Raw genomic sequence first — 42002 nt, forward strand, 5'->3', positions numbered from 1 at the left:
GCGGCCCTCGCCGCCGCCCTGGCCGCCGCGTCCGCCACGGCCCTGGCCGCCGCCCTGGCCGCGTCCGCGCCCACGACCGCCACCCGGGATGCCCGCCTCGCGGCGCGCCTGCTCCTCGGGGCTGTCCTCGGTGACCGGTCCGCGCGGCTCATGGGTCTCGACCCGCTGGCCCGGGGCGAGCGCGGTGAGCACGGGGCTCGCCGCGGTCACACCCTGGTGGCGGGTCGGGGTGATCCCGGCCTTGCGCATCAGGTCGTGGACGTCCTTCCGCTGCTCCGGGGTCTGCACGGTGATGACGGTGCCGGACTCGCCGGCCCGCGCGGTGCGGCCCGAGCGGTGCAGGTAGGCCTTGTACTCGATGGGCGGATCGGCGTGGACCACGAGCGCGACCTCGTCGACGTGGATGCCGCGCGCGGCGATGTCGGTGCAGACCATCGTGGTCGCGGTGCCCGAGCCGAAGGCCTCGAGGTTCCGGGTTCGGGCGTTCTGCGAGAGATTGCCGTGCAGGTCCACCGCGTCGACACCGCGCGCGGCGAGCTTGCGGGCGAGGTTCTTCGCCCCGTACTTGGTGCGGGTGAACATGATCGTGCGGCCCGGCGCGGCGGCGAGGTCGCGCAGCACGTCGAAGCGCGCGGTCGGGTCGACCTCGAGGACGTGGTGCTCCATGGTGCCGACGGGGCTCGTGGCCGGGTCGGCGGAGTGGGTGACCGGGTCGTGCAGGAACTGCTGGACGATCTTGTCCACGCCGGCATCGAGGGTCGCGGAGAACAGCATGCGCTGCCCCTTCGCGGGGGTCGCTGCGAGGATCCGGCGCACCATCGGCAGGAAGCCCATGTCGGCCATGTGGTCGGCCTCGTCGATCACGGTGATCTCGATGGCGGAGAGGTCGGCGTGGCCCTGGCCCATCAGGTCCAGCAGGCGGCCGGGGCAGGCGATGAGCACGTCGACCCCGCCGGCGAGGGCGTTGACCTGCGGGTTCTGCCCCACGCCGCCGAAGACGACGGTGCTGCGGAGCTTCCCGGCGCGCTCGAGCGGGGCGAGCGAGTCGGCGATCTGCGAGGCCAGCTCACGGGTCGGTGCGAGCACGAGCGAGCGCGGCCGACGGGCCTGGCGGCGGCGCGGCTCGGCGAGCAGGCGGGCGACCAGCGGGAGGAGGAAGGCGTAGGTCTTGCCCGAGCCGGTGCGGCCGCGTCCGAGCACGTCGCGACCCGCGAGGGAGTCGGGCAGCGTCGCCGCCTGGATCGGAGTGGGGGAGGTGATGCCCTGCGGAGCGAGTGCGTCGACGAGGGCGGTGGGCACGCCGAGGCGTGCGAAGTCAGAGGTGGTCACGAGGATCCGTTCTGCATGGTGCGTCCCGCCCGGTGCGCCCGGGCCCGGCGCCGCTGACGGCGTGGGGAGGGTCTGCGCAGTCGCCCGTGACGGGGACCTGTGCCGCGGCGGGGTGACGGCACTCGAGCTCCACGGTAGGGGCCGCCCCGCCCGGTGGCGAGACCGGGGCCCGCCGATGTGAGATACCCCGGCTCCCGCAGCGGAGCGTCGCGGGGACGTAGGGTGCGAGCACCGGGAGAGCTGGAGGACCGATGGCGCGCAGGGTGAGCATCAAGGACGTCGCCGAGAGGGCGGGCGTGTCCTGGAAGACCGTGTCGAACGTCGTCAACGAGCGGCCCGTGGTCCGCCCGGAGACCCGGGAGCGGGTCCTGGCGGCGATCGAGGAGCTCGGCTACGTCCCCAACCAGGTCGGCCGCGAGCTGCGCGGCGGGCCGACGGGATCCCTCGCGCTCGTGGTCCCCGAGCTGCAGAACCCGTACTTCGCCCGTCTCGCCGAACGGATGCAGGCCGCCGCCCGGGCTCGCGGGCGCACCGTGAGCGTCGAGGTGTCGCTGCACAGCGCCGCGACCGAGCGCGCCCACATCAGCGGCCGCAGCTCGCGCCCGGTGGACGCCGTGGTCATCTCCCCGTCGGCCCTGACCGCCGAGGACCTGCGTGACCGCACCTCCGGCCCGCCCGTGGTGCTGCTCGGCGAGATGCTGCTCGCCGCGCCGGACATCGTGCACGTGGCGATCGACAACGTCGCCTCCGCCGCCGAGGTGGTGCGCCACCTGGTGGCCGCCGGTCACCGTCGGCTGCTGTTCCTGGGTGCCGACGAAGGGCGCCGCTCCACGGGCGCCGACCGCCTCGTCGGCTTCCGGCTCGCGAGCGCCGAGGCCGGGCTCGACGAGGACCCCGCGCTGATCCGCCACGTGAGCGACTGGACGCGGGAAGGCGGCCGCGACGAGATCGCCGCGGCGCTCGCCGAGGGCCTCGACTTCGATGCGGTCGTGGCCGGCAACGACCTGCTCGCCATCGGTGCGCTGATCGCCCTGCTCGATGCGGGGCTCCGCGTCCCCGAGGACGTCGCCGTGGTCGGCTGGGACGACCTGGTCGAAGCGGCGTGGACGCGCCCGGCGCTGACGACCGTCGCCCCCGACCTCGACGCCCTCGTCGCCGCCGCACTCGACGCTGCCCTCGCCGCCCCCGCCGAGCGCGAGGGCGTCGAGCGGGTGATCGCGCACCGGCTCGTCGAGCGCGACACCACCCGCTGACCCGCGCCCCGCAAGCTCGTGCCCGTCGGCCGTGTCCACCTCGTGATTCCCACGTTGCACTTCGCGCTGGGGTGCGGTTGACTGACGCCTGACAGCCCGTCCGGCGCACCGTGCGCCGAGGCCTCAGCGCCGAGTCCCCTCGACCCCAGGAGCAGTCCGTGCCCGACCAGAACCCCACCCTGCCGGAGTCGCTCTCCGCGCTCTTCGCCCGAGCCGACGAGCTGGCCGCCCAGCTCGATGCGCCGCTCTCCGCGGCGGCGGACGTGCCCCGCCCCGAGCATCCGCGCCCTCAGCTGCAGCGCTCCGCCTGGCTGAGCCTCAACGGCACCTGGCAGTTCGAGATCGACCGCAGCGACACGGGTCGCGAGCGCGGGCTGCTCGACGCCGAGCTCGCCACCACCATCACCGTGCCCTTCGCGCCGGAGACCGCGGCCTCCGGCATCGGCGACCGCGACTTCCTCGAGGCCGTCTGGTACCGCCGCACGGTCGCTATCCCCGCCGACTGGGACGGCCTGCGCCCGATCCTCCGCTTCGAGGCCGTCGATCAGGACGCGACCGTGTGGGCGAACGGCGTGGAGGTCGCCCGCCACCGCGGCGGCTTCACCCCCTTCGCGGCCGATCTCTCGCAGGTCCCGGGCGTCGGCGCCGGCAGCGAGGTGACCGTGGTGGTCCGCGCCCGCGACCCGCACGATCAGCCCCAGGCACGCGGCAAGCAGTCCACCTGGTTCCGGCCCACGCACGCCAACTACCACCGCACCACCGGCATCTGGCAGAGCGTCTGGCTCGAGGGCGTCCCCGTCGACGAGATCCGCTCGCTGCGCATCCTCCCCTCGCTCGCCGCGGCCTCCTTCGCGATCGACGTGCCGCTCTCGCGCAGCACCCCCGGCACCACCCTCGAGGTCATCGCCTCCGTCCCCGGCGGCGGGGAGGTCGCGCGCACCTCCGTCCGCGCGGACCTCGACCTCGCCCCGCACCTCTCGCTGACGATCCCGTCGGAGCACGTGCGCGTGTGGGGCCCCGGCGCCCCCGAGCTGTACGCGCTGCAGGTGCGGCTGCTGGACGACGCCGGCGGCGTGCTCGACGAGGTCCGCTCCTACGCGGGTCTGCGCTCGACCTCGCTGAACGCCCACGAGTACCGCCTCAACGGCGAGAAGGTCTTCCAGCGCCTGGTCCTGGACCAGGGGTACTGGGAGGAGACCTTCATGACCACGCCGACGGACTCCGCCTTCACCACCGACATCCGCCTGGCGATGGAGGCCGGCTTCAACGGCGCCCGACTCCACCAGAAGGTCTTCGAGCAGCGCATGCTGTTCTGGGCCGACCTGCACGGCTACCTCACCTGGGGTGAGTTCGGCGACTGGGGCGTCTCGGGCCTCGGCCCGCTCGGCGACAACCAGCAGCCCACCGCCTCCTTCATCGGGCAATGGATCGAGGCGGTCGCCCGCGACATCAACCACCCCTCGATCATCGGCTGGTGCCCCCTTAACGAGACCCACCAGATCCTCCATGACCGCTACACCCAGCTCGACACCGTCACCCAGGCGATGTACGACGCGACCAAGCTCGCCGACCCCTCGCGGCCAGTGCTCGACGCCTCCGGCTACTCGCACCGGGTGCGCGGCGCCGACGTGTACGACTCGCACTCCTACGAGCAGGACCCGGAGCGTTTCCGCGCCGAGCAGTCCGGACTCGCCGAGGGGCGGCCCTTCGCAAACCGGCGCGACCTCGCGCCCGACGAGTACCCCTTCGCCGACGGCGAGTTCTCCCTGCCCTTCGCCGGCCAGCCGTACTTCGTCTCCGAGTACGGCGGCATCTGGTGGAACGAGCAGGAGGCCCGCGAGGCCGCCGAGGCCGAGCGCGCCGGCAACAACGCCGCCGAGTCGTGGGGCTACGGCCAGCGGATCGCGAGCGAGGCGGAGCTGTACGAGCGTTTCGAGGGGCTCACCCGCGTGCTGCTCGAGGACCCCCTCATGTTCGGCTACTGCTACACGCAGATGACCGATGTCTTCCAGGAGAAGAACGGCATCGTGGACTTCGCCCGCGGGCGCAAGCTCGACCTGGCCCGCCTCCGCGCCGTCCAGGAGAAGACCGCGGCGTACGAGGCGGACTGACCCGGAGATCCGCTGGCCCGGGTCCCCGCCGCCCACCACCCGGGGCTTATGGTCGATCAGAGCCGACTCTGGGACGCCGACGCGGCCTCCGCCGACGACACCACCGGAGAGGGGATGTTCGCCCCCGCGCGGTTACCGTCGACTCCCGCCGCCACGTCTCCGTGTACCGCCTGACCGAAGGGACCGCATGACTCAGGATCTCACCGCCCTCACCCAGGAGGACCGCCCCGGCCACCTGCACGTGGGCCTCGTCGGCACCCGCCCCGAGGCGCGCGGCCGGGGACTCGCCCGGGCCGCCCTCGCGCGCAGCCTCGCCTCCGGCCGTGCCGCCGGCTACGAGGAGGCGCAGCTCGAGGTGGACACCGAGTCGCTCACCGGGCCCACCCGGCTCTACGAGGCCGTCGGCTTCACCCGGGCCTCCGTGTACGCGACCTACGAGAAGCCGGTCGCCACGGCATGAGGAGGTCGCGATGAGAGCCGTCCGCTACGACGCCTTCGGCGTTGCGCCGCAGCTGGTCGAGCTGCCCGATCCGATCTGCCCTCCGGGCGGGGCGTTGATCGAGGTGCACGCCACCGGGGTGTGCCGCAGCGACTGGCACGCCTGGCAGGGGCATGACGACAGCGTCCGTCTCCCGCACGTGCCGGGGCACGAGTTCGCCGGGGTGGTCCGCGAGGTCGGCGAGGGCGTGCGGTCGTTCGCGCCGGGGGACCGGGTCACGGCCCCGTTCATCCTGGCCTGCGGGGAGTGCGCCGAGTGTCGGGCCGGAGCACCTCAGGTGTGCCCCGCCCAGCGCCAGCCCGGCTTCGACCAGCAGGGGTCCTGGGCCGAGCAGGTCGTGGTCACGGGAGCGGAGCACAACCTGGTCCGCCTCCCCGACGAGATCGAGATGACGCTCGCCGCCGGGCTCGGCTGCCGGGTCGGCACCGCCCATCACGCGGTCCGGACCCAGGGCGCCGTCCGCCCCGGGGAGCAGGTCGCGGTGATCGGCTGCGGCGGCCTCGGCCTCGCCTGCGTGATGATCGCCCGCGCCGCGGGGGCGGAGGTCGTCGCGGTCGACGTGTCCGCGGCGGCGCTCGAGGCCGCCCGCGCCCTCGGGGCCACCCCCCTTGCCGCCGGCGAGGACGTGGTCGACCGGGTGCGGGAGTCGACCGGCGGCGGTGCCCATCTCGCGCTGGACGCCCTCGGCTCCGCGGCGACGGCCCGCACCTCGATCCTGTCGCTGCGCCCCCGCGGTCGCCACGTGCAGGTGGGGCTGCTGCTCGGGGACGATGCCGACCCGGCGCTGCCGATGGGGCGCGTGATCGGGCAGGAGCTGCAGATCCTCGGCAGCCACGGTCTCGCCGTCGCGGAGTACGTGGATCTGCTCGCGGACGTGGCCGCGGGCCGCCTCGATCTCGGTCGCACCGTCGGCCGGATCCTCGCCCTCGAGGAGCTTCCCGCCGCGCTGCCCGCCCTCTCCGCCCCGCCCACCAGCGCCGGCATGACGGTGGCGCGGATCCGCTGACGCCTCTCCTCTGACGTCTCTGCGGGGCCCTGTGGAACCATAGCGGCCATGAGTATCACCGCTGCGGCCGACGGCTCCGCCCTCGGCAATCCCGGGCCCGCCGGCTGGGCCTGGTACATCGACGAGGACACCTGGCGCGCCGGGGGCTGGCCCCACGGCACCAACAACATGGGCGAGCTGAAGGCGGTCCTGGACCTCCTCGAGGCCACCGCGGTGGACGCCGACCAGCACCTGCACGTCCTCTGCGACAGCCAGTACGTCATCAACTCGGTCACCAAGTGGATGCCGGGCTGGAAGCGGAAGGGCTGGCGCAAGGCCGACGGCAAGCCGGTGATGAACGTCGAGCTGCTGCAGGCCATCGACCGGGCGCTCGCCGGTCGCAGCGTCGAGTTCGAGTGGGTCAAGGGCCACGCCGGGCACGCGATGAACGAGGCCGCGGACCGTCGGGCGAACGCCGCCGCGACCGCCTTCTCCAAGAAGCAGGATCCGCAGGTCGGGCCCGGCTACCGCGGCAGCGCCCGAGCGGCGTCGGACCCCGCCCCGTCCGACGAGCCCGACGATCTGTTCAGCCTCTTCGAGACCGACGAGCCCGGCCCCGGCGACGCCCCCGCGATCCCCGACCGCTGCGGTGCCCCCGAGGGCATGGAGCCCGCCCTCGCCGATACCGCCCTCGAACAGGTCGCCGCCCATGAACTGGCCCTGCTGGATCCGCGCCTGCGCGCCGATCCGCCGAGCGCCGCCGCGCTGCTGCATCCGCGCTTCACGGAGATCGGGGCGAGCGGACGCGCGTGGACCCGGGAGGAGCTGCTCGAGGAGATCGCGCCGGTCTCCGGCGTCGAGGCGGAGGACCTGGTCGCCGAGGAGGTCGCCCCGGGCGTCGTCCTGCTGACCTTCGCGACCCGGCGCGACGACGGCTCGCGCGTGCTGCGCAGCTCCCTGTGGCTGCGGGAGGGCGACCGGTGGCTGCTGCGCCACCATCAGGGGACCCCAGCCGACGAGCGGTGAGCGTCCTCGCGCCCACCGCCCCGGTCCCGCTCGCGGAGCGCGCCGCCGGCCCCGATCTCGCCCGCGGCCTGGCCCTGCTCGGGATCGGGCTCGCGAACCTCGTCGCCTGGCTGCACGGCGAGCCCTGGACGGTGCTGCTCAAGCGGGCCGATGCCGCCCCGCTCGACCGCGCGGTCGACGTGCTCCTCGCCCTGTCCGTCGACAACCGCCTCTTCCCCCTCTTCGCCCTGCTCTTCGGATACGGCCTCGGCATCCTCCACCGCCGCTCCCTCGCGGCGGGCGAGCGGCCGGGACGCTTCGTGCTGCGCATGCTGCGCCGCCACCTGGTGCTCCTCGCGATCGGCCTGCTGCACGCGACGCTGCTGTTCAGCGGGGACATCCTGGTGGCCTACGCGATGATCGGCATGCTCTGCGTGCTGCTCCTGTCCCGCCATCCGGTGCTCCTGGCGCTCGGCGGTGCGCTCGCCCTCCTCCCGCTCGGCACCTGGGGCTGGGCCGACGGGGTGGTCGGCCTCGGCGGCGGCGACGGGTACGTCCTCGCGAGCGCCGCCACCTATGCCGAGACGCTCCTGCCGCGCGCTCGCGAGGCGCTGTTCGACCTGGCCACGGCCCCCGCCTACGACCTCGGGCTGCTCGCCCCGATGGCGATCGGAGCCCTCGCCGCTCGCCACCGTCTCCTCGAGGACGTCCCGCGGCACCGCGCGCTGCTGCGCCCCACCGCCGCGGTGGGCCTCGGGATCGGGCTGCTCGGCGCCCTGCCGCTCACCGTCGTGCTGGTGCTGGACCCGCACCACGAGCGGCTCGACGCGGTGATCGTGCTGGGGATCCTCGGCACGATCCACCAGCTCACCGGGCTGGTGGCCGCGGTCGGCCTCGCCGCGGCCTGCGCCCTCCTCGCCGAGCGGCTGCTGCCGCCCCGGCCCGGGGACGGCGGGGCCGAGCCCGCCCGCCCGGGCGCGCTCGTCGCCCCCGCCCGCGCCGTGACCGCCCTCGGCACGAACTCCCTCACCGCCTATGTGGCGCTGTCCCTCGAGGCGCTGCTGCTCTTCCCGCCCTACACCCTCGACCTCGGCGCCCGTCTCGGCACCGCCCCGGCGGCGCTCCTGGTCGTCGCGGGCTGGCTCCTGCTCGTCGGCCTCGCCGAGCTGCTGCGGCGCCGCGGCCGACGGGGCCCGCTCGAGGCGTTCCTGCGCCGCCTCGCCCGGCCCCGCGGAGCGGGTGCGGCCGTAGGCTGAGCGCGATGACCGTCTACGCCGACACCCCGCGCTGGCCCCGCCACGGCACCGTCTGGGGCCACCTCGTCTCCGACAGCTCCCTCGAGGAGCTGCACGAGACCGCGGCCCGTGCGGGTCTGCCCCCGCGCAGCTTCGACCTCGACCACTACGACTGGCCCGAGCAGGCCCGGGACAGGCTGGTCGGCGCGGGGGTGCGGATGATCGGCGACGGGGAGCTGACCCGGATCCTGATCGCCTCCGGGCTGCGCGTCCCGCTGCGGGACCGGCCCGCGGCCCGCGCGCGGCGCACGGCCGAGCATGCCGCGGCGCTCGGTCTGGAGCCGGTCCCCGCGGATCTGGTCGTCGGCCTCCTGGGTCATGCCGATCCGCTGCCGCCTGCGTCAGGCGCCCCGCCCGGAGCGTTCCGGCTCGGCCGCGAGGAGCCCGTCGGGCCCGCCCGGATCGAGGCGCATGACGACGCGGGGCGCCGCGCCGCCGACCAGCTGCTCGCGCATCTCGACCAGCTCGCCCGTGCCCGCGGCGAGGCGGGCTTCGTCGGCCAGCTGCTGCAGCTCTGACGGCTCCGCCCCTGACAGAGCGACGACTGCGCCGCGCGACCACTGCGCCGCGCGAGCACCGCGCCGGGCTCAGCCGGCGGGGGAGTCCCCGTCGGTCCCGCGCACGTCGATCGCCCGGACCTGGTCGGGCTGGGCGCGGTCCTCCGGCTCGATCTCGGTGCTCGGCAGCTCGACCCAGAAGGTCGCGCCGCCGCCCGGGGTCTCCTTCACGCCGATGGCTCCGCGGTGCTGCTGCACGATGGTCGCCGCGATGGAGAGCCCGAGGCCCGCGCCGCCGCCCTGGGTCGCCGAGCGCACCCGCGAGGAGTCGGTGCGGTAGAAGCGCTCGAAGACCCTCTCGCGCTGCTCCTCGTCGATGCCCTCGCCGTGGTCGCGGACCTCGAGCAGCACCGTGCCCTGCTCGGTGTAGCCCACCGCGATCTCCACCGGCGACCCCTTGGGCGTGTGCCGGTTCGCGTTGCCGACCAGGTTGAGGATCACCTGGCGCAGCGAGGCCTCGTCGCCCAGCACGCCGATCGCGACGTGCGGCTGCACGGTCAGCGCCGTCCCCGCGAGCGACACCACCATCACCCGGCGCCCCGGGTCCAGGGCGCGCAGGTCCTGGGCCGCGTCGAAGAGCGCATCGGAGAGGTCCACGGGGGTGAGCGCGAGGTCCGGGTTCTCGTCGAGCCGGGCGAGCCGCAGGAGGTTCTCGACGAGCGAGCCCATCCGCCGCGCCTCGTCCTCGATGCGGCGCATCGCCGAGGCGACGTCCTCGTCGGTGCGCAGCGCCCCCATCCGGTACAGCTCGCCGAAGCCCCGGATGGCGGCGAGCGGGGTGCGCAGCTCATGGGAGGCGTCGCCCACGAAACGCCGCATCCGCGCCTCGGAGCGGGTCGCGTGCTCCTCCGACTCGGACTGCGCCGCGAAGGCCTGCTCGATGCGCACCAGCATCTCGTTGAGGGACATGGCCAGGGCGTGCACCTCGAGGCTGGTCTGCGTGACCGGCACACGTCGGGAGAGGTCGCCGCCGGCGATCTGCGAGGCGGTCGCCTCGACGTCGCGCAGCGGCTCGAGGGAACGGTGGGTCATGTACCCGCCGAGGCCCATGCCCACGAGCACCACCAGGGTCCCGACGAGCACGATGATCAGGGCCATCTCGTGCATGGTGCGGTCCACGCCGGTGAGCGGCAGGGCCACGTACACGCTGCCCTTCTCGGGCCCGGTGTTGAGCATCGCCACGACCCGCCAGCGGTTCTCCGCCGAGTCCAGCACGGTGAACGGCCGGCCCCCGCGATCCCGGATCTGCTCCTCGGTGAGATCCGGGAAGGGGACGGAGACGTCCTTGCTGCCGTAGTGGACGACGACCTTCTCGATCGACTGCCCCGAGCTGTCGCGCACCTCGACCGCGTACTCGACCGGGGTGTAGGTGCTCGAGCGCACCTCGTCGTCCTGCCCGGCGAGCTCGTGCTGGGCCAGCTCGAGCATCTCGCCCATGCCGGAGTGGAGGTTGTTGTCGACGGCCTGGATCAGCGTGCGGTTGAGCAGGAACAGCGAGAGGCTGCCGGTGATCACGGTGCCGAGCACCAGCAGCAGCGAGATGAGGGCGACGATCCGGGTCCACAGGGACACGGGCCTCTCGGTGCGCAGGGTCGGCAGGGCCACGACTCGGAGTCTTCTCGGGGCGCCCGGGCTCAGGCGCCGTCGGCGGCGCGCAGCACGTAGCCGATGCCGCGCTTGGTGTGGATCATCGGGTCGCCGATCACGTCGATCTTGCGGCGCAGGTAGGAGATGTAGGACTCGACGATCCCCACCTCGCCGGACCAGTCGTAGTCCCACACGTGGTCGAGGATCTGGGTCTTGGAGACCACGCGCCCGGCGTTGAGCATCAGGTAGCGCAGCAGCTTGAACTCGGTGGGGGAGAGCTCGATGGTCACGTCCCCGCGGTAGACCTCGTGCGAGTCCTCGTCGAGACGGAGGTCGCCGACCACGAGCGAGCTGTCGACCGCGGTCTCCGAGCCGCCGTGGGTGCGGCGCAGCACGGCGCGGATCCGGGCCACGACCTCTTCGAGGCTGAACGGCTTGGTCACGTAGTCGTCGCCGCCGACGGTGAGCCCGGCGACCTTGTCCTGCGTCTCGTCCTTCGCGGTGAGGAACAGGATCGGGTACTGCTCGCCGCGGTCGCGCAGCCGACGGGTCACGGTGAAGCCGTCCATGTCGGGCAGCATCACGTCGAGCACGACCAGGTCGGGCTGGTTCTCGGTGGCCTCACGGATCGCCTCGTTGCCGGTGGAGGCGGTGAACACCTCGAAGCCCGCGAAGCGCAGGGAGGTGGCGAGGAGGTCGCGGATGTTGGGCTCGTCGTCGACGACGAGGAGCCGGGCCTCGAAGTCCTGGTCTGCAGTCGTGGTCATGGGCTCACCGTCCTCCCCGAACGTGGGAGTCGGCTGAACGTCGGCTGGACGCGCTCACCGGGTGACGCGGCGGACCTTCTCCTGCTGCTTGCGCAGCTTGCGGATGGTCCAGCTCATCTGGATCATCCGCACGGAGCCGACGAGCGCCATGACCAGCGCGCCCGCGATCGCGGCGAGCAGCATGGCGACGCCGAGGGGCAGATCGAACTCGGCGCCGAAGTACTGGAAGCGGGCGGTGACGTTGTTCTGGATCACGAAGATCAGCAGCAGGACGAGGATCACCGCGCCGAGGATCAGGCCGATCCACATGCCGGCCGTCTTCCCGCCGCGGGAGGTGTCGAGCGGCTCCTCGACGACGGGCTCCGGTGCATCCCCTCGCGGCGCGGCGCGGCGCCCGGTGGGGGAGGAGGTCGGGGAGACCGCCGACGGCGGACCGGCGGGGGCCTCGGTCGCGCCCGACGGGGCGCCTGCGGTGGTCGGGACCTCGGGCGACGCGGTCTCCGCTGCGGGGCGCGGCGGCTCGGGAGCGCGACGGACGGGCTGGTCGGGGTTCTCGGGTCCGGTGCTCATGAACGCTCCTCGGGGTCGACGACTGGGCTCACTCTAGCGATCCGGCGACCTCGTCCGAGGCCCTACCGCCCGCGAGTCGCCGCAGGTCCTCGCCGTCCACGATGCGGTAGGCATAGCCCTGCTCGGCGAGGAAGCGCTGACGGTTCGCCGCGAAGTCCTGGTCCTGGGTGTCCCGCAGCACGACCGTGTAGAAGTGCGCGGAGCGCCCGTCGGCCTTGGGCCGCAGGAGCCGCCCGAGCCGCTGCGCCTCCTCCTGCCGGGATCCGAAGGCGCCGGAGACCTGGATCGCGACCGAGGCCTCCGGGAGGTCGATCGAGAAGTTCGCGACCTTCGAGACCACGAGGCGGGTGATCTCCCCGGCGCGGAAGGCGTCGAACAGCTCCTGGCGACGCCGCACCGGGGTCTGCCCGGTGATGAGGTCGGCGCCGAGCCGCTCGGCGATCTCCTCGAGCTGGTCGAGGTACTGGCCGATCACGAGCAGCGGCTCGTCCGGGTGGCGGGCGACGAGGTGCTCGACCACGTCGATCTTCGCCGGGTGCGCGGCGCCGAGCCGGGGGCGGTCCTCGGCCTCGGCCATGGCGTAGGCCATGCGGTCCTCGGCGGGCATGCTCACCCGCACCTCGGTGCACTCCGCCGGGGCGATGTACCCCTGCGACTCGATGTCCTTCCAGGGGGCGTCGTAGCGCTTCGGGCCGATGAGCGAGAAGACCTCGCCCTCGCGGCCGTCCTCGCGCACCAGGGTCGCGGTCAGGCCCAGCCGTCGCCGCGCCTGCAGGTCCGCGGTCATGCGGAACACGGGGGCGGGCAGCAGGTGCACCTCGTCGTAGACGATCAGGCCCCAGTCGCGGGCGCTCATCAGCTCGAGATGGGGGTGGATCCCCTTCCGCTTCGTGGTGAGCACCTGGTAGGTCGCGATGGTGACCGGGCGGATCTCCTTGCTCGATCCGGAGTACTCGCCGATCTCCTCGTCGGTGAGGGTGGTGCGGCGCAGCAGCTCGTCGCGCCACTGCCGCGCGGAGACGGTGCTGGTGACGAGGATCAGCGTGGTGCGCTGCATCGCGGCCATCGCCCCGGCGCCGACGAGGGTCTTGCCCGCGCCGCAGGGGAGGACCACGACGCCGGAGCCGCCGTGCCGAAAGCCTTCGACCGCCTCCTGCTGGTAGGGGCGCAGCTGCCAGCCGTCCTCCGCGAGCGCGATCGGGTGGGCCTCGCCGTCGACGTATCCGGCGAGGTCCTCGGCGGGCCAGCCCAGCTTCAGCAGCGCCTGCTTGAGCGCGCCGCGCTGGGAGGGATGGACGGCGACGGTGTCCTCGTCGAGGCGCGCTCCGAGCATGCCCTGCACCCGCCGGGCCCGCAGCACCTCCTCGAGGACGGGCCGGTCGGTGGTGCGCAGCACGAGCCCGTGCCGGGGATCGGCCTCGAGGCGGAGCCGGCCGTAGCGGTCCATGGTGTCGGCCACGTCGAGCAGCAGCGCGTGCGGGACGGCATAGCGGGAGTGGTCCACGAGGGCGGCGACGACGGTCTCCGCGTCGTAGCCGGCGGCGCGCGCGTTCCACAGGCCCAGGTCCGTGATCCGGTAGGTGTGGACGTGCTCGGGCGCCCGCTCGAGCTCCGCGAAGGCGGCGATCGCGAGCCGGGCCGCACGAGCTCCGGGATGGTCGACCTCGAGCAGGAGGGACTTGTCGCTCTGGACGATGAGGGGGCCGTCGGTCATCCCCTCAGGCTACGCCCGGGGTCCTGGCGCTGCGGCGACTCAGGCCCGGGAGAGCGATGTCCCGGGGCGCGGACGCGGCAAGCCCTGGCACGCTCGGACGCCGTCGGCGCGGACTCCCTAGAATGGACGCGATCGATCGGGCCCGCGCTGCCCGCCGGCCTGCCCGGCGCCGCGGATCCGCCCGGCGCGACAGTCACCTGATCTGAGGAGATCCCATGGCAAGCTTTGCTCCCTCCCCCACGAACGTCGCCGACATCGGCGTCACCGGAATGGCGGTGATGGGCTCCAACCTGGCACGCAACCTCGCCCGCAACGGCTTCAAGGTCGCGATCCACAACCGTTCCGTGGGCAAGACCGAGAAGGTCATCGCCGATCACGGCACCGACGGCGAGTTCTACCCCTCGGAGTCCATGGCCGAGTTCGTCGCCTCGCTGCAGAAGCCGCGCGTCGCGATCATCATGGTCAAGGCGGGCAAGCCCACCGACGCCGTCATCGACGAGCTCGCCTCCCTCATGGAAGAGGGCGACATCATCGTGGACGCCGGCAACGCGCTGTTCACCGACACCGTGCGCCGTGAGGCCGCGCTGCGCGAGAAGGGCCTGCACTTCGTGGGCTCGGGCGTCTCCGGCGGCGAGGAGGGTGCCCTCAACGGCCCCTCGATCATGCCCGGTGGCACGAAGGAGTCCTACGACCGCCTCGGCCCGATGTTCGAGAAGATCTCGGCGCACGTCGACGGCGTGCCCTGCTGCACCCATGTCGGCGCCGACGGTGCCGGCCACTTCGTGAAGATGGTCCACAACGGCATCGAGTACGCCGACATGCAGGTCATCTCCGAGGCCTACGACCTCATGTCCAAGGCCCTCGGCATGGACGCCCCCCAGATCGGCGACGTCTTCGCCGAGTGGAACAAGGGCGACCTGGAGTCCTTCCTCATCGAGATCACCGCCGAGGTGCTCCACCACACCGACGCCACCTCCGGCAAGCCCTTCGTGGACGTCATCCTCGACCGCGCCGCCCAGAAGGGCACCGGTGCGTGGACCGTGCAGACCGCCCTGGATCTCGGCGTCCCGGTCACCGGCATCGCCGAGGCGACCTTCGCCCGCTCCGTCTCCGGCTCCGTGCCGCAGCGCGAGGCGGCCCGCGCGGTGCTGCCCGCGGAGACCCAGTCCCTCGAGATCGCCGATCACGCCCAGTTCATCGACGACCTGCAGAAGGCGCTCTACGCCGCGAAGCTGGTCTCCTACTCGCAGGGCTTCGACGAGATCGCCGCCGGTGCGAAGGAGAACGGCTGGGAGATCGACCTCGGCGCCATGGCCCGCATCTGGCGCGGCGGCTGCATCATCCGCGCCCGCTTCCTCAACCGCATCACCGAGGCCTACGAGCGCAACGCCCAGCTGCCCCTGCTGCTGGCCGACGAGTACTTCACCGCCGAGATCGCCAAGTGCATCCCGGCCTGGCGCCGCGTGGTGGCCTTCGCCGCCGCTTCCGGCTACCCGGTCCCGGTGTTCGCCTCGACCCTGTCCTACTACGACGCGGTGCGCTCCGAGCGCCTCCCCGCCGCCCTGGTCCAGGCCCAGCGCGACTTCTTCGGCGCGCACACCTACCAGCGCGTCGACACCGAGGGCACCTTCCACGTGGAGTGGTCCGAGGACCGCCGCGAGAGCAAGCAGGACTGATCGACGTACTGCGAGGAACGAGCGGTAGGAGATCAGTCGATCTGATGCAGGACTGATCAACGTACCGCGAGGAACGAGCGGTAGGAGATCAGTCGATCTGATGCAGGACTGATCGATGTACTGCGAGGAACGAGCGGTAGGTGATCAGTCGATCTGATGCGGGACTGATCGACGTACTGCGAGGAACGAGCGGTGGGAGATCAGTCGATCTGATGCAGGACGGATCTTCTGATCGCCCCGGGGCCCCGCCCCGCTGCACGAGAAGAGCCCGGACCGAACGGTCCGGGCTCTTCGTCATTCCTGGGCGCCGCGGGCGGCGCGAGGATCGGTCGGGATCAGTAGGTCTCGATGTTCGCGTACATGTTGCCCATGGCCACGAAGTAGATGATGAGGCCGACGATGTTGATGACCAGGAAGATGCCGTAGGCGATCCAGCCCCACTTGTAGTACTTGTTGGCAGTCTCCAGGTCGGTGTCGGCCTTGGTCAGGCCGAGGATCGCGAGGATCAGGGTGACGATGTTGCCCAGGCAGAGGACGCTCACGACGAGCTGGACGATCCACTTGGTCTTGGAGACGGAGGCTCCGGTCTGCGGGGTGGTCATGGGGGGATCCCTTCGGGTCGCGCGGCGCGGCCGCGATCATTCGGTGTGAGCGTCGTCCGGGAACAGACCCGTCGACGTCGGGCATAGCATATCCATGGGAACACCCTGGAAGGACATGGGGAGGACTCCCCATGCCGCCGGCGCGATGCCCGCCGCGGGCCAGCTCGCGTCCCGTCCCGGAGCTACCCGAGGGTCACCCGGTGGACCAGGACCGTGAACTCCTCGGGGCTGCCCGGGACCCGGGCGCGCAGCCTCCCGCCCTCGAGGGAGAGCGGCAGCGCCTGCCGCACCGCGACCCCGCCGCGGCCGTCGACGATGCCGAGCGCGAGCTCCTGCCCCTGGGCGATCGCCTCGAGCAGGCGGTCGGTCACACTGAGGTCCCGCTGCCCCTCCTCGGCGGCGCGGATCCTCGCGACGGCCTCCGCGGGCGGCAGACGCAACTCTGGCCCGTCGACGGTGACGAGGTCCGCCGCGGGGGCGGGGGCGTGGAGCTCGTGGGGCAGCTCTGCCGCCGCGGGACGGCCGTCGGCCCCCACCGCCTGGGGCGACAGCCCGGCGCGGCGGACGATCTGCAGGGCGAAACCGGGGTCCGAGAGCGTCGTGGCAACGGTCGGGGCGAGCCGGTTCAGGTCCAGCGGCTTCGCCTCGGGGGCGACCTGCAACAGGTCCAGCACCTCCGCCTCGGCCGTGAGCACGGTCGTGGCGCGGGCGATCCGCACCCGGCCGTGGCGGCGCTGCTCGTCCTGCACCAGGTACTCGAGGGCCTGGGGGAGCGGGGTGCGGGAGGCGTGGCGGAGCAGCTCGAGGAGCGCCAGCGGGTCCCGGCCGGAGCCGAGGGCGCGGCGCACGGACTCCGCGGTGAAGCGCAGGGTGAGCGCCCCGCCGCGGGAGACGACGTCGGTCCAGTCCAGCAGGGGCAACAGCGTTTCGGCGGGACGACCGGGGATGACGGCCGTGAGGTCGGCGCCGAGCAGCACCTCCTCGACGGGCGGGGGAGCGGCCTCGCGGAGGGCGGTGGCGAGGCGCTCGTCGGCCGTGGTGACCGGTTCGTCCAGCGCCCGCACCAGCTCCTGGCCGAGCAGGGTGAGGCAGCCCCCGTCGAGCAGACCGAGCGCCCGGCCCTCGACGCGCAGCGCCTCGACCTCCTCGGCGAGGATGTCGGCCGGGACGAGGGGGAAGGCCCAGGCCAGCGAGCGCTGCAGCGATTCCGGGGAGGCGTCGAGCGCGGGGCAGGTCTCGAGCGCCCGCAGCAGCGAGGCGCGGCGGCTGCGCACCCCGTCGCGGCGGGTGAGGTCCGAGAGCAGGGCCCGGCCCGTTCCCGAGGAGTCCGGGGTGCCGACCACGGCGGCCAGATGATGCCCGCGCGCCCAGGCGAGGGCGAGCTCGGCCCAGCGCTGCTCGGGGGCGAGCGAGCGATGGGAGTCCCAGTCGCGCGTGGGGTGCCACTCCTGGCCGTCATGGCCGATGAGACCGTCCTGCCAGGCGGTCTGCAGCACGGTCGCGCAGTCCAGGAGCGGGGCGTCGGCCCGGTCGGCGAGCCGGCGCAGGTCCCGCTGCGGTATGCCGCCGCGGCGCAGCACCCCGGGCGGGTCGTCGTCCCAGTCCCGCACGGTGCCGAGGATCCGCAGCGCCTCGAAGGCGCGCTCGACGGCCTGTGCGGCCCGGCTCCCGGGGATCCGCTCGGTGATCTCGGGTCCCTCGGGCTGCGGCCGACGGGCCACGAAGCTCCGGCGGACGCGGCCCCCGCGCAGGGCGAGGTGCACGGTGCGGGGGATGCGCAGCGCGCCGTCGGCGTCGGCCGCGACGATTCCCGCCTGCCGCAGCTCCTCGGCGAGCCGGCCGGTGCCCTGGACCTCGGCGGGGCCCCAGGCGAGGGTCTCGAGGACCTCGCCGAGGCGCTCCCGCGCCGCGTCCACGCGATGCCGGGCGAGGACGGGTGCGGGATCGTCCTCGTGGGCGGGGGCGAGGCCGGCGGGGGTGCGCAGCCCCTCGCGCAGGGGCCGGACCAGGCGCAGCTCGTCCTCGCCCCACACCAGGGCGAGGGTCTCGAGGCGCTCGAGGGCGGTGGTGATCTCGGCGGGCTCGGCGGAGACCGCGGCGGCGAGCTCGGCCGGGGAGGCGCCGTCGGGGAGGACCGCGAGGGCCTCGACGAGGTGCAGCTCGGGCAGGGTCAGGGACTCGAGCGCACGGCGGGCGGAGGTCGCACCGGCCGCGCGGGCGGCGAGGGGGCCGATGCCGTTCGGGAGCGGGGCGGCGAGATCCGGTCGGGCGAGGAGGAGGGCCTCCAGGCGGTCGTCGCCGAAGAGTCGCAGGGAGTCCGCGAGGGACCGGATCACAGCGGTCATGATGCATTCCAGCATATTCAGCTTAGGCTTGGCCCGCCGTGCTCCCGCCCGGGCGGCGGCGCCCCCATAGCCCAATCGGCAGAGGCGGCCGCCTTAAAAGCGGCGCAGTGCGGGTTCGAGTCCCGCTGGGGGCACGGGCGCCCCGCCCCGCGCCGCCTGCCACAATGGGGGCCATGACCTCCTCCGCCGTCGACCACGGGCTGCTCGCCGAGCGCCTGGACGCCGTGCTCGCCCGGATCGATGCGGCCGCCGCGCGCGCCGGCCGGGACCCGTCGGCGATCACGCTGCTGCTCGCCACCAAGACCCGCACGCCCGCCGAGGTCGCCGCCGCCGTGGACCTGGTCCGCGCGCGGGGCCGACGGCTCGCGGTGGGGGAGAACCGTGCCCAGGAGATCGCCAAGCACGAGGATCCGCTGCTCGCGGACAACGGCGTCCCTCGGCATTTCATCGGGCGCCTGCAGACGAACAAGGCCCGCGACGTGATCGCCTTCGCCGAGCTCGTGCACAGCGTGGACCGCGACGACATCGCCGACGCCCTCGAGCGCCGCGCGGAGCTCGCGGAGCTGCGCCGTGACGTGCTGGTGCAGGTGAACACCTCGGGCGAGGAGTCCAAGGGCGGCTACGCCCCGGACCTCGAGGCCCTCTCCGCGATCGTCGAGCGGCTGCGCGGGAGCGAGCACCTGCGCCCCGTCGGGCTGATGACCATCGGCGCGAACACGAGCGAGGAGGCGACGGTGCGGGCCTCGCTGCGCGGCCTGCGGGAGCTGCGTGACCGGCTCCGCGAGCGGCTCGGCGCCACCGAGCTGGTCGAGCTGTCCATGGGGATGAGCGGCGACCTCGAGATCGCCGTCGAGGAGGGCGCGACGATCGTCCGCGTCGGCTCGGCGATCTTCGGCGCCCGCGCCTGACCTGCGCCTGACCCGGGAGCCCGCGCCCGGCCCGGGCTCACTCCGGGCCGACGAGCCCCTGCGGCACCCCGTAGGCGTGCTCGAGCACCTCGCAGGCCGCGCCCACCGCGATCAGGTCCGCGCCGCGCGTGGACAGCAGCACCTCGACATGGATCCACGGCTCCGCGAGCAGACCTGCCGAGAGGTCGCGGCGGATCGCCTCCATGGTGACGGCGTGGTGCTCGTGGACGGTGCGGCCGCCGAGGATCACCCGATCCACGTCCACGAGGCGCACCAGGTCGAGCGCCACCGAGGCGAGTACGTCGGCGGCTGCTGCCGGGTCGCCGGCGTCGAGCGCCGCGCGGTGCTCGGCCTGCGCACAGCCGCGGCGCCCGCAGGAGCAGGGCGCGCCGCCGATCCGCACCACGGTGTGGCCGATCTCCCCGGCCTGGGAGTGCGCGCCGTGGATGATCCGGCCGTTCAGGCACAGGGCCGCCCCGAGGCCGTCCTCGACCAGCAGCAGGGCGGTGTCGCGCAGCAGGTGCGGCTGGGTCCAGGTCTCGCCGACGAGGGCCGCGCGCGAGTCGTGGTCCAGCAGCACCGGGAGCTCCAGCTCCGCGGCGAGCAGCCGGCGCAGCGGCGCTCCGCGCCAGGGGTCCGGGTCGGCGGTGCCGCGGTACACGCCCTCTCCGCGGTCGACCGGGCCGGGCATGCCTACGCCGACGCCGAGCAGCTCGCCGTCGCCGATGTCCGCGAGCTCGCGGGCCATCGTCGCGAGGGTCGCGACCAGGTCGGGGATCGGCTGCAGGTGCCCGATCTCCAGCGCACGCCGCCCCAGGATCTCGCCCGTGAGGTCGACGATCACGCCGTGCAGACGGGTGCGAGTGAGGTGCAGGCCGATCGCGCGGCGCGAGGACGGCTCGATCCGGTACAGCGTCGTGGGCTTGCCGGGGCCGGCGGTGATCGTGCCCGCCTCCGCCATCAGCCCGCGGCCGATGAGACGGGCGAGGATCTTCGAGATGGCCTGCGGAGTGACCCGCAGCGCCGCGGCGAGATCGGCCCGGGAGACCGGATCGCCCCGTCGGGCGACGGCGAGGACGGCGGCGTCATGCGCGCCGGCCACGCGGTCGAGCGGGCTGGACGGTCTCACCGGCTCATCCTTGCACGGACCCCCGCGCGCACCGCGCACGATCGCGCACCCGTCAGGCCCGCCGACGTGATCCGGGCCCGGACCGCGCCCGCCCCCCTTGACGTAACGCAACAGCGTTGGCTTACTGGGGTGGAGAGGCGATGGAGCCCGTCCGCACCGTCCGCTCCCGACGACCGAGGTCTCCCCATGAACACCCTCGACAGCACCCGTCCCGTCCCCGAAGCCGCCGGCCCCGTCCCAGCCGACGGCGCCCGCCCCGAGCCGATCGCTCCGGCCCGCCGCCGCCTGGCGCTCCTCGCCCTGGCCCTCGGCGGCTTCGGCATCGGCGCCTCCGAGTTCGTCTCCATGGGCCTCCTGCCCGACATCGCCGGCACGCTGCTGGGCGAGCAGATGGTCGCCGACCGGGAGGGCGGCATTGCCACCGCCGGTCACGCGATCACCGCCTACGCCCTCGGCGTCGTCGTCGGCGCCCCGGTGCTCGCCCTGCTCTCGGTGCGCTGGTCCCGCACTACGATGATCGTGGCCCTCGCGGCCGCGCTCGCCGTCGGCACCGCCCTCTCCGGCCTCATGCCCACCTTCGAGCTGACCGTCGCCGCGCGCTTCCTCGCCGGGGTCCCGCACGGCGCCTACTTCGGCGTCGCCTCCCTGCTCGCCGCCTCCCTCATGGGCCCCGGCAACCAGGGCAAGGGCATCGCCCTCGCGCTCTCCGGCCTGACCGTCGCGAACCTGGCCGGGGTCCCCCTGCTCACCGCGCTCGGCCAGGTCGCCGGCTGGCGGGCCGTCTACCTCGTGATCACGGTGATCTTCGTGGTCACCATCGCGGCGCTGCTGCTGACCGTGCCCCGTCAGGCCGCCCCGAAGGGCCGGCGCATGATCGACGAGCTCGCCGCCCTGCGCCGGCTGCAGCTGTGGATCGTCATGGGCATCGCCGCGATCGGCTTCGCGGGAGCCTTCGCGGTCTTCAGCTACATCGCCGACATCACCACCCATGTCACCGGCGCCCCGGCCTCCGCGGTGCCGTGGGTGCTCGTCGCCGCCGGTCTCGGCATGACCCTCGGCAACCTCGCCGGCGGCGCCCTCACCGACCGCTCGCTGACCGGCACCCTGCTCGGGGCCTTCCCCGTCTACATCGCCTCGCTGGTGCTCTTCCTGCTGGTCTCCGAGGTGTCGCTGGTGGCGATGAGTCTCGCCTTCTTCCTCGTCAACGCCACCAACTCGATGCTCGGCCCCGCCATGCAGACCTGGCTGATCCGCATCGCGCACCGCTCCGAGGTGCTCGGCGCCTCGCTCAACCACGCCGCCTTCAACGTCGCCAACGCCATCGGCGCCGCCCTCGGCGGGGCGGTCATCGCCGCGGGCCTCGGCTACCGGGCGCCGATGGTGGTCTCGATCGTGCTGGCCGTCGTCGGCTTCGCGATGGTCGGGGCGACCCTGCTCGCCCTGCGGGTGCGGGCCCGTCGCACCCACGCGCTGCTCGCGGCGAACCCGCCCGCGACCACCGGCTCGATCCCCGTGGTCACCGCGGGGGTCTGAGCCCGCGGGCGCCGCGCCCCCGGGCGTGTCACACGCGGTCATCGGCCTCCTCGCGGCGTGACCTCCCCCCCCCCCCCCCCCCCCCCCCCCCCCCCGCCCCGTCCCGAGGAGACCCCCGTGCACATCCAGACCCTGGCCGTCCAGCATCTCCATGCCCAGGACCTCGGCGCCGTGGTGCCGCCCGTGCACCTGGCCTCCACCTACGCCCTCGACCCGGCGACGGAGGACGGCCCCTACGCCTACCAGCGCGGCGCGAACCCCACTCGCGGGCAGCTTGAGTCGCTGCTCGCCGCGCTCGACGGCGCCCGGCACGGCTTCGCCTTCGCGACCGGCATGGCCGCGACCGCCGCGGCGCTGTCCACCCTCGGCGTCGGCGACGAGATCATCCTCCCCACGAGCGTCTACGGCGGCACCTACCGCTTCGTCGAGGAGGTGCTGCCCGCCCGCGGGATCACCTCCCGCTACGTCGCGGACCTCAACCAGCTGACCGCCGAGGACCTCACACCCGCGACCCGCGCGCTCTTCATCGAGACCCCCTCCAACCCGACGCTGCGGATCACCGACCTGCGCCGCCTCGTCGACCTCGCCCACGCGCACGGCGCCCTCGTGATCGTCGACAACACCTTCATGACCCCGGTGCTGCAGCGCCCGCTCGAGCTCGGCGTCGACGTCGTGGTCCAGTCCGCCACCAAGTACCTCGGCGGCCACTCGGACCTCCTCGCGGGCACGATCACCACCGACGACGACGCCCTCGCGACCGCCTACGCCCACGCGCAGAAGGCGCAGGGCGGGGTGCTCTCCCCGAGCGAGTCCTTTCGCCTGATCCAGTCGATCAAGACCCTCCCGCTCCGCCTCGAGCGGCAGCAGGAGACGACCGCCGCGATCGTCGCCCACCTGCGCGGCCGCGAGGAGATCGCCGTGGTTCACCACCCCGGCTCCCACAGCGCCGAGGAGGCCGCGATCCACGCCTCCCAGGCCACGGGCACGGGCGCCGTGCTCTCCTTCGAGCTCGCCGAGGGTCTCGACCGGGTGCGCTTCCTCCAGGCGCTGCGGATCCCCGCCTACGCGGTGAGCCTCGGCGGGGTCGAGTCGCTGATCTGCCGCCCGGCGACCATGACCCACGAGGCGATGACCCCCGCGGCGCGCGAGGCGGCGGGGATCGGTGACGAGCTGCTGCGGCTCTCCGTCGGCATCGAGCACGCCGACGACCTCCTCGAGGACCTCGACCGGGCGCTGTCCGCCGCAGGCTGAGCGCGCACCCAGCGCGATCCCGGGAACGGCCGATACCATAAGGGGGTCGGCGCGCCGCGGGACCCCTCCCGGACCCGCCCCGGGGTCAGGTCCTCGGACACGGCGCCCGCCATCCGCTTACTCGTGAGGAGCCCCATGGCACGCCACAACATCGTGTTCGGCCGCGACCAGGCCGTGCAGCAGGGCGCGCACACCGCCCCGTCCTTCGGTCAGCCCGCCTCGACCGGCCCCGCACCCGGCACCCAGTGGTCCACCGGGTTCGACCAGGCCGGAGCCGCCGCGGGCACCGCCGCCGGCTACGCCCAGGGCGGCGACCAGCTGGAATCGATGTACGCCCGTCCGGCCGCGACCGGTCACGACACGGGCCGCATGACGATGCGGGACGCGCTCAACGCGATCACCGCGACTCTCGGCACGATCGTGGTCATCGGCTTCGTCGTCGCGGTCCTGCCGTACGTGCTCGGTGCCGTCGCCGGCGAGGACGGCCTCCTGCTCGGCCTCGCGCTGACCGGGGTCGCGACTATCGTCGGCCTCCTCGGCGGGCTCGTCCTCGCGCTGGTCAACTCCTTCAAGAAGACCCCCTCGCCGATCCTGGTGCTCGCCTACGCGGCCTTCGAGGGCCTCGCCCTTGGCGGCATCAGCGGCAGCCTCGAGCAGGTCTACCCGGGCATCGCCATGCAGGCCGTGGTCGGCACCCTGGTGGTGGCGGGCGTCGTGCTCGTCGCCTTCCGCTTCGGCGTGCTCCGCACCACCCCGCGCCTGACCAAGATCTTCGGCATCGCGATGATCGCCTACATGGGCCTCCTGCTGGTGAACCTGGTCCTCTCGCTGATCACGGGGGCGGGCTTCCTCACCGGGGCCCTCGGCCTGCTGATCGGCGGCATCGCCGTGGTCATGGCCTCCTACTCGCTGGTCATGGACTTCGAGGACGTGCAGCGGGCCGAGAGCGCGGGTGCCCCCCGCGTCTACGCCTGGCGCTGCGCCTTCGGCCTCGCCGTGACCATGGTGTGGCTCTACATCGAGGTGCTGCGGATCCTCGCGATCCTCCGAGGCAACGACTGAGCGCCCTCGCCTAGTCTGAGACGGCGGGTCCCCGGTTCCGGGGGCCCGCCGTCGCCCGTTCGGAGGTGAGGCCGTGGAGGCCTTCTGGCAGTGGTTCCCGGAGCACGGGGTGGTCGTCGCGACCTATCTCGTGCTGGGGCTCGACGTGGCGCTGCGCATCGCCGGGCTCGTCCTCGTGCCCCGCAACCGCCGGCCCGGATCGGCGCTCGCCTGGCTCCTGGCGATCATGGTGCTGCCCATCGTCGGTTTCCCGCTCTATCTCCTGCTCGGCAAGGCGCAGCTGCCCCGCAAACGCCGCGTGAAGCAGGAGCACATCAACGCCCTGATGCACGAGCGGGCAGAGCGGATCCCCGACAGCGAGCTCGACCCCGACGTGCCCAGCTGGCTGCAGGGGGCGGTGCGGCTGAACCGCGCGCTCGGGGCGTTCCCGCTGACCGGCGGCAACTCGGCGGATCTGGAGATCGACTACGACACCTCCCTCGCCGGCATGGCCGCGGACATCCGCGCGGCGCGCGAGCAGGTCCACGTGCTTTTCTACACCGCCGGGCTCGACGAGGTCACCGCCGATCTCTTCGCGGCGCTCGGCGAGGCGGCCGACCGCGGGGTGCGGGTGCGCGTGCTGTACGACCACTGGGGCTCCGCCTCCCACCGGGCGGTCTACCGGGCGATGCGCGAGCAGCTCGACGCGCACCGCATCGAGCACTACCCGATGATGCCCGTCAAGCCCTTCCGCGACGGGGCCTTCCAGCGTCCCGATCTGCGCAACCATCGCAAGCTCGTGATCGTCGACGGGCAGGTGGGCTGGATGGGGAGCCAGAACCTCATCGCCGCCCACTACGACAAGCCCGCGAACATCCGCCGCGGTCTGCACTGGCAGGAGACCATGGTGCGCCTGCGCGGACCGATCGTGGCCGAGATGAACCTGCTGTTCGCGACCGACTGGTACTACGAGTCCGACGAGCAGATCTCCGAGGGCGAGCTGGTCAGCGCCCCGGAGGACACCTCCGGCAGCTACGAGTGCCAGCTCGTGCCGAGCGGCCCCGGCTTCGTGTTCGAGAACAACCTGCTGCTGTTCAACCAGCTGTTCTACTCGGCGGAGCGGCGGATCAGCGCGGTCAGCCCGTACTTCGTGCCCGACGAGTCGATGCTCGCGGCGATGATCACCGCGGCCCGGCGCGGGGTCGAGGTGGAGCTGTTCGTCTCGGAGATCGGGGACCAGTTCCTGGTCTTCCACGCCCAGCGCTCCTACTACACGGCGCTGCTCGAGGCCGGAGTGCGGATCTGGCTCTACCGGGCGCCGACGATCCTGCACGCCAAGCACGTCACGATCGACGAGTCGGTGACGGTGATCGGCTCCTCCAACATGGACATCCGCTCGTTCCTGCTGGACATGGAGTCCTCGCTGATGGTGGGCGGCACGGACTTCATGGAGAAGATGCACGAGGTCGAGGACGTCTACCGCTCCCGCAGCCGGGAGTTGACCCTCGAGGAGTGGGAGCGCCGACCGCGGCGCATGCAGCTGCTCGACAACCTGTGCCGCCTGGCCTCCGCCGTGGTCTGATCAGCTGGGGACCGTCGGTCGGAGGGCTCCTCAGCCCGAGAGGCCGGTGAGGGAGCCGATCGCCTCGTCGACGGCCTCCTCATGCTCGGTCACGCCGACGGCCCACTCGGCGATGAAGGCGCTCGGTCCCTCCGGGGTGGTCACGACGATGACGCTGAAGCCGGTCGCGTCGGTCAGCTCGAGGTCGTCCTCGGCGAAGTTCACGACCGCGTCGGTGCGATAGCCGGGCATCCCCGCGACGGTGACCGCCTGGGTGAACTCGTCGTCGAGGGTCCGTCCCGTGGCGTCGCCCCACGAGTTGGTGCGGAAGAGGCAGTCGACGATCGCCTCGGCGGCGGCCTTGTCCCCGGGGTACTCGATGCCGGTCTGCCACTCCACCTTCCCGACCTGCAGCGTCGAGTACCACGTGCCCTCGACGTTGGCGGCGGCGACCTGCATGTCGTTGAAGTAGGACGTGTACTGCGGGTTGAAGCGCTCGGTGAACGGGGACGGCGGGATGAACTCGAGGCCGCCGCCGCGCAGCCGGCCCGACGGGTTCGTCGAGGTGCGCTCGGTCTCCGGCGACCAGCAGCGCTCGGGCTCGACCGTCTCGGAGGCGGAGGCGGTCACCTCGCCCTCCGGCTCCGTGCTCGCCTCCGCCCCGGCGTCGGTCTCGGTCGCGGTGGTCGTCCCGGTGGCGACCTCCCGGCCCCCGCCGCCGCCTCCGCGGAGCACCAGATATCCCACGGTGCCCGCCACGATCAGCAGGAAGACCAGGGCGAAGGCGATGCCGCCGATCAGCAGTGCCCCGCTGACCCCCCGGGACGGGGCCTGGGGCTGGGTGTGGGGTGACTGCGGTCCGGTGTGCACGGCTGCTCCTTGGGCGGTGGGCTCAGTCGACGACGACGAGGCTGGCGATGATGTCCTCGAGGTTCTGGACGTGCTCGGGCTGGTCGGCGGCGACGTCGGAGACCAGGGCGCTCGGCCCGGAGGGGGTCTCGACGACGATCGACGTGACGATCGAGGCACTCGAGGTCTCGAGGATCTCCGGATCCTCGAAATGGTAGGTGGCCTGCACGATCCAGGCGGCGCTGCCGTCGACGGTGGTCGCCTCGGAGCGGTAGTCGGTGACCACCGGGTGCTCGCCGAAGTGGCTCATCACCCCGGCGGTGGTGGCGTAGCACTGGAAGAGCGCGACGGCGCTGGTCTCGAGGCCGGGATAGCCGCCCTCGTCCTCGGGCCACACGACCCGGCCGAGGTTCACGACGCTGTACCAGCTGCCCTCGACGTTGCGCCCCTCGGCGCCGACCTGGTCGAGATACGGGATCGACCCGGCGCCCCAGCCCACGCCCCAGCCGTCGGGGATCGTGTACTCGAGGTTCCCTCCGCGGATCGCGTCACCGCCCGAGGGCGACGCTGCGGACTCGGGGGAGTCGGGGACGGTGCAGTCGGTGGTGGGGGCCTGGGTGAAGATCGGCGGCGGCGGAGCGAGCTCGGGATCGTCGGGATCTGGGACGTACTCGCTCTGCCCCTCCGCGGTGCGGTCGCCCGTGGGATGCGCCGAGGGATCCGGGTCGGCGAGCACCGAGCGGAAGACGGTCTGGGAGAGCACGAGGGCGATCACGGCCAGGAGCACGACGCCCGCGCCGACGACCGTGAGGGTCACGGCGAGGGTGCGTCGCTGGGCGCCCTCGCTCGGCGGGCCCAGGGTGGCCGGTCCGGTGGTCTGGTCGTACGCGGGCAGGCCGCGCTCGCCGTCGGGGGAGGAGTGAGCGGCGAAGTCGGGCAGCGCGCCGCTTTCCCGCGGGTCGCCGTGCTGATCGTGCTGCGACATCGTCACCTCCCCGGCGCGGGCCCTGTGCCCTGCCTGCCCCTCGGAGCCCCTCGCCCCGGACGATTCTCGCACGAGCCCCCTCCCCAGGGTGCGAGCGGCTCGCCTTGGTACGCTCCCCGGGACCGGTCGCCGGTGCCGCCGCCGCGACCCACCCGCCGCCGAGCAGACGGAGTCCGCATGCGCCCGCCCCTGGTCCTGACCATCTCCGCCTCCGACTCCGACGGTGCCTCGGGCATCCAGGCGGATCTCAAGACCCTCACGGCGCTGGGGTCCTACGGCGCGAGCGCCGTGACCCTCGTGCAGGCGGTGAACCCGCAGGGCTCGCGCGCCGTCCACTACCTCCCCGCGGATCTGGTCCGGGCGCAGATCGACGCGGTCGCCGAGGACCTCCTGCTCGACGTCACCAAGATCGGGGTGCTCGGCAGCGCGGCCGTGGTCGGCACCGTCGCCGAGGCGATCCGCGCCCACGGGACGCGGCTCGGACGGCTCCTGCTGGATCCGGTGATGACCTCGAGCGACGGCACCGCCCTGATCTCCGCCGAGGGCGCCACGGCGATGCGCGAGCAGCTGCTGCCGCTCGTGCACGTGCTCACCCCGAACCTCGCGGAGGCGGCGCAGCTGCTGGGCCGCACGCGGGCCACCTCGATCGACGAGATGCGCGAGCAGGCCCTGGCCCTGCGCGCCCTGGGACCGTCGACGGTGCTGATCACCGGCGGCGGGCTCGAGGGGGAGGACGCCGTGGACGTCCTGGTCCACGACGGCGGCACGGACCTGCTCCGGGCGCGCCGCCGGGCGGACCGCTCGGTGCGCGGCGCGGGGGCGACCCTCTCCGCCGCGATCGCCGCGCAGCTCGCCCGGATCGCCGAGTTCGAGCGTGCCGGGGAGCTCACGGAGATCGGCGCCCCCGGGCGCGACGACGACATGGTCACCATCGTCGCCTCCGCGAAGGAGTTCCTCGCGAGCGCCCTCGAGAACGCGGAGGGCTGGCGGCTGACCCGCGGGGGCGGGGCCCAGGTCGTCAACCAGCTGATCACCCTCGACAAGGACTGAGCCGGACCCGGTCCCGTCGGAGCCCCGACGGACTCCTGACTGCGCTCCGGCGGTTCCCGTGCGGCCGGATCAGCCCTCCAGCAGCCCCTGGCGCGCCTTGAGGGCGAGCATCCGCCCGGCCGATTCCCGCACCCGGCGCGCCTCGTCCTCGCCGCGCGAGGACCACTCGAGGATCGCGTCAACCAGCTGGCCGGTCAGGGTCGGGTCGGCCGTGAGCACCACGTCGCCGCCCGCCTCGAGCAGCCGCGTGGCGCGCTCGGCGACGGGGACGTCGGAGACGGCCTTCGCGGCACCGATGTCGTCGGTGACCACGAGCCCGGTGAAGCCGAGCCGATCACGCAGCAGGCCCTGGACCGCGGCGCGGGAGAACATCGCCGGGACGTCGGGCTCGATCCGCGGGTAGACCGCGGAGGACATCATCACGAGAGGCGCGCCCGCCCCGATCCCGGCCGTGAAGGAGCCCAGGAACGGGTCCTCCGGGGAGGTCTCCGCATCCTCGATGCCCTCGGCGGAGAAGTCGGTGTTCTGCTCGACCCGGCCGAGGCCCGGGAAGTGCTTAAGGGTCGCGGCGACCCCCTGCCCGTCGAGCGCCTGCACCGCGGCGGCCACGCACGCGCCGACCGCTCCGGGGTCCGTGCCGAAGCCGCGATCGAGGGCCGCGACCGGTTCGTTCCCGTCTCCCAGGGCGGGATCGACGACGTCCGCGACGGGGGCGAGGGCGACCGCGATCCCGCGGGCGGCGAGATCCTCGCCGATGCTGGTGTACGCCTCGGTCACGGCCTCCGGCCCCTGCTCGCCGAGCTCCTCGGCCGACGGGGTCCTCCGGGCGGCGTCGCCGCGCAGCATGCGCACCTGCCCGCCCTCCTGGTCCACCGCGAGCAGCGGCGGCAGGTCGGGACGGGAGAGCTCCCGGGCACGGGCGACGGCGCGGTCGACCTGCTCGGCGCTCTCCCAGCGCTGCAGCAGGAAGACACCGCCGGCGTGATGCTCGGTGAACACCTCCGCGGGCAGCTCGGTGCCGACGGCGTGGCCGACGAGCACCAGCTGACCGGCGATCTCCCGATCGTCGAGCTTCTCGAGGAGGCGCTCGGCGGCGCTGGGCGGCTCGGTCGTGGGGTCGGCCGTCGTGGGGGAGGCGTTCGGCTCCTGAGCCGGCCCGTCGGAGCCCCCGTCGGACGCGGAACCGCCCTGCGAGGCGGAGCCCCCGTCGGACGCGGAGCCCTCGCCGTCGCCCGGATCCGGAGCGGCGGTGCAGGCCGTGAGCGCGGCGAAGGGTGCGAGGGCCAGGAGCTGTCGGCGGCGCATGCGGCCAGTCTTCCACGGCCCCGGGACGTGACCTGCCCCACCCGGCCACGCCGTAGGCTGGCCCGCATGACCTTCACGAACCCGCCCGCGGAGCATCCCCGTGCCGCGTCGATCGAGTCCGCGACCGGAACCGCCCTCGCGGTCTGGGCCGAGCGGCTCGACGACGCGGGCGCCCGGGATCTCGACCACACGGCGACCGCGCGGATGCTCGTCGAGCGCTGGGGCGTGGACGGCTGGTGGGCGCAGGGGGTCACCGTCGCCTACGAGCAGCTGATCGGCCGACGCGTGGAGGGACAGAGCTGCGAGGGCGACTTCTCCGCCTCCGCCTCCCGCACCGTCCCCGGGGACCCGGACGCCGTGCGCGACGCCTGGGACGCGTTCTGCACCGCCGAGCGCCGCGAGGAGCTCGGGCTCGCCGCGCCGACCCTCACAGACACCGCCTCCTGGCGCTACTGGCGCGCCGCCGTCTCGGACGGCAGCCGCCTCTCCGTCAACATCACCGCCAAGGACGGCGCGGGCGAGACCGCCCGCTCAACCCTCGGTATCCAGCACAAGGGTCTGGATTCGGCCGAGAGCCGCGAGGTCTGGAAATCCGTCTGGACGTCCGTGCTCACCGACTTCACCACCTCCCTGAAGGAGACCCGATGACCGCCGAGCCGACGACCGGCGCCCAGCTCCCCGCCGCCGACGGCTCCGCGGACCCGCACCTCTGGCTCGAGGAGGTCACCGGGAAGGAGGCGCTCGCGGCGGTCCGCGCGCGCAACGCCGCGGCCGAGTCCGAGCTCGACGCCGTCCGCGACCCGCTCGACCCGGACGGCGCCCCGCTCGCCGCGACCCTGCAGCGCGAGATCCTCGAGATCTTCGATGCCACCGACCGCATCCCCGGCGTCGTCAAGCGCGGCGAGCACCTCTACAACGTGTGGACCGACGCGGAGCACGAGCGCGGCCTGTGGCGGCGCACCACCCTCGCCTCGTACCGCACCGAGGAGCCCGAGTGGGAGGTGCTGCTGGACGTCGACGCCCTCAACGAGGCCGAGGGCGAGGACTGGGTGTGGCACGGCGCGCGCCTGCTGCGTCCCGCGGGCGCCGCCGAGGGCGAGCCGTACCGTCGGGCGCTCGTGGACCTCTCCCACGGCGGCTCCGACGCCGACGTCACCCGCGAGTTCGACCTCGAGACGCTGTCCTTCGTGGACCCGGCCGATGGCGGGTTCCTGCGCCCCGCCGCGAAGGGCTCCGTGAGCTGGATCGACGAGGACACCGTGTGGGTCTCCACCGACTTCGGCGAGGGAACGCTGACCACCTCGGGCTATGCCCGACAGGCGCGGTTGTGGCGCCGCGGCACCCCGCTCGAGGAGGCCGAGCTGGTCCACGAGGCGGCCGAGGACGACATGGCCGTCTTCGTCGCCCACGACTCGACGCCGGGCTGGGAGCGGGACTGGGTGGTCCAGGCGCATGCGTTCTACGACCAGACGGTGCATCTCGTGGACCGCTCCGAGCAGCCGCCCGTGCTCACCGCCCTCGACGTCCCCCGCGACCTCGAGGCGAACGCGCACCGCGACCTGGGGATCTTCAGCCCGCGCAGCGACTGGCAGGTCGGCGAGGCGGTGTTCCCGGCCGGATCGCTCGTGGTCGGCGACTTCGACGCCTTCCTCGCGGGGGAGCCGTCGTTGCACGTCCTCTTCGAGCCGACAGAGAGCTCCTCCCTCGCGGACATGACCATCACGCGCAGCACCGTGGTGCTCGCGATTCTGGAGGACGTGGTCCACCGTCTCGAGGTCCACCACCGCGACGAGGACGGGCAGTGGATCCGTCAGGACCTCTACCCCGAGCTGCAGGGCTCGCTCTCGGTCTCCGCGGTCGACGCGGACGAGTCCGATGAGGTCTGGGTGACGGTCTCGGGCTTCCTGGAGCCGACGACCCTCCTGCTCGGCGATCTCGCCGAGATCCCCGCCGGCGGGCCCGCCGGGCCGCTCGAGACGATCAAGGCCACCCCCGCCCGCTTCGACGCCGAGGGGCTCGAGGTGGTCCAGTACTTCGCGACCAGCGACGACGGCACCCGCGTCCCGTACTTCGAGATCTCGCAGGCGGGAGAGCCGGCTGGGCAGTCGGCGCCCCGCCCCACCCTGCTGTACGGCTATGGCGGCTTCGAGATCTCGTTGACCCCGTCCTATCTCGGCGCGATCGGCAAGGCGTGGCTCGAGCGCGGCGGCACCTACGTGCTCGCCAACATCCGCGGCGGCGGCGAGTACGGTCCGCGCTGGCACCAGGCCGCCCTGCGGGAGAACCGCCACCGCGCCTACGAGGACTTCGCCTCGGTCGCCCGCGACCTCGTCGAGCGGGGCGTCACCGACCGGGAGCACCTGGCCGTGCGCGGCGGATCGAACGGCGGTCTCCTCACCGGCAACATGCTCACGCAGTACCCCGAGCTGTTCGGCGCCGTGATCATCCAGGTGCCGCTGCTGGACATGAAGCGCTACAGCCACCTCCTCGCGGGGGCCTCCTGGATGGCGGAGTACGGGGACCCGGACACCGAGGACTGGGAGTTCGTGCGCAGCTTCAGCCCGTACCACCTGCTCGCCGAGGGCGTCGACTACCCGCCGACCTTCCTGCTCACCTCGACGCGCGACGACCGGGTGCATCCGGGGCACGCCCGCAAGTTCGCGGCCGCCCTCGAGTCCCTCGGGGCCGACGTGCGCTCGTGGGAGAACATCGAGGGGGGCCACGGCGGAGCGGCGACGAACGAGCAGGCCGCCCGTATGAACGCCCTCCTCTACACCTTCCTCTGGGACACCCTGGGGGCGGGCGGGAGCCGCGCTCGATGAGCCCGCGCTCCCGCCGCGTCGACCTCCTCGAGCGGCCGACGCAGGATGACCTGCTGCAGGTCCGCAACGACCTCATGACGGTCTACCGCGAGATCCGCACCGGTCGGCCCGAGCTGTTCCCCCTGCGCTACGCCCGGGCCACCCCGCGCCCGCCGCATCGGCGCTGGCGGCGGTCCGCCGCGGAGGAGTCCGGCGGCGCCGAGGTGCCGGTGCTGATCCTGCCCGACGGGCCCGGCCGCGCCTCGGTGCTGCCCTATGACGTGCTCCGCCGCAGTCTCGCGGGTCGTGGCCTGGACGTGCTGATGATGGAGCATCGCGGGGTGGGTTTCTCCCGCCTCGACGCCCGCGGCGAGGACCTCCCGGCCGAGGCCGTCACCCTCGAGGAGGTGCTCGGGGACGTGCTCGCCGTGATCGACCACGCGCGGGTCGAGCGGGTGGCCGTGCTCGGCACCGGCTACGGCGCCTACCTGGCGCAGATCCTCGCCGCCCGGCATCCGGACCGGGTGCACTCGCTCGTGCTCGACTCCCCGCTCACCTCCGCGGACGACGAGAGGATCGGGCAGCGGGCGCTGCGCGAGCACTACTGGACCGGGGCCGTCCCCGCGACCTCCTCGATCGCCGCGGCTCTCCGCCGGCTCGCCGACGAGGACATCGTCGACGCGCAGCGCGCGGGCCCGGTGCTGCTCGCCGTCCACGAGCACGGCGGCACCGCCGCGGTGCGCGATCTGGTCGATCTCCTCGCCCTCGGGCGGGGGAGCCTCACCTGGTCGAGCGTGCGCCAGGTCCTCAACCAGGGGTGGCTGCAGTCCACCCCCTTCGTGATGGAGCACGACCTGATCGCGCGGCTCGCGCACACCGAGCTCGGACAGGGGTCCGGCGCCGACGGCGGGCCGATGGACCCGCTGCTGCTCGCGGCCGACGAGGCGCGAGCGGTGCCCCCGTTCGCGGGGGAGGCGCTCGACGTGCACGCGCTGTCCCGCACGATCACCGCGCCGACCCTCGTGCTCGTCGGCTCCGAGGACCTGATCACCCCGCCCTGCATCTCGCTCGCGCTCGCCGAGCGGATCGACGGCGCCGTGCTGCTGGAGATCCCGCGGGCGCGGCACTCGCTGCTCGACACCCGCAGCCAGGTCGCCCAGATCGCGCTGCGGTGGAGCGCCGCCGGGGCCGCCTCACTGCTGCCGCAGCACGCGGCGGCCCTCGCGGCCCTGCCCGCCGCCCCGGTCGACGTCGCACTGTCCAAAGGGCTCCAGCTGGCCCTCGCCGCGGAGCGGCTGTCGCCGTGGCGGCTGCGCCGGGAGAGCGCCCGGGCGCTGCGGGAGGACCCGCGGACCGTGACTCCCGACGCGAACCGTTCCGTTCCGCGGCCCGCGGATCTACCCTGACCCAGAGGGAGCGATCCCGCAGGCAGTGACGGGACGAGTCCGCGGGGAGCATCGCGGGAGCCACAGGGGGAGAGATGGCACGACGGGCCACCGGAATCCGTAGCGAGGTGCCGGCGCGGCGTCGGCCGTGGGCGACGATGAGCCTCGCCGCGGCGAGCGTGATCACCGTCGGCACCCTCACTGGCTTCGGTCTCGCCGGCGCCGGGCCCCTCGGCGCCCTCGCAGGCGACCGGAACGCCCCCACCGCCCGCCCCTCCGAGCAGGAGCTCGCGTCGCACGAGGCGATCGAGCCCGCCCCCGAGGGTCCCGCTCCCTCCGACGGCGGCGGCGAGGCGACCCCGAGCGCGCCCAGCACGACGCCCGTGCCGAGCCCCACGACCGCCGTCCCCAGCTCCGAGGCGCCCGCTCCAGAGGAGACCGTCGCCCCGGCACCGGCGGAGGACACCCGGTCCGGGGACGGCTCGGGCTCCGAGGGCGACTCGGGATCCCGCAGCGGATCGGGGTCCGGTGACGGCTCGGGCGGCAACGGCGGCTCGAGCTCGGGCGGCCCCGGCAACGGCGGGAGCACGGGCAACGGCGGGAGCACCGACGACGGGGGCAGCGACCCCGGCGGCAGCGATCCTGGGGACGGCGGCGACTCCGGCGACGGCGATCCCGGCGACGGCGATCCTGGCGACGGCGATCCCGACGACGGCGGTTCCCCCGAGACGCCGACCGACCCGGGCCCGGAGTCGCCGACCGCGAGCCCGACGCCCACCGAGGAGGATCCCTCCGGAGATCCGTCCCCCTCGACGCCCCCCGCCGACGACGAGGCCACCGCCGCGTCCGAGTCCTCGGGTGGCGGCGGCCTCGGCGGCTGAGCCGGTCTGCGACTCAGGTCGCCTGCGTGCGGGGCACCCCGTCCCGGCAGGCGACCACGAAGCCGCCCTCGTCGTAGCGGGTCTCGAAGGCCTCGCCCCACTCCTCGCCCGCCCACGAGGCGACGTCGGCCGGCTGCTTCCCGCCCCAGGAGAAGGCGTAGACGTCCACCAGCACGCAGTCCGGCACCCGCTGGTTCGACCCGTGCACCCACTGCACGTCGTGATCGGGGACGGCCTGGGCCATGAGGGTGATGTCGACGGCGAGCACGGTGTCGTCGGGCACCGCGGCGAGCGCTCCCGCCGCCGGTTCCGCCCGCCAGCTCGCCTCCCACTTCTCGGGCCGGAGGACGTCGAGGATCGGCATCTGGCTCCCCAGCAGCAAGGTCGCGGCCGCTGTCGCGGCGACAGCGGCGGTGCGCACCTCGGGCCCGGGCCGCGGCGCGTCCCGGCGCCGGAGCGCGGTGGCCCGGCCGGTGCGGCGGTCGCCGAGCGCGTCGAGCAGGGCGGCGAGCGCGATCGGCACGAGCACCGCGTTGTAGTGCCAGTACCACTCCCAGTAGAAGCTGACCGTTCCGGTGAAGCGCCAGGCGAGGGTGGGCAGCATGAGCAGGATCAGCGGGGAGCGCGCGCCGATGATGCCCGCCGAGAGCAGCAGCATCCCCACCGTCATCCACTTCACGGGAGGTCCCAGGACGTCGAGCGGTGAGCCGAGGTTGTCGGTGTAGTCGTACTGGCCGGCGGTGTTCAGCAGCGGCAGGATCACGAAGGTCGACAGCACGAACCAGCCGACGCCCCAGCAGGTGAGCCCGAGCCCGCCCCACCGGTGCTTCCGGGCGCGGAGGGCGATGATCCCGCCGAGCACGGCGACCGTGAGTCCGAGGTCCTCCTTCACGAAGACCAGCGGAGCGGCCCAGAGGATCGCCGCGACGGTCCGCTCCCGCAGCAGCGCGGTCAGCGACAGGGCGAGCAGCGGCACCGCGAACGCGATCTCGTGGAACTGTACGGCGGCGGCCGACTGCAGACCGAAGGAGAACACGGCGGCGCCTCCCGCGACCGACCCGGTGACCGGCCCGAGCCGGTCGATCGCGAGCCGGGTCAGGGGGATCGCCGAGCCGCCGAGCAGCGCGGCCTGGGCCCACAGCAGCGCCTCCCCGCTCGGCCACACCCACCACACCGGGGCGAGCAGCACCAGGATCGGATGGAAGTGGTCGCCGAGGAGGTTCGCCCCGTCGCCCTTGATCGGCACGATCGGGGCGCGCAGCTCCCCGTAGGCCCGGGCCAGCTGGGTGAAGATCCCCAGGTCCCAGGAGTGCGTGACGAGGGTGCGGAACTGCTGCGAGCCGAGCAGGCCGTAGACGAGGGTCGCCGTGAGGGCGAGCGCGACGGGGACCAGGCGCCGCGTCCAGCGGGTCGCGCGGTCCTCGACCGCGAGCTCGGCGGAGGGCGCGATCGGGGCGGTGGAGGTCACCCCGTGAGGGTAGCGGGGCTCTCCCGGGGAACGGACCTACACTGCGGCCATGAGCACCCCCTCCCCGGCCGCGCCCCGCCCCGCGCCCTTCGGCGACCCCCGTCGGCTGGTGCGCGTCGGCCTGCTGGCCGGTGCCGTCGGCGCCCTCACCCTCGTCGAGCCGCGTCGCCTCGGGCCGCTCGGCCGCGGTGCCTATCGGGTGGGCGTCGCCGCGGTGAGCGGGCTGCTCGCGGCCGACACCGCGCGCACCTCGGGCGCGCTGCTGGATCCGGTGCGGGACGGCGTGGTCACCGGCGGGGCGACCCTCGGCCTGATGGACCTCGCCGAGGCCGCCGACGGACTGCTCGTGGACTTCCTGCGCCGGGCGGGCGTCTCCCGGCCGCGCCCCGTGCTGGCCGCGGTCGGGGTGCTCGGGACCGTCGCCGCGTACGCGCTGCCGGGTCCGCTCGGCGGGGAGCGTTGGGGCTCCCTCGAGGAGGTCTTCTCCGAGAGCGAGTCGCAGGAGCTGCCGGCGGAGGCCCGGGCGCTGCTCGAGGCGCTGCTCGCGCCGGGGCCCGACGGCGTGGACCTCCCCGGCGCGGCGGCACTGCGCGAGCAGCTGGAGACGGTCCGCGCGGTCGACCCCGGCTACGCCACCTCCGATCTTCCGCTCGAGGTCGCCGCGCCCCGTCGCCGCGCCGTGCCGCATCAGCAGACCTGGCCGGTGACCGGGCGCTTCCGTCGCGGCGGGCGGGACTACGCGCTCGAGCTGACGATCTCCGAGGGCGCGCTCGCGATGCTCAGCGTGATGCTCGGCGAGGAGGCGTCGGACACGTTGGACGACCCCTATCTGGACCGGGCGCTCGAGGAGATGGCGTCCCCGGGGTTCCTGCTCCCCGATCCCGGGGAGCTGGTGCTGCACCGCGAGACCGAGGGCTGAGCCCGCAGCGCTCGACGTCTCCTCTCACCACAGCACGATCAGCTGCACGACGAGGATCTTGACCACCATGCCCACGGCGAACAGGGCGGAGTAACCGGACTCGGCGCGCTCGTCGTCGGTGAACGTGGCCACGTGCCCCATGAGCACCGGCTGCCCGATGAAGCCCGCGAGCGCCCCGAGGGTGCGCGGCGCGGACATCCCCGCCCAGCGCCCGACGCCCCAGAGGGCGAGCAACGACGCGGCGGTGAGCCCGGCGGCGAGCAGCGCCACGAGCAGGCCCGTGCGGCTCGGCGCGGTCTCGGCGAAGCTCTCGCCGCTCGCGAGGCCGACCGTCGCGAGGAAGAGGACCAGGCCGAGCTGGCGGATGGTGAGGTTCGCGGAGCCGGGGATGGTCCAGATCAGCGGTCCGGTGCGCTCGAGCCGTCCCAGCACCAGTCCCACCACGAGCGGACCGGCGGCCGCCCCGAGGGCGAGGCTCGCTCCGCCGCCCAGCGGGATGCTCACGAGGCCCGCGAGGATGCCGAGGGCGATCCCGAGACCCACGCTGATCCAGTCGACCTCGGTGATCCGCCGCTCCGAGTCGCCGAACAGGGAGGACAGCTCGCCCATCCGCTCGCGGGGCACGACCACCCGCACCCGGTCGCCGAGCTGGAGGCGCATGTCGGGCAGCGCCAGCAGGTCGCGGTCGCCGCGGCGCACCCGGGTGATGATGCCGCCGAACCGGGTGGGGATCCGCAGCTGGGCGACGGTGCGCCCGGCCACCTCAGGATTGGAGACCACCCAGCGGCGGTAGTCGACCACCGAGCGGTCGTCGGCGAGGTCCCCCGGGGCGAGGTGGCCGAGGTGGGAGACGGCCCGGTCGATCGCCTCGGGGGCGCCGACGAGCAGCAGGTGGTCGCCCACCCGGAGGTCGTCCTCGGGCAGGGCGACCCGCACCGCCCCGTCCCGCAGCAGATAGGACATGCGCAGCTGCCCGCCCCGGCCTCCCGCGCGCGCCGCGATCCCGGGGATCTCCTGGACCCGCAGCGCCCGGTCGAGCTCGACGGTCGCGGTCCGCAGCCCGGCGGCGGAGGCGGGGGCGGGGTCGCGGCGGCCGGGCAGGGGGCGTCGGCCGACGGCGGAGAGCACGAGGAGGGCGACGATCACGCCGACGGGATAGGCGATCGCGAAGCCGACGGCCGGCTCGGGGGAGCCGTCGAGAGCCCGGGTCGCGGTGTCCAGCGCCGGGGAGGCGGTGGTCATGCCCGAGACCATCCCGCCCAGCAGACCGGGGGAGAGGCCCAGCAGGCTGCCGGCCCCGAGGGCGAGCGCACCGGTGAGGACCAGCAGCACGCTGGCCGCGAGCAGCAGTCGGGTCTGGGTGCGCAGATCGCGCAGCACGCTCGCCCCGGCGGCGAGCCCCGTCGTGTAGACGAAGAGGGCCAGGCCCACGGCCTGCAGCAGGTCGAGCCCCTCCCCGAGACGCGGGTCGAGGGCACCGACGGCGAGGCCGATGAACAGGGCGCCCGCGGCGCCGAGCCGGAGCGGACCGAGGCGGAGGGCGCCGAGCGCCGATCCGGCCGCCATCACCAGTACGAGGGTGAGGACGGGAGTGGCGGCGAGGAGGTCGAGCATGGTTCGAGGCTAGCCCCGTGACCGGCTGTCATCGCAGGTCACGAGGGTGAGGTGATCGGAACGTCACCTCCACCCGAAGGTGACGTTCCGGTAACGGTGTCAGTGGATCTTCAGGTTTCCGCCCGGTCACCGGCCGGAGCCGCTTGACTGCCCCCACCGGTGCGCGTCGGGACCCCCTCCCGGGCGCGAGGACGCGCGGCGCACCGACCACCCCCGACCGGAGGACCGCCGATGCCGTTCACCCCGCTCTCCCCACCCTCTCCCGACCCCGCACCCGACCCCTCGTCGGGCCGCGCCCCCGATGCCGCCGCCGTCGGCCGCGCCCTCGGCCGTCGTCGCTGGGGCCGTACCCTCGCCGCCGGCGCCGCGGGCGGCGCGCTCGTGGCCGGGCTCCTCACGGCCCCCGCCGCGCTCGCCGACCCCGGGGACCTGACCCCGCTCGGCACCGCCTCGGAGCTCGGCGTCGACGTCCCCGTGCAGGACGAGCTGCTGGACGGCTCCGCCGAGGCCATCCCCGGCCGCTGGTTCGTGCAGGTCGCCGGTGATCCGGTGCTGCAGGGCGGCTCCGCGCGCGCGAACACGACCGCGCAGGAGCAGGTGCAGCTGCGCGCCGCCGACGTCTCGATCGACCTCGAGGTCGAGCGCTCCTTCACCGGCGGCTGGAACGGCATGACCGTCAGCATGTCCGATGCCGACGTGGCCGCCCTGCGCGGCGTCGCCGGCGTCGAGGCCGTCTTCCCGGTGCTCGCGGTCGAGGCGCCCGAGCCCGCCGCGACCTCCCCCGAGGACGCCCCCGCCAACGCCATGACCGGCGCGGACGTCCTGCAGGAGGTCGAGGGGCTGAGCGGTGACGGGGTCCGCGTCGCGATCATCGACTCCGGCATCGACTACAACCACCCCGACCTCGGCGGCTCCGGCACCGACGACGAGACCGCGGACTTCCCGAACGATCGCGTCGTGGGCGGCTACGACTACGTGGGCGACGCCTACGACTCCTCGACCGGGGTGCCCGCCGCGCCCGACGCCTTCCCCGACGACTGCGGCGGCCACGGCACCCACGTCGCGGGCATCGTCGGCGCCGACGGCGAGGTCACCGGTGTCGCCCCCGAGGCGGACCTCCTCGCGTACCGGATCTTCGGCTGTGACGGCACGAGCGACACCGACGTCATCCTCGCCGCCATGGAGCAGGCCCGGACCGACGGCGCCGACGTCGTGAACATGTCCCTCGGCGCGAGCTTCATGACCTGGCCTGACTACCCGACCGCGCAGATGGCCGACTCCCTCGTCGACGCCGGGATCACCGTCGTGATCTCCGCGGGCAACTCCGGGACCTCCGGCACCTTCTCGAGCGGCGCCCCGGGCGTCGCCGCCTCGGCGATCACCGTCGCCTCCGTCGACTCGACCCATCGCCGCTCGCCCTACGCGACCGCGGCCGGCAGCGACGTGGCCTACTCGGCGGCCACCGGCGCCCCGGCCCCGCCCACCGCGGGCGAGCTCGCGCTCGTCGCCGCCGGAGCGCCCGGCACCCCGCAGGCCCAGGCCTGCGATCCCGCGGGCGTGGCCCCGGCCGAGGCCGGTCAGGCGCTGCTCGTCGAGCGCGGCACCTGCTCCTTCCGCGAGAAGGCCCTTGCGGGCGAGGCGGCCGGGTACGAGGCCGTGATCCTCTACGACAACGCCCCCGGCGTCGTGAACCCGACCGTCGAGGGCGATCCCGCCCTCACCATCCCTGTGGTGATGCTCGGCCAGGCCGACGGCCTCGCCCTGCAGGAGGCGCTCGCCGCCGGAGCGGTCACCTGGACCTGGCAGGAGGGGACCACCGTGGTCGAGAACGAGACCGCGGGCCTGGTCTCCGACTTCTCCTCCTACGGCCTCACCGCGGATCTGCAGCTGAAGCCCGACGTCGCCGCCCCTGGCGGCTCGATCTGGTCCACCGTCCCGCTCGAGCAGGGCGCGCACGGCGCGAAGTCCGGCACCTCGATGGCCGCTCCGCACGTCGCGGGCGCCGCGGCGCTGCTGCTCGAGAAGTCCCCGGACCTCGCCCCGGCCGACGTCAAGGCCGCGATGATGTCCACCGCCGATCCGCTGACCTGGTCGCTCGTCCCGGACCAGGGCTACCTCGAGCCGGTCCACCGCCAGGGGGCGGGGATGCTCGACCTGGTCGCCGCGGCGAGCACCACGGCCCGGGTGGCTGAGCCATCGATCTCCCTCGGCGAGGGCGAGGACGGCCCGAGGACCGTGACCGTCACGGTCGCGAACACCTCCGTGGAAGACGTGACCTACGCCGTCGGCGTCCGCCACGGCGTCGCGACGGGCGCCCCGACCCTCGACCCGGCCTTCTACGCCGCCGAGGGGATCGCGGAGCCCGCCGTCGAGGAGTTCACCGTCCCGGCGGGGGGCAGCGCCGACCTCGAGGTCACCCTCGGGGAGGACTTCGGCGAGAACGGCATCATCTACGGTGGCTGGATCACCCTCACCGCTCCCGACGCCGATCTCGTCGTGCCCTTCGCGGGCCTCTCCGGTGACTACCAGGCGCTGCCGGTGCTCGAGGAGGTCGGCCTCGGCCTGCCCGCCCTCGGGGTCTCCGACGGCGCCGGCGGCGTGCTGATCGACGCCGACGGCGGCCACGAGTACACGATGCAGGACGGCGACGTCCCCTACCTCGCGTACCACCTGGCCTACCCGGCGGAGACCTTCGAGGTGCGTGCCTACCAGCTCAACGGCGGCGGCAAGGCCAAGCCGGTCAACCCCTCCATCGGCTCGGTGCTGTCCGTGGACCATCTCGGCCGCACCGCCGGGCCCGAGGTCTGGGCGTGGGACGGCACCTACGCGCTGAAGAACGAGAAGACCAAGACGGTCAAGAACGGCACCTACCAGCTCGAGCTGCGGGTGCTGAAGCCGCTCGGCGATCCCGCGAACCCCGACCACTGGGAGATCGTGCGGACGCCGACGTTCACCATCGCGAACCCGACCCCCGGGAAGCCCGGGGCGCACTGATCACGGTGATGCGCTGACCGCGGCGGTCGGCTC

General features: G+C 73.8%; 33 protein-coding genes and 1 tRNA gene. 21 read left to right on the forward strand and 13 right to left on the reverse strand.

Annotated elements, in window-relative coordinates; translation table 11 throughout:
* A partial coding sequence (locus ACZCAH_RS09175) for a DEAD/DEAH box helicase (RefSeq protein WP_464340786.1) occupies positions 1–1329 on the reverse strand: 1329 nt, incomplete at its 3' end.
* A 251-nt stretch (positions 1330–1580) separates the two neighbouring features.
* Between ACZCAH_RS09175 and ACZCAH_RS09180 the strand changes: the two genes are divergently transcribed.
* From ACZCAH_RS09180 to ACZCAH_RS09210, 7 genes are all read left to right on the forward strand, one after another.
* The gene (locus tag ACZCAH_RS09180) at positions 1581–2582 is read left to right on the forward strand and encodes a LacI family DNA-binding transcriptional regulator (RefSeq protein ID WP_464340787.1); all 1002 of its coding nucleotides are present in this window, start codon (positions 1581–1583) and stop codon (positions 2580–2582) included.
* A 158-nt stretch (positions 2583–2740) separates the two neighbouring features.
* Complete coding sequence (locus ACZCAH_RS09185) at positions 2741–4693, forward strand: glycoside hydrolase family 2 protein (RefSeq protein WP_464340788.1); 1953 nt, start codon at positions 2741–2743, stop codon at positions 4691–4693.
* 187 nt (positions 4694–4880) lie between these two features.
* The gene (locus ACZCAH_RS09190) at positions 4881–5153 is read left to right on the forward strand and encodes a GNAT family N-acetyltransferase (protein ID WP_464340789.1); all 273 of its coding nucleotides are present in this window, start codon (positions 4881–4883) and stop codon (positions 5151–5153) included.
* Between the two features lie 10 nt (positions 5154–5163).
* The gene (locus ACZCAH_RS09195) at positions 5164–6198 is read left to right on the forward strand and encodes an alcohol dehydrogenase catalytic domain-containing protein (RefSeq protein WP_464340790.1); all 1035 of its coding nucleotides are present in this window, start codon (positions 5164–5166) and stop codon (positions 6196–6198) included.
* A gap of 48 nt (positions 6199–6246) precedes the next feature.
* Positions 6247–7203 carry an RNase H family protein gene (locus ACZCAH_RS09200; RefSeq protein ID WP_464340791.1) on the forward strand — a complete coding sequence of 319 codons (957 nt, stop codon included), beginning with the start codon at positions 6247–6249 and terminating at the stop codon, positions 7201–7203.
* Complete coding sequence (locus tag ACZCAH_RS09205; RefSeq protein WP_464340792.1) at positions 7200–8438, forward strand: DUF418 domain-containing protein; 1239 nt, start codon at positions 7200–7202, stop codon at positions 8436–8438. Before ACZCAH_RS09200 ends, ACZCAH_RS09205 begins: the two co-directional genes overlap by 4 nt.
* A 5-nt stretch (positions 8439–8443) precedes the next feature.
* Positions 8444–8995, forward strand: a complete 552-nt coding sequence (locus ACZCAH_RS09210) for a DUF4031 domain-containing protein (protein ID WP_464340793.1) — start codon at positions 8444–8446, stop codon at positions 8993–8995.
* Positions 8996–9064: 69 nt separating this feature from the next.
* Here the strand turns inward: ACZCAH_RS09210 and ACZCAH_RS09215 are convergent, their stop codons facing one another.
* Genes ACZCAH_RS09215 through ACZCAH_RS09230 form a run of 4 tightly spaced genes read right to left on the reverse strand, consistent with a single transcriptional unit; the run spans position 9065 to position 13672 of the window.
* Positions 9065–10639 (reverse strand): sensor histidine kinase, encoded by a 1575-nt coding sequence (locus ACZCAH_RS09215; protein ID WP_464340794.1) that lies wholly within the window; start codon positions 10637–10639, stop codon positions 9065–9067.
* A gap of 29 nt (positions 10640–10668) precedes the next feature.
* On the reverse strand, positions 10669–11388 hold the full coding sequence (locus tag ACZCAH_RS09220) for a response regulator transcription factor (RefSeq protein WP_329747141.1): 720 nt from the start codon (positions 11386–11388) through the stop codon (positions 10669–10671).
* 54 nt (positions 11389–11442) lie between these two features.
* Positions 11443–11958 carry a LapA family protein gene (locus ACZCAH_RS09225; protein ID WP_464340795.1) on the reverse strand — a complete coding sequence of 172 codons (516 nt, stop codon included), beginning with the start codon at positions 11956–11958 and terminating at the stop codon, positions 11443–11445.
* Positions 11959–11986: 28 nt separating this feature from the next.
* Complete coding sequence (locus tag ACZCAH_RS09230; protein ID WP_464340796.1) at positions 11987–13672, reverse strand: DNA repair helicase XPB; 1686 nt, start codon at positions 13670–13672, stop codon at positions 11987–11989.
* Between the two features lie 215 nt (positions 13673–13887).
* Here ACZCAH_RS09230 and gndA point away from each other — a divergent pair, with 215 nt between their 5' ends.
* Complete coding sequence (gndA, locus tag ACZCAH_RS09235) at positions 13888–15348, forward strand: NADP-dependent phosphogluconate dehydrogenase (RefSeq protein ID WP_464340797.1); 1461 nt, start codon at positions 13888–13890, stop codon at positions 15346–15348.
* A gap of 335 nt (positions 15349–15683) precedes the next feature.
* Here gndA and ACZCAH_RS09240 read toward each other — a convergent pair whose 3' ends face one another.
* A complete protein-coding gene (locus ACZCAH_RS09240; protein ID WP_329747146.1) occupies positions 15684–15950 on the reverse strand; it encodes a hypothetical protein in 267 nt (88 codons plus the stop codon).
* A gap of 182 nt (positions 15951–16132) precedes the next feature.
* Complete coding sequence (locus ACZCAH_RS09245; RefSeq protein ID WP_464340798.1) at positions 16133–18295, reverse strand: helicase-associated domain-containing protein; 2163 nt, start codon at positions 18293–18295, stop codon at positions 16133–16135.
* A gap of 60 nt (positions 18296–18355) precedes the next feature.
* Here ACZCAH_RS09245 and ACZCAH_RS09250 point away from each other — a divergent pair.
* Positions 18356–18429 (forward strand) — tRNA-Leu (locus ACZCAH_RS09250).
* 39 nt (positions 18430–18468) lie between these two features.
* Positions 18469–19203 (forward strand): YggS family pyridoxal phosphate-dependent enzyme, encoded by a 735-nt coding sequence (locus tag ACZCAH_RS09255; protein ID WP_464340799.1) that lies wholly within the window; start codon positions 18469–18471, stop codon positions 19201–19203.
* A 37-nt stretch (positions 19204–19240) separates the two neighbouring features.
* On the opposite strand, the gene ACZCAH_RS09260 is transcribed toward ACZCAH_RS09255, so the two are convergent.
* Positions 19241–20332, reverse strand: coding sequence for an ROK family transcriptional regulator (locus ACZCAH_RS09260; protein ID WP_464340800.1), 1092 nt, complete (start codon positions 20330–20332; stop codon positions 19241–19243).
* Between the two features lie 186 nt (positions 20333–20518).
* On the opposite strand from ACZCAH_RS09260, the gene ACZCAH_RS09265 reads away from it, so the two are divergent.
* The 4 genes from ACZCAH_RS09265 to cls all read left to right on the forward strand — a co-directional run bounded on the left by ACZCAH_RS09265 (position 20519) and on the right by cls (position 25739).
* Positions 20519–21865, forward strand: coding sequence for an MFS transporter (locus tag ACZCAH_RS09265; protein ID WP_464340801.1), 1347 nt, complete (start codon positions 20519–20521; stop codon positions 21863–21865).
* Between the two features lie 117 nt (positions 21866–21982).
* Complete coding sequence (locus ACZCAH_RS09270) at positions 21983–23116, forward strand: trans-sulfuration enzyme family protein (protein ID WP_464340802.1); 1134 nt, start codon at positions 21983–21985, stop codon at positions 23114–23116.
* 135 nt (positions 23117–23251) lie between these two features.
* Positions 23252–24178 carry a Bax inhibitor-1/YccA family protein gene (locus ACZCAH_RS09275; protein ID WP_464340803.1) on the forward strand — a complete coding sequence of 309 codons (927 nt, stop codon included), beginning with the start codon at positions 23252–23254 and terminating at the stop codon, positions 24176–24178.
* 73 nt (positions 24179–24251) lie between these two features.
* Positions 24252–25739: a cardiolipin synthase gene (cls, locus tag ACZCAH_RS09280; RefSeq protein WP_464340804.1), complete on the forward strand. Its 1488-nt coding sequence runs from the start codon at positions 24252–24254 to the stop codon at positions 25737–25739.
* A gap of 30 nt (positions 25740–25769) precedes the next feature.
* Here the strand turns inward: cls and ACZCAH_RS09285 are convergent, their stop codons facing one another.
* Complete coding sequence (locus ACZCAH_RS09285) at positions 25770–26588, reverse strand: hypothetical protein (RefSeq protein ID WP_464340805.1); 819 nt, start codon at positions 26586–26588, stop codon at positions 25770–25772.
* A 22-nt stretch (positions 26589–26610) separates the two neighbouring features.
* Positions 26611–27552 carry a hypothetical protein gene (locus ACZCAH_RS09290; RefSeq protein WP_464340806.1) on the reverse strand — a complete coding sequence of 314 codons (942 nt, stop codon included), beginning with the start codon at positions 27550–27552 and terminating at the stop codon, positions 26611–26613.
* Positions 27553–27729: 177 nt separating this feature from the next.
* On the opposite strand from ACZCAH_RS09290, the gene thiD reads away from it, so the two are divergent.
* Positions 27730–28602, forward strand: coding sequence for a bifunctional hydroxymethylpyrimidine kinase/phosphomethylpyrimidine kinase (thiD, locus tag ACZCAH_RS09295; RefSeq protein WP_464340807.1), 873 nt, complete (start codon positions 27730–27732; stop codon positions 28600–28602).
* Between the two features lie 69 nt (positions 28603–28671).
* Here thiD and ACZCAH_RS09300 read toward each other — a convergent pair whose 3' ends face one another.
* A complete protein-coding gene (locus ACZCAH_RS09300) occupies positions 28672–29907 on the reverse strand; it encodes a glycoside hydrolase family 3 N-terminal domain-containing protein (RefSeq protein WP_464340808.1) in 1236 nt (411 codons plus the stop codon).
* 66 nt (positions 29908–29973) lie between these two features.
* Between ACZCAH_RS09300 and ACZCAH_RS09305 the strand changes: the two genes are divergently transcribed.
* From ACZCAH_RS09305 to ACZCAH_RS09320, 4 genes are all read left to right on the forward strand, one after another.
* Positions 29974–30555, forward strand: a complete 582-nt coding sequence (locus tag ACZCAH_RS09305) for a hypothetical protein (protein WP_464340809.1) — start codon at positions 29974–29976, stop codon at positions 30553–30555.
* Entirely contained in the window at positions 30552–32729 is a 2178-nt protein-coding gene (locus ACZCAH_RS09310; RefSeq protein ID WP_464340810.1) for a prolyl oligopeptidase family serine peptidase, read from the forward strand. Before ACZCAH_RS09305 ends, ACZCAH_RS09310 begins: the two co-directional genes overlap by 4 nt.
* Positions 32726–34114 (forward strand): alpha/beta fold hydrolase, encoded by a 1389-nt coding sequence (locus ACZCAH_RS09315; protein ID WP_464340811.1) that lies wholly within the window; start codon positions 32726–32728, stop codon positions 34112–34114. The genes ACZCAH_RS09310 and ACZCAH_RS09315 overlap by 4 nt, the downstream gene beginning before the upstream one ends.
* A 74-nt stretch (positions 34115–34188) precedes the next feature.
* Positions 34189–34974: a hypothetical protein gene (locus tag ACZCAH_RS09320; protein WP_464340812.1), complete on the forward strand. Its 786-nt coding sequence runs from the start codon at positions 34189–34191 to the stop codon at positions 34972–34974.
* 13 nt (positions 34975–34987) lie between these two features.
* On the opposite strand, the gene ACZCAH_RS09325 is transcribed toward ACZCAH_RS09320, so the two are convergent.
* Positions 34988–36442, reverse strand: coding sequence for a DUF2079 domain-containing protein (locus ACZCAH_RS09325; RefSeq protein WP_464340813.1), 1455 nt, complete (start codon positions 36440–36442; stop codon positions 34988–34990).
* Positions 36443–36491: 49 nt separating this feature from the next.
* Here ACZCAH_RS09325 and ACZCAH_RS09330 point away from each other — a divergent pair, with 49 nt between their 5' ends.
* Entirely contained in the window at positions 36492–37361 is an 870-nt protein-coding gene (locus ACZCAH_RS09330; protein ID WP_464340814.1) for a hypothetical protein, read from the forward strand.
* A 24-nt stretch (positions 37362–37385) separates the two neighbouring features.
* Here the strand turns inward: ACZCAH_RS09330 and ACZCAH_RS09335 are convergent, their stop codons facing one another.
* Positions 37386–38975, reverse strand: a complete 1590-nt coding sequence (locus ACZCAH_RS09335; protein WP_464340815.1) for an aspartate:alanine exchanger family transporter — start codon at positions 38973–38975, stop codon at positions 37386–37388.
* A gap of 231 nt (positions 38976–39206) precedes the next feature.
* Here ACZCAH_RS09335 and ACZCAH_RS09340 point away from each other — a divergent pair, with 231 nt between their 5' ends.
* On the forward strand, positions 39207–41969 hold the full coding sequence (locus ACZCAH_RS09340) for a S8 family serine peptidase (RefSeq protein ID WP_464340816.1): 2763 nt from the start codon (positions 39207–39209) through the stop codon (positions 41967–41969).
* The last annotated feature ends 33 nt before the right edge of the window (positions 41970–42002 follow it).

This window comes from Brachybacterium sp. B718/18 (genome assembly GCF_055454375.1).

Bases quoted from the DNA above. Each gene is read 5' to 3' on its own strand.
- ACZCAH_RS09180 (WP_464340787.1), top strand. From the start codon at position 1,581: ATGGCGCGCAGGGTGAGCATCAAGGACGTCGCCGAGAGGGCGGGCGTG.
- ACZCAH_RS09190 (WP_464340789.1), top strand. From the start codon at position 4,881: ATGACTCAGGATCTCACCGCCCTCACCCAGGAGGACCGCCCCGGCCAC.
- ACZCAH_RS09195 (WP_464340790.1), top strand. From the start codon at position 5,164: ATGAGAGCCGTCCGCTACGACGCCTTCGGCGTTGCGCCGCAGCTGGTC.
- ACZCAH_RS09200 (WP_464340791.1), top strand. From the start codon at position 6,247: ATGAGTATCACCGCTGCGGCCGACGGCTCCGCCCTCGGCAATCCCGGG.
- ACZCAH_RS09210 (WP_464340793.1), top strand. From the start codon at position 8,444: ATGACCGTCTACGCCGACACCCCGCGCTGGCCCCGCCACGGCACCGTC.
- ACZCAH_RS09220 (WP_329747141.1), bottom strand. From the start codon at position 11,388: ATGACCACGACTGCAGACCAGGACTTCGAGGCCCGGCTCCTCGTCGTC.
- ACZCAH_RS09225 (WP_464340795.1), bottom strand. From the start codon at position 11,958: ATGAGCACCGGACCCGAGAACCCCGACCAGCCCGTCCGTCGCGCTCCC.
- ACZCAH_RS09230 (WP_464340796.1), bottom strand. From the start codon at position 13,672: ATGACCGACGGCCCCCTCATCGTCCAGAGCGACAAGTCCCTCCTGCTC.
- gndA (WP_464340797.1), top strand. From the start codon at position 13,888: ATGGCAAGCTTTGCTCCCTCCCCCACGAACGTCGCCGACATCGGCGTC.
- ACZCAH_RS09240 (WP_329747146.1), bottom strand. From the start codon at position 15,950: ATGACCACCCCGCAGACCGGAGCCTCCGTCTCCAAGACCAAGTGGATC.
- ACZCAH_RS09245 (WP_464340798.1), bottom strand. From the start codon at position 18,295: ATGACCGCTGTGATCCGGTCCCTCGCGGACTCCCTGCGACTCTTCGGC.
- ACZCAH_RS09255 (WP_464340799.1), top strand. From the start codon at position 18,469: ATGACCTCCTCCGCCGTCGACCACGGGCTGCTCGCCGAGCGCCTGGAC.
- ACZCAH_RS09265 (WP_464340801.1), top strand. From the start codon at position 20,519: ATGAACACCCTCGACAGCACCCGTCCCGTCCCCGAAGCCGCCGGCCCC.
- ACZCAH_RS09275 (WP_464340803.1), top strand. From the start codon at position 23,252: ATGGCACGCCACAACATCGTGTTCGGCCGCGACCAGGCCGTGCAGCAG.
- ACZCAH_RS09290 (WP_464340806.1), bottom strand. From the start codon at position 27,552: ATGTCGCAGCACGATCAGCACGGCGACCCGCGGGAAAGCGGCGCGCTG.
- thiD (WP_464340807.1), top strand. From the start codon at position 27,730: ATGCGCCCGCCCCTGGTCCTGACCATCTCCGCCTCCGACTCCGACGGT.
- ACZCAH_RS09300 (WP_464340808.1), bottom strand. From the start codon at position 29,907: ATGCGCCGCCGACAGCTCCTGGCCCTCGCACCCTTCGCCGCGCTCACG.
- ACZCAH_RS09305 (WP_464340809.1), top strand. From the start codon at position 29,974: ATGACCTTCACGAACCCGCCCGCGGAGCATCCCCGTGCCGCGTCGATC.
- ACZCAH_RS09310 (WP_464340810.1), top strand. From the start codon at position 30,552: ATGACCGCCGAGCCGACGACCGGCGCCCAGCTCCCCGCCGCCGACGGC.
- ACZCAH_RS09315 (WP_464340811.1), top strand. From the start codon at position 32,726: ATGAGCCCGCGCTCCCGCCGCGTCGACCTCCTCGAGCGGCCGACGCAG.
- ACZCAH_RS09320 (WP_464340812.1), top strand. From the start codon at position 34,189: ATGGCACGACGGGCCACCGGAATCCGTAGCGAGGTGCCGGCGCGGCGT.
- ACZCAH_RS09330 (WP_464340814.1), top strand. From the start codon at position 36,492: ATGAGCACCCCCTCCCCGGCCGCGCCCCGCCCCGCGCCCTTCGGCGAC.
- ACZCAH_RS09335 (WP_464340815.1), bottom strand. From the start codon at position 38,975: ATGCTCGACCTCCTCGCCGCCACTCCCGTCCTCACCCTCGTACTGGTG.
- ACZCAH_RS09340 (WP_464340816.1), top strand. From the start codon at position 39,207: ATGCCGTTCACCCCGCTCTCCCCACCCTCTCCCGACCCCGCACCCGAC.